We start from the raw sequence: 57372 nt of genomic DNA on the forward strand, positions 1-57372 counted from the left end.
GATGAGCACCAGGAAGAAGACGTTCAGGAAGTGCTGCCAGCCCAGCCAGGCGGGAATCCCCACCGGGGCACCGGCCGGAAGTTCGGAGCGGCCAGGGTAATCGTGCAGGAAGGACTGTCCGGCGGTGCTGCCCGTGAACCACTTGGCGAGCAGCACGAGGATGAGAAGCAGCAGCAGGGCGCCGGCAACGGCCAGGACCGGCCGGAGCCATTTGCTTTGCTGTGCTGACGGCTTCTTCGTGGGGGCGGACATCTTCGCAGACACCTCTCGGGGAACTTTGGCAATCATGGACGCATCAAGCTAACAGGCTTTCGCCTGCCGCAGCCAACGCCTGTTACGCCAGTCTTCGGATATGGCCCTCGGGTGCCCGTTCCTGCTGGCTTTACCTGCCGTCCGGTCGCCCAAAACCGAGAATACTAGGAAATCCAACTATTCTCCATGGGCCGAAAACAAAAGATCCGGACCAGTTTTCACTGATCCGGATCTTCTTCCAGTTGCGGGGACAGGATTTGAACCTGTGACCTCTGGGTTATGAGCCCAGCGAGCTACCGAACTGCTCCACCCCGCGTCGCGGTCTCTACTCTACCCTACTTTCGGCGGGCTCCTGACCACCTGCTTCGCAGTGGCCGCGGAGTCTGCCGGAAAAACCAGGCGCTCCCGAAATCACTCCCTGGGAAAACAAAAGATCCGGACCAGTTTGCACTGATCCGGATCTTCTTCCAGTTGCGGGGACAGGATTTGAACCTGTGACCTCTGGGTTATGAGCCCAGCGAGCTACCGAACTGCTCCACCCCGCGTCGCATGAACTACATTACCGTCCGGTGAATACAGGGCCAAATCCAAGCGACGTGACGTCCGTCTCCCCCGCCCGGAATCGAGTCATGAACTACATTACCGTCCGGTGAATACAGGGCCAAATCCAAGCGACGTGACGTCCGTCTCCCCCGCCCGGAATCGAGTCCGGGAACGGACTCCGCCGGGTACGAAAGGAGGCGGTGTCCGCCGCTTCCGGCGGACACCGCCTCTCTCAAAGGGTTCCGTCGCTGGATCCTAGCCGCTCTGCGTCGGGGTCGGCGTCACAGTGCTCGACGGCGATGGCGTCGGGGACGTCGTCGGTGACGGTGTCACCCCAAGCCGGGCTTCGGCGTCGAGCGCCTTCTTCAGCGCGGCAGCCAGCTTGCTCTGCTGCGCGCCGTACCCGGCGAAGTCGCCCTTGGCCAGGGCTGCCTGGCCGTCCTGCAGCGCCTTGTTGGCCTCGTCGAGGGCATTCTTCAGGTCGGCCTTGGCGTCCTCCGCACCGGACGGCGGCTTCGGGTTGTTTGGCGTGGTGGGCGTCTGGCCGTTGTTGGCCGAATCGCCCGCCTGCGCACCGGAGTCGCCGCCGAACAGTTCGTCCAGGGCCTCGTCAAGGGTGGCGGCGAAGCCCACCTTGTCGCCGAAGGCAACCAGGACGCGCTGCAGCGTCGGGTACGAGGTTTCGCCCGTGGACTTCAGGTAGACCGGCTGGACATAGAGCAGGCCGCCGCCCACCGGGAGGGTCAGCAGGTTGCCGTTGAGCACATCGGAGGCACCCTGGCGCAGCAGGTTCAGCTCCCGTGAAACCTCGGGATCGGAGTTGAACTTGTTCTGCGCCTGGCCGGGACCGGGCACCTGCGTGTCTGTGGGCAGCTGGAGCAGCCGCAACTGGCCGTACCCCGGGTCCTTCACACCCTTGGAGCTTCCGGCATCGGAATCAGCCGACAGGAAGCCATACAGGATGTTCCGGGCGTTGCCGTTGACGGTCTGCGGGATGAAGGAGGAAGTCAGCTGGAAAGCCGGCTTGCTCTGGCCCGGCATCTGCAGCGACATATAGAACGGCGGCTGCTTCACGGCGTCGGTTCCCGTCACAGTGGGATCGTTCGGCACGCTCCACGCGTCAACGTTGTTGTAGAAACGGTCCGGGTTGGTGACGTGGTAGCGGCCGAGCAGTTCGCGCTGCACCTTGAACAGGTCCTCCGGGTACCGGACGTGGCTCATGAGCTGCCCGGACATTTCCGAGAACGGCTTGATGGTGCTCGGGAAAATCTTCTGCCAGGTCTTCAGGAGGGGGTCCTGGTCGTCCCAGGCGTAGAGGGTCACCGAGCCGTCGTAGGCGTCGACTGTGGCCTTCACCGAGTTCCTGATGTAGTTGACCGTGCTGTTGGGCAGCACCGCGGTGCGGCCCGTGCTGGTCTGCGTGTCCGCCGTGACGTTCTGCAACTGCTGCTGCTGCGAGTACGGGAAATACTGGCTCGTGGTGTACCCGTCCACGATCCACTTGACGCGCCCGTCGACCACGGCCGGGTAGGCGTTGCCGTCAACGGTCAGGTACGGAGCCACCTTCTCCACGCGTTCGCGCGGCGTGCGGTCGTAGAGGATCTGGGACTTCTCGTTCACGCCGTCGGACAGCAGCAGGTCCGAGGACTGGAACTTCATGGAGTACAGGATGCGGTTGAACCAGTTGCCCACGTTCGGGCCGCCGTTCCCCGTGAAGGTGTACTGGGTGTCAGTGGAACCGTCCTTGCCGGCAGGCCGGTCCTGTTCGCGGTGCGCCGATCCATCCGGGGCGCCGACCACCGAATAGTCAGTGGTGTTCTCACCGAAGTAGATCCGGGGCTGGTAGTTCGAATCGTTGCCGAGGACGCCGCTGGAGGGGATGCCCGACAGCAGGAAGTCGGGCTTGCCGTCCACGGTGAACTTGTTGCCCTTCGCGGCCACCACGCCGTAGCCATGGGTGTACACGATGTGCTTGTTGTACCAGGTCTGTTGGCCTGTGCTGATGCCATCGGCATTCAGTTCGCGGACCGCGATGACGGTGTCCTGGACCTTGCCGTTCACGGTGTAGCGGTCCACGTTCAGGGCCTTGGGGAACTGGTAGTACGGGCGGTACTGCTCCAGCTGGCCGAATGCCGAGGACACCAGGTTCGGGTCAAGCAGGCGGATGTTCGCCGCCGTCTGGGCGTCCTTCGCGAGGGCGCCGGTGCTGGCGGTGGTGGTGGCCTTGTACGGCTGGACCTGCACTTTGTCCAGGCCGTAGGCGGCCCGGGTCATCGAAATGTTCCGCTCGATGTACTTGTTCTCGAGGGTCTGCTCGGAGGGCCGCACCTGGAATTGCTGGATCACCCACGGGTACACACCGCCCGCGAGGATCGAGGTGATGATCAGCATCGCCGTGCCGATCACCGGCAGGCGCCAGCGGCCGATCACCGCGGCGACGATGAAGAGGATGGCCACCAGGCCCGCGGCAACCGCAAGGATGGACTTGGTAGGCACGACGGCGGTGACGTCCGTGTAGAGGGCACCGGCCCAGCGGCCGCCGTTGTTCTGGACGGTGCCGTAGACGTCGAGCCAGAAGTTCGCGCCGAGCAGGAGCAGGAACAGGGCACCGCTCACAGCGAGGTGAATCTGTGCCGCACGGCTGGTGAAGACCCCGCGTTCCATGAGCCGGATGCTGCCGTACAGGTAATGGGTGAGGATTCCGGCGATGCCGGCCACCACCACCACGCTGATCAGGAACCCGGTCACGAAGCCGAGGAACGGCAGGCTCATGACGTAGAAGCTGATATCCAGCCCGAACTGCGGGTCCTGTTGGCCGAACTGTTCCTGGTTGAAGAACATCAGCACCTTCTGCCACTGGCTCGCGGCGGCGCTGCCGGCGAAGAGACCGAACAGGATGGGCAGGCCGATCATGACCACCCGGCGGACCGGCTCGAGCTGGACCTGGTACCGGCTGAGGTTGTCCCGGACCTCGGAGTCCGGGGCGTAGACCGGACGGGCGCGGTACGCCAGGCGGATCGACGCGTAGACGGCGCCGAACATGATGATGAAGCCGCCCACGAAGGTCAGGATCCGGGCAAGGTTCTCGCGGACGTAGACCTCGAAGAAGCCAAGCTGCTGGTACCACAGGACGTCGGTCCAGACGTTGGAGAAGAACACGAAAGCCACGACTGCGAGCGCCACGACGATCAACGTGGGAGTCAGGGCACCCCGTCTCAGCGGCGGTCTTCCGGGCGGGCGGGTGCTTGCAGGACGGGACAAACCAGGTACCTCATAGCTCGATGTCAGAATTACGGGTCAGTGCGGGTGTTCGGCGGCCCGTCCCGCACAACACAGTCCAGCCATGCTGAGCGGTCCGGGGCCGTCAAATATGCCACGAGTGGCGGCGGAGCTAAGTTCCTTCGCCAGTCTAGTTCTTAGTGCAGGCCGGCAGCCCGGAGGTGTCCTGCCCTTCGGCGAGCCGTTTCACGGCCGCCTCGGCGTCACCGAGGGTCTCCACTTTGACCACCTGGAGGCCGTCGGGAACATGGCCCACCACGTCATCGCAGTTGGCCGCGGGGGCCAGGAACAGGCTGGCCCCCTTGTCCCGCGCACCGTGCATCTTCTGTGCGATGCCGCCGATCGGCCCCACCGTGCCGTCGGGGGAAATGGTTCCGGTTCCGGCGATGTGCTTGCCGCCGGTGAGGTCTCCGGGGGTGACGGTGTCGATGATTCCCAGGGCAAACATCATTCCGGCGCTCGGCCCGCCTACGTCCTCAAGGGAAATCTTCACCTGGAACGGGAAGGTGAACTTGTACTGCAGGGCCACGCCCAGCAGCCAGCGGTCGTTGTCGCCCTTGTTCGGTTTGATGCTGACCGCGACGGCCTTGCCCTGGCGTTCAACGACGACGGCGGCCGGCGCCCCCGCGGTGGCCGCCAGTTCGCTTTGGATGACGGCGAGCGATGTCACGGCCTTGCCGTTGATGGAGGTGAAGGTATCCCCTTCGCGGAGCTTACCCTCGGACGCGGAATTGCTGCTCAACCCGGCAATTTCGAGCTTCTGCCCGAAGGGAATATCCAGTTCTTTCAGGGCGGCGGCCACGGCGTTCTCCTGGGAGGAGGTCATGGCCTGGGCACTTTCCTGCTCGGATTCCTCCCTGGTGATGCCCTTGGGGTAGATCAGTTCCTCCGGGTAGACGGCCTTGGAGCCGTCCAGCCACGCTTGGAAGGCTTCCACCAGGCTGACAGGGCCGTTGGGGCCGCCGTTGATGTAGACCGTGGTCAGATCGAGATTGCCCTTGGCGGGGAAGCTTTCGTGCCCGCTGACGGAAATCACCGGCTTTCCGCCGTCCTTTCCCAGCGTGTTGAAGGTGGGGCCGGGAGACTCCACAACATAGGGAACGGGCAGCGCGACGGCGGCGACCCCGAGGAGGATCGCGAGCGCCCCCGAGATAAGCATCGCGGTGTACCTGCCGCCGCGCTGGCGGGACTGCTCCGTGCCGTCAGGTCCCGGGCCATCGGAATCGGAACCCTCAAAAGGTGCCGGCACCCGGAAACGCCGCCCGCCGTCGTCGAAGCTTCCGGTACCCCGGCCGTCCCAGGGGTTCGGCGATGTGTTCAATGAAATGGCCTCTCCGCGCGCACCGCCGGGTGCGCAATGTCGTGTCGCCGGGCGCTTCGCTTCCGGCACCCTTCTCAACGTCCCACCCTACGACGCCGTGCCCTCCGCGTGCTGCTTTGCCTAGAGCGAACGGGCCTGCCGCAAGGCAGACAGCCCCGTCCCTGCGCGGTAACTTGAAGATGATCACCAGTCAGCAGCGACGATCGGCGGCACCATGACTTCGAACCCCAATACCCCCTCGAACGGGGACGATGCACCCCAGGATCCTTTGGCGGAAATGCTGAAGAACCTGATGGGCGGACAGGGCATGGGCAACATCGACCCGGCGGAGCTGGCCAAGGCGGCGGGACTGCCCAACGATCCTGCCCTGCTCCAACAGATGTTCTCCCAGGTCCAGGCCATGATGAGCTCGAGTTCCGAAGGCCCGGTCAACTGGCAACTGGCCCACGAGAACGCGCGCCGTGTGGCCGCGGCCGGCAGCGATCCCTCAGTGACATCGGCGCAGAGCCGCGCGATCGATGAAGCGCTCCGGCTGGCGGAGCTCTGGCTGGATCCGGTCACGGACCTTGAAGCCACGGGGCTGATTGGCCACGCGTGGTCGCGGGCTGAATGGGTGGAGGCTACCCTCGGCACCTGGAAGCGCCTGACCGAACCGGTGGCGAACAGCATTGCCAACGCACTGTCGGATGCGCTGACGCAGCAGATGCCCGAAGAAATGAAATCCATGATGGGCGGCGCCTCGTCCATGCTGCAAAACATGGGCGGCGCGATCTTCGGCATGCAGTTGGGCCAGGCCATCGGCGCCCTCTCCGCGGAGGTTGTCAGCTCCACCGACATCGGCGTCCCCCTTGCCGACCTGGAAATGGCGCTGCTTCCGGGCAACGTCGCCACGTTCGGCGAAGGGCTCAGTGTCCCCGAGAACGACATCCGGCTCTACCTCGCCGTCCGCGAGGCGGCGCACGCCCGCCTGTTCGTCCAGGTTCCGTGGCTGCGCGGCCACCTGCTCGGGGCCATCGAAGCGTACGCCCGGGGAATCCACATCGACATGAGCCGGATCGAAGACCTGGCCCGCGACCTCGACCCCAGCAACCCCGAAGGCATCCAGGAAGCCCTGTCCCAGGGCGTGTTCACTCCGGAGCGCACCCCGGCACAGTCCGCTGCCTTGGAGAAGCTGGAAACGGCCCTTGCCTTGGTCGAAGGCTGGGTGGACGAACTGACCGCTGCCGCTACGGAGAAGATGCTGCCCTCGGCTGCGGCCCTGCGCGAAACCGTCCGCCGCCGCCGTGCCACCGGCGGGCCTGCCGAGCATGCTTTCTCCTCGCTGGTCGGCCTGGAACTGCGGCCACGGAGGCTCCGCGAAGCGGCCACACTGTGGGCGCAACTGAAGGAAGAGCGCGGAATCGCCGGCCGCGATGCCATCTGGCACCACCCGGACCTCCTGCCGACGGCCGAGGACCTGGACGATCCGAAGGGCTTCTCCGAGCGCCGCCGACTGGCCGAGGCCAGCGACAGCGAAGTGGACGACGCCCTGCAGAAGCTGCTCAACGGAGGCTACGACTCCCCGGCGGATTCAGCCGACCCGGGTGCCGAAACGGAAGCCGGCGGCGCCCCGGACGGAGGCGCCTCCGACGGCGGCACTGACAACGGCTCCGACAACGGCTCAGGCGAAGCGAAGGGCTAGCAGCCGGTTTCCCCTTCGGGGCCTTCCGGTTCCCTTCCCAGACCGCGCGACGTGGCGAAGGCTACTCCTTCAAGGAAAGCCTTCGCCCGTTGCGTTTCCGGGTAGGCCTCCAGGAGGCGCCAGAACGCACTGTTGTGCCCTGCCACCAGCAAATGGGCCAGTTCGTGGAGCAGCACGTAGTCAACCACCCATTGCGGCATGGGCTTCAGCTTGTCCGACAGCCGGATGCTGCCTTCGGCCGGGGTGGCCGAGCCCCAACGGGAGTTCTGGTTGCTGACCCAGCGGACCGACGTCGGGACCGCCCGCCCGGCGAGGTACCTGTCCGAAAGCGCCGCCGCGTGTGCGGCCAGTTCGGCGTCCCCTGAGGGCCGGCGGCGTCCCGCGCCGTGCGCGCGGCGCTCCCCCTGGCGGTGGAGCTTGTCCAGCATCCGCTGCACCCATTCACGCTCCTGCGCCCGGGTGAACGACGCCGGGATGGCGACGACGGCGTTTCCGTCCTCCCAGAAGGCGGCCACGGTGCGGCGGCGCCGGGCCGAGCGGCGCACGACGACGGGAGCGCCGTCGCGGGTGGTCAGCTCGTGGGAGGTCAGGGGGATGGCACGCTCACGCATCGCCGTGCCCGCTTTCGGCCAGCACCGAGAGGACGGCTTCGCCGTACTTTTCGAGTTTCGAAGGGCCGACCCCGGCCAGCGTGGCCAGTTCCTCGAGGCTCGCGGGGCGGGCCTCGGCGATGGCGGTCAGGGTCGCATCCGTGAAGACGACGAATGCGGGAACCTCTGCCGAGCTGGCTTCGTCCTTGCGCCACTGCCGCAGCGCCTCGAAGGTCTGTTCTTCGTAGCTAGGCGGGCACTGCCGGCACCGCCCGATCTTGCGTTCGGCGCCGGTAGCGAGCATGCTGCCACACACCCGGCAGGACGCCGGGGCAGCTGCCTTGCGCCGGGGCACCGCGCGGCTGCGGGCACTGGCCGGGCTGATGGACTCAGGGCGGAGCCCGTCGAGGAAGCGGGACGGCTTGCGGTTGGCCCGGCCGCCGGGCGTGCGGGCCGTGGACCAGGACAGGCTGAGGTGTTCGCGTGCACGGGTGATGCCGACGTAGAGGAGGCGCCGCTCTTCGTCCACGGCTTCCGGCGTGTCGGCGAAGGAAATGGGCATGAGGCCTTCGCTCAGGCCCACCAGGAATACAGCGTCCCATTCCAGGCCCTTGGCGGCGTGCAGGGACGCCAGGGTAACGCCCTGCACCGTGGGGGCGTGCTGGGCCACGGAACGTTCCTGGAGTTCGTTGACGAATTCGGCGAGGCCGAATTCGGCTCCGCGGTTGGCGACGAGTTCGTCGGCGAGGGCCACGAGCGCGGCCAGGGATTCCCAGCGTTCCCGCAACGCGCCGCCGCCGTGCGGGGCGGAATCGGAGTAGCCGAGCGATGCCACGATGTCCCGGACCAGCTGGCCGAGCGGTTCGCCCGCGGTTTCCGCGGCGGCACGAGTGGCGGCACGCAGCTGCAGGATCGCGTCGCGCACTTCCTTGCGGGCGAAGAAGCGCTCCCCGCCCCGGAGCTGGTAGCCGATGCCGGCGGAGGCGAGCGCCTGCTCGTAGGCTTCGGACTGTCCGTTGGTACGGAAAAGGACGGCGATCTCGCTTGCCTGCACGCCGGCGTCGAGCAGTTCGCGGATCCGTCCGGCAACCACGGCGGCCTCTGCCTCGTCGTCCGGGCATTCCATGAACCGGGGTTCCGGGCCGCCCGGGCGCTGGGCCACGAGCTGCAAGGGCTTCGCCCAGGCGGCGTCGGCAGCAGGCCCTCCGCCGCGGCGGGAACCCAGCAGCTCGTTGGCGAGCTTCACCACCTGCGGGGTGGAGCGGTAGTCCCGGACAAGCTTGACGACGGTGGCCTCCGGGAACTTCTTCTTGAAGCCCAGGAGGTGCTTGGGTGATGCGCCGGTGAAGGAGTAGATGGTCTGGCTGGCGTCGCCCACCACGCAGAGCTCGTTGCGGTCGCCGAGCCACAGCTCCAGGAGGCGCTGCTGCAGCGGGGAAACGTCCTGGTATTCGTCCACCACGAAGTGCCTGTACTGTTCCCTGACCGTGGCCGCCACCTTCGGGTCTTCCTGGAGGATGCCCACGGTGATCAGCAGGACGTCCTCGAAGTCGATGACGTTGCGGTCCGTCTTGACGTCTTCGTAGGACTGGAAGACCCGGGCGACGGCGGTGAGGTCGAACCCGCCGGGAGTGCCCCGGCCCTGGGCGTTCTCCAGGTAGTTGGCCGGGGTCAGCATCGAGACCTTGGCCCATTCGATCTCCGCGGCGAGGTCACGGATCGACGCGCGGTCGGTGCTCAGCCGCAGCCGGCGCGCAGCCTCGGCGATCATGGTGGCCTTGTGGTCCAGCAGGTTCGGCAGCGTACCGCCGATCGCCTGCGGCCAGAAGAACTGCAACTGGCGCAGGGCGGCAGCATGGAAGGTGCGGGCCTGGACGTTGCCGGCGCCCAGGTCCCGGAGGCGGCTGCGCATCTCGGCGGCCGCCCGGGCGGTGAAGGTCACCGCCAGCAGTCGCTGCGGGCTGTACACGCCCGAGTGCACGCCGTAGGCGATGCGGTGGGTGATGGCACGGGTCTTTCCCGTTCCGGCTCCGGCAAGGACACACAGGGGTCCGGTCAGGGTGCTGGCAACCTCGCGTTGTTCGGCGTCGAGGCCGCCAAGGATGCGGTCCTCCAGGGAGCCGCCAAGGACGGGCAGGGCAGAGGTCACTTCTGGAGGTCCTCGATAGTGCCGCCGTACCAGTGCTCGATGAGGGAACGCGCGATCGACAGCCGGGACGGAATGGTGATCTCTCCGGAGAGGACAGCCGCCTGGAGTTCCTCAGGGCTGAACCAGCGCGCCCGGGTGACCTCGACGCCGTCGGGCCTGGCTTCCGTGTCCTCGGTGAAGGCAGTGAACCCGAGCATCAGGGACGCGGGGAAGGGCCAGGACTGGGAACCGAGGTACTGGCAGCTGCTGACCCGGACCCCGACTTCCTCAGCGATTTCACGGACCACTGCCTGTTCAAGGGACTCCCCCGGTTCCACGAAACCGGCCAGCGTGGAGTGGTTGATGGAACCGGCCGGCCCTCCGCCGCCCAACAGTACCCGGCCGTCGGGTCCGACCACGGTAACGATGATCGCCGGGTCCGTGCGCGGGTAGTGTTCGGAGTTGTCCCGGGGGCAGCGCCGGACCCACCCGCCGGCTTCGCTGTCCGTTGGCGTGCCGCATTGCGGGCAGTGGGTGTGGGTGGCGTGCCAGTTGGCGATCGCGCTTGCCTGGATGAACAGCGCGGCATCGGTGGCGTCCAAACGGGCGGCGATTTCCCGGAAGCCGACCCAGAAGGCGCTTGCGGGGACGCCCAGGGTGCCGGGTTCCAGGGGTGCCGCGGGTACCAACAGCAGCACCGGGGTGTCCCGCGGGTGGGCCGCATCCGTCAGTGTCCTGCCCAGGTAGACGGCTGCGGGTGGCACCCCGGAGGCTTCCCGGAGGGAGTTGAAAAGTGTTCCGGCATCGCCAAGCCACAGCGCGTCGCCATCGACCAGGGCCTGCCTCTCCGCCAGGACCATGGCCTTGGCGGTCCCGGAGGCGAGGAGCTCCTCGACCGTCCCGGGCTTGATGCGTTCAGCCGAAGCCCTGTCCACCATGGCCGGACGGACCGGAAGAAGGGTGTCCGTCAGGTGGTTCGCCGGTGCCCGGAACTCGGTAAAACTCATGTACCTACCGTACTGACTCGCACCGACAAATAACATTTGCCCTGTTCAGGGCGCCGCGGCCCCCACGGCGGTCTCCGGGGCAGCTTTTCGCGGCCGATCTGGAGACTCGCCGCGGGGCATCGCCCCGAGCGGCGCCCGTGACTCTACCGTGGGAGGTGTGAGAAGAACACCGCTCGAACTGGCCGCAATTGCAACAGCGGCAGTGCCCGGCCTGGCGCCGACAGCCACTGCATCCGCCCCGGACGACGCCGCTGATTTCGATTCGGCGCTCCTGCTCGACTCCGAAGGCAAGCGCTGGCGGGTTCGCTCACCGAGGCACGCCGAGGCCAGCACCCGCCTGGAGACCGAGTTCATGGTGCTGCGGACGTTCTCGCCCGCCATCCGCGCAGAACTGCCCTTCCTGCTCCCCAGCGTTGCAGGCACCGTACGGCAAGGCGGCTTGAGCACGTTCGTCTACACGCACCTGGCCGGCTCAACCCGCAGCATCGAGGAACTGTCGGGCTGCACTGACGCCCTGGCCAAGGAGATCGGCATCGCTCTGGCCGCCGTCCATGACCTGCCGCAGTCGCTGGTCAACAACGCCGACCTCCCCAGCTACACGGCCAACGAATTCCGCCAGCGCAAGCTCAATGAGCTCGACCAGGCGGCGACCACGGGCAAGATCCCCACGCTCCTCCTGCGCCGCTGGGAGCACGCGCTGGAAGACGTTGCCCTGTGGCGCTTCAACCCTTGCGTTGTGCACGGCGACCTGCACGAAGACAACCTGCTGGTGGACGGCGACCGTGTGACCGCACTGACGGGCTGGACCGATCTCCGCATCGGCGACCCCGCAGACGACTTTGCCTGGTTGGTTGCTTCCAACGAGCAGTCCTTCGTCGGGGCGGTCCTGCGGCACTACACGGAGGCCCGCCGGGACAAGGCCGACAGCCACCTGCTGCGCCGCGCGGCGCTTCTCGCAGAGTTCGCCCTGGCCCAGTACCTGGTGAAGGCAATCGCAGCGGGCCATGCCGAAATGACCGCCGAAGCCGAAGCCATGCTGAAGTCCCTGGCGGAGGACATCGGCGAGCAGGACGCGGCCGACGCCGAAGCTGCCGCCAGCGAAGCAGCCGCGGCGGCCGCCGCGGGCCCGGTCACGGACGGCGGAGCGGCAGACAAGCCGGCAGCTGCCGGGCACCCGGTTGTCAGCTCGACGCCGGCGGTCACTGTGAGCGCGGTGCCTACCCCCGCCGTCAGCGTCATTCCGATCCCGGATGCCGGCGCAGACGCTGCGGTAACTCCTCCGGCGGGCGATGCACCGTCAGCCTCCGACACTTCGACGGCGGCCATCCGGATCGTGCCTCCGGCCCCCACGGATGCACCGGAAGACAGTTCCTCCGCGGGGGCGGACGGCCAGCCGGGCAACCCGGACAGGTCCGTGGAAAGCCCTGCCGAGGATGACCCGTCCGCGGCAGGCAGGACCGGGCTTCAGGACGCCGACAAACGTTAGCCCGGAACCGGTTCCATCCTTGAGGGCGACGCCGGCGCCGTCACACCGGCCGGGAAAGCGCCTCCGTGATGATCGCTTCGAGTTCCGTCTCCGAGCCGAGATCGTGCGGACGGACCACGGCGTCGTCGGGGACGTAGTAGAAGGCCGCGCTCACCGTTTCCAGGGGCACTCCCTTCAGGCGGGCCCAGGCGAGGCGGTACACCGCCAGCTGCACGGAGCGGCTGGCGAGGCGGCCGCCCGAGGGACGCCTGCCGGTCTTCCAGTCCACCAGTTCCCAGGTGCCGTCGGCATTGCGGAACACGGCGTCGATCCGGCCACGGACCACCACTCCGGCGATGCTGGTTTCCACCGGTACTTCGACGAAGGCCGGTGCCCGGTGGGCCCATTCGGAATGCTTGAAAGTATCCACCATGTCGTCAAGGCCATAGGCGGCATCGATGTGGGCGTCGGCGCCCGCTTCTTCGCCGAAGTCCAGCATGCCCGTGGTGCCGAAATACTCCTCGACCCAGGAATGGAACGCCGTTCCCTTGCGGGCCGCGACACCGGGTTCGCGGGGCACCGGACGCCTCAGCTGGGCGAGCACCGCGTCCGGATCGTCGCCCAGTTCCACGAACATCGACGCCGAAATGTGGCCCGGCAGGTGGATGTCCTGGACCGGTTTCCGCTGGCGTGAGCGCTTCAGGAGAAGATCGGCTTCCTCCGCCCACCCGGCAGCGGTCCCGCGGAGCGGCCTCCGGGCCGTCCCTGCCGCGTCCCCGGAGGGATCACCGGGTCCGCAGGGGCCGGCGGAGCCAGCAGGCACCTCCGGCAGGTACAAGGGGTCGCCCGGGCGCAGCGCATCGATGGCCCGCCTGACGCGGTCGGCCGCCGCATCCATGGCGGCGCGGCGGCCCGGCACATTGCGCAACCGTTCCCCGGTCCGCGCGTCGCAGGGACCTTCCAGCGGATCGTAGGGGAACACCGCCAGTTCGGCGGCAACGGTCAGCGGGCTTTCGGCAGGGAGTTCGTCTTCGCGCAAGGACGCCGGATGGATTCCTGCGGAGGTTCCGGCGTCGGGCACTCCGGGAGTGCCGGCGGCCTCCACCGCTTCCGTGAGGGAGGCGAGTTCGGCAAGGAACGGTGAGACCTCGGCGATGCCGGACCGCGACCCGTTCCAGGCCGCGCTCGATACCCACAGCACGAACTTGGCACGGGTGTAGGCGACATAGGCCAGGCGCCGTTCTTCGGCTTCGCCGTGGTGCTGGACCTCCGACTTGAACACCTTTTCCGCATCAAGCCAGCCCTTCTGGTCCGCCTGGTCCAGGTCCCATTGCGGCAGGTCGGCACGGTCGCCGCGCAGGGGCCAGGGAAGCGCTGCTGCTCCGCTGCTCCAGCGCGAGTCCCGGTTGCTGGGGAAGGAGCCGGCATTGAGGCCCGGAACGAAAACGACATCCCATTCCAGGCCCTTGGAGGCGTGGACCGTGAGCAGTTGCACGGCCTCGTGGTTGACTTCGGTGGCGGCGGCGTCGAGTCCGCCTTCCTCGGACGCGGCGGCCTCCAGCCAGGAGAGGAACGCCAACAGGTCCAATCTGTGCGAGGTCTGCAGGAATCCGGCGGCGGCGTCCTGGAAGGCGTCAAGGTTCCGGCGGGCCTGGTGAATGCTGGTCCCGGGCTTGGCTGCCACTTCGACGTCGAGCAGCATGGCCCGTTCGACCTCGCCCAGCAGGGTGGTGAGGTCATCCCCGAGGAAGCTGCGCAGCCCCCTCAGCTCCGCCGACAGCCTGCCGAGACGCTCCTGCGCGGCGGCGCTCAGTGACCGGCCGTGGGCCGACGTCCACCCCGGGCGGGGCAGGAAGTCCAGGGCTTCCACAAGGCTCGCGGCATCGGTGATATCGCTTTCCACAACCACGCCGCCCGCGTCCTCGTCCGCGGCGAGGTCCGCCATGAGTGCTTCCGGACTGGAGCTGCCCTGCGACCGTCGCCGGGCGAGGAAGCGCGACCAGTCATGGAAAGCCATGAGGTCGGCCGTGCCGATCCGCCACCGTGCCCCGGCGAGCAGACGCATCAGGGCGTCCGAGCGGCCCGGGTCGGCCAGTACCCGCAGCGTGGATACGAGGTCTACGATCTCGGGGGTGTCGAGGAGCCCGCCGAGGCCGACGATTTCGTAGGGTATCCCCTGCACTTCGAATTCCCGCCGCAGGACCTCCATCTGCGCACGACGGCGGCAGAGAACGGCCATGCTCGGCAGGACGGCGTCTCCGGACTGGCCCGTTTCGAAGATAGTGCGGCGGTACCGCAGGACATCGCGGGCGACCGCCGCCGCCTCGTCCTCGTCCGTAGCGAAGCGGCCAAGGATGACGTTGCCTTCGACGGCTGCCGGGCTTGGCCGCAGCGACGGGACCGACACGGCGCTCCCCCGTGTCCTTTCGCCGGCGGACCCGCCGGAGGCCGCTTCCTTATTCAAGGGTGCGGCGATGACGTTGGCAGCGCCCAGGATGTTGCGTCCGTTGCGCCACGCGGTGGTCAGGTACGACACCGGTGCCGGAACGAACGACGCCGGCTGGCCGCCGTCGTCGTCGCTCCTCGCCGGAAACTCCTGGACGAAGTGGAACAGCTGGCCCGCCGATGCGCCGCGGAAGCCATAGATCGACTGGTTGGGGTCCCCCACCGCCGTGACGGCATGGCCTTCACCGAACAGCCGCGAGAACAGCACAAGCTGGGCGTGCGACGTGTCCTGGAACTCGTCGAGGAGCACCACTTTGTAGCGGGACCGTTCGGTGCCGGCGGCCACCGGGACGTCCCGGGCGATCCTGGCCGCCAGGGCCACAAGGTCGCCGAAGTCGAGCACGCCGCGTTCGCGCTTTGCCGCCTGATAGCGACCGACCATATCCGCCACGCTGGCACGGGTCAGCAGCATGGCGTTCAGCTCGGCGGCGGCCTGGGTGGGGTTCTTCTTGGCTCCTGCCTGGTAGGGCAACTGGCTGAATTCCGAGACCCGCGCCATCAGCCAGGATTGCACTTCGGCAGGCTCCCTGAGGTGCTCCGCGCATTCTCCCGCCAACTGCACCACGGCGTTGACCAGCGTGGATTTCGCCGCGGTGAAGTGCTCGTAGGGGCCGTCATAGCCTTCCACGACCTCGCCGGCCAACTGCCAGGCCTGGGCTCCGCCGAGCAGCACCACATCACGCTCGATGCCCAGGCGCAGGCCGTAGTCCGAAACGATGCCGCTCGCGTAGGAGTGGTACGTGGACACCTTGGGCTCGAGCTCATCCGAACCCGCCAGCCAGTCCGGGAAGCCATGCCGCCCGGGATCCGCGACGGCGATCCGCTGGAGGGTTGCCAGCTTGGCCCTGATGCGGCTGGCCAGTTCCCCGGCCGCCTTCCGGGTGAAGGTGACGCCGAGGACCTCTTCAGGCCGGACCCAGCCGTTTGCCACCAGCCACACAACACGGTCTGCCATGGTGGCGGTCTTGCCGGATCCCGCGCCGGCAATGACGAGCCGGGGCGACAACGGCGACGCGATGATGGCTGCCTGTTCATCGGTGGGGCGGTTCTTCTCGCCCATGATGGCTGCGAGCTCGCCGGGACTGAAGCGAGCCGGCGGCGTCCCTGCACCGGGTTCCGGGCCGGTCCCGCCGAGCGCCGGCGCGAGGGTGTCGAGCGTCATTCGGTTACCTGCTTTCCTCGGGCACAGAGCGGGCAAATCTCCGGCAGGCGGCACCCGTGGCCACCGTGGCCGCCCTTGGACGGATCATGCCTGGCTTCGAAGGTGGCCCCCGACATCAACGCCGCGGCTTCGTTGACCAGGTCCCGGGCCCAGTTGTCCCCGGCTTCGAGGGGCTCTTGGACCTGGATGCCGGGAGACTTGGTCTTGGTGCCTAGCTGGGCCAGTACGGCTCCGCCGGGAACGGCCGCGGACCCGGTCGCCGTGCCGTCTGTTGCGGCGTCGAAGGCGCCCTCGAGGACGGCAGCCTGGTAGGCACCGAGCTGCGGGTGCCGGGCGAGTTCGGCCTTACCGGGCTGTCTCTTGCCCGTTTTGAGGTCCACGATCACGAGCCTGCCCTCGGCGTCGATCTCCAGGCGGTCCACCTGCCCACGGAGCATGGCGGCCCGCTCACCGACCGCAGGCAACGGGACCTCGAAATCGAGCTCGACGCCCACAAGGCGCCGGCCCTCGCCGCGCATCACCAGGATGTACTGCGCAAGCTTGCGGACCATGGCCTCGGCCCGCTGGAAATCCAGCCGGCCTTCCCAGTTGTCCTTCATGCCAAGGGCAGGCCAGCGCCGGGCCAGTTCCGCCAGGTACTCGGCGCCGGAGGCGTCGGGAAGGTCCTGGGCGATGGCATGCACCAAGGTTCCCAGGCTCCTGGCGAAGTCGGTGGCGGCCTCGCCGCCGGCTGCCTGCACAAACCAGTCCAACGGCGACTTGTGCACCGATTCAACCTTGGACGGTGACACCATCACGGTCCCGCCTTCGGGAACCACGGGGGCCTCGCTGCTTAGCGGGGCCAGGCCCCACCAGCTGTCCGGATGGGCGCCGGGCACGGGGGGTTCGGCCGTGGCCAGGTGCGCCAGGACCCGTGCGGCCTCGGCGGCGTCGTCGGGTTCCTGTACGTTCTGATCCGCCTGAACCTTCTGGCGGAGCTCGGCCACGAGTGCACGCAGGGTCATGGGGCGCTCCACGGGGGTATAGCCACGGCTGTACTGGCCCGCTTCAAGGGGCGCCACGTAGTCCAGGAACGCCGAAGGCTGTTCGTCCTCCGAGGACACAGCGGTGCAGATGAGCAACTCCTTGGCGCGCGAAACGGCGGTGGAGAAGCTGCGCAGTTCGTCGTGGCGGATGTCGCGGAGCCGGCTGAGCGGACCGCGCTGCAGCGCATGCTCCACCCCATGCTCGACGGCGTCCGCGAACAGGGTGCTGCCCAGCAGTTCGCCGCGCAGCCGGGTGTTCGGCCACACCCCTTCCTGAAGGCCTGCCACGATCACCACCGGCCATTCCAGGCCCGCCGCGCTGGCCGGGGTCATCAGTTCCACGGCCTCCTCCAGCTGGGCCCGCGCCGCCAAGGTGTCCATCGGCAGTTCCTGGTTCATCAAGTACTCCAGGAACTGCTCGGCGCCCGAGCCCGGGAGCTGGTCGACGTACCGTTCCGCAGTGTGGAATAGAGCCATCATCGCGTCCAGGTCGCGGTCCGCGCGGGCACCGGCCGCGCCGCCGTCGAGCGCCAATGACGTCCACCGGGCCGCCAGGCCGCTGCTCTGCCACAACGCCCAGAGCACGGTTTCGGCGTTTGCCCCCGTTTGCCCCAAGGCTTCGCCGCCAGCCCGGATCATCCGGGCGATGCGCCGGGCGGAGCTGCCCTCGATCCCCAAGGAACCCAGGGCCCCGGGCTGGAGCAGCGCTTCGACAAGCAAGGAATCGCTGGCCCGGCCGCCGCCGCCGAGCAGCTCGTCCCGGCGCAGCGACTGCCGGAGCCGCCGCAGTTCGATGGCCGTGGCCCCACCGATCCGGGAGGTCAGCAGGGACACAGCGAGTTCGGGCGTGAGCTTCGCGGGCTCGAGCACCACGCCGTAGAGCTCCAGCAGGGGACGTACGGCGACCTCGTCGCGGACCGCGGCGTCGGCCACCGGCACCTGCACCGGGATTCCCTGCCCGGACAGGTAGCGCTGGAGCTGCGCGAGCTGCCCGCCGTTGCGCACGATCACGGCGATGTCGCTGAACGCGCGCCCTTCCCGCAGCTGTGCCTCGAGGATGCGCTGGGCCACGTAGCGCAGTTCGTGCGCGGGGGACGGCAGGAGGTGCGCCTCTGCCCTGCCTTCTTCTTTCCGGGCCTGGGCGGGGGTGCTTTCGAGGCGCCGGGCCAGCTGGCCGCCCTGGCGCTGCGAAATCCGGGCGGCGACGCCTTGCCAGGCCTTCGCGACGGCGGGCGCCTGCCGGTGGGCGGTCGACAGCGGAAGCTCCAGCACGGTGTCGCCACCGCCCAACAGGCGGGGCAGCTCTGCAACGAGGTCCGGGCGCGCACCGCGGAATCCCTGGACTACGGTGTCCGGGGAAGACGTGATCACGGCATCCTTGCCCTCGGCGATATCGGCGAGCAGTTCGAAGACCGCCGGGTTGGCCTCCTGGATGTCGTCGACGAGGATCAGCTGGAGCCGTTCGCGTTCGGCTGCCAGGAAGCCGGGCGCGTCCTGGAAAATCTGCCGCGCCGCCGTGATGATCCCGGCGGGGTCGAAGGCCTCGGGCATGCGAAGGTCCAGCACGTCGCGGTATTCCGAATAGAGGCGGGCCGCGGCCATCCAATCGGGGCGGTCGCACTCGTAGGCGAGCGCCGACAGGTCCTCGGCGGTGCGGCCGGATTCAATGATGCGGTCGAAAAGCTGGCGGATCTCCTGGCGGAAACCGCGCGTGGGCAGGGCCGCGGAAAAGTCATCCGGCCAGGGCAGTTCGAGGCCTGGGCGGCTGTGGCCCTCGAGCAGTTCCTTGATGATGAGGTCCTGCTCGGGACCCGACAGGAGCTTCGGTGGCCGCGGCAGCGGAAGGACCCCTTCGGCCTTCGCCCGCCGGATCAGGTCGAAAGCGTAGGACGCCCAGGTGCGGGCCGGCGTCGTGCTCAGGGTCCGCCCGAGGCGGGCGGTGAAGCGGTCCCGCAGCGCCGAGGCGGCGTGCCGGCCCGGCGCCAGGATGAGGATGCGGCCGGGGTCCACACCGTCCCGTTCCACCCGCCGGACGGCTGTTTCGACCAGGACGGTGGTCTTTCCCGTGCCGGGCGCCCCGGGCACCAGGACAGGTCCGGAGCCGTGCGGAAGCCCGACGACGGCGGCCTGGTCCGCGGACAGCGACGGCGCCGTGCAGATGTTTTCGCGCGGCGGCACAAGCCTGAGGCGCGGGTTTTGCCGGGGGGCCTGCGGGGTTCCTGCTGACGCTTTGCTGGCTGGCTGGCTGCTGAGGGGGACGCTCACACAGTCATTTCATCATCGGGCACTGACAATTGATGGAGCTGACGCTCCAGCTCCTCCGAAATTGCGTCGATCCGGTCGAAGTCCCCTTCGCCGGGGGCCCAGCGGGCGGCGGCGATGTCGACCCGCCAGCGGCCTTCGCCGGTCCGCAGGAATGCCTCATGGTCTCCGTGCAGCGGGGTTCCTTCGGCGAGGTAGTGACGCAGCGCTTCGGCTTCATGGCCGGGCGGGGCTTCGCCGCTGGCCCGCAGGACCCGCCACCAGGCAACCGCACTGCCGTAGTGGCTCATGACGGAGCCCACCTGGCGGGGGCCGCCGCGCCCGAGCAGCTCGGCGACGTCCCCGTAGGCAAGGGCCGCGCCTGGAGGCACGAGGTCCACGACGGCAAGCACCGCCCCCACAAACTCCGTCCGCATGTTTTCAAGCCTATCGGCTGCCGCCGCGGTGTCGGTTTCCAATCTTGTCTGTGGCTGCCGGTAGCGTGAAGGCATGAGCTCCTGGAACACCCTCCCCCGCGCCGCGTTCGACCTCGAAACCACAGGACGGAACTCCCGCGCCGCGAGGATCGTGACGGCGTCGATCACCGTGGTGGACGGCCAGGGCAACGTCATCAAGGAACGGGAATGGCTGGCCGATCCCGGCGTCGAAATCCCCCAGGAAGCCAGCGACGTCCACGGCATCACCACCGCGAAAGCGCGCGCGGAGGGCCGCCCGGCCGCCGAGGTCACCCGTGAGGTCGCGGCCACCTTGCAGGAATTGTTCGACGACGGCGTTCCCGTCATCGCGTTCAACGCCAGCTACGACTTCACCGTCCTTGCCGCCGAGTCCGCCCGCCACGGAGTCCCGCAGCTGAGCCGGTTCCCGGTGCTGGATCCGTACATCATGAACAAGCAGGTGGACCGCTACCGCAAGGGCAAGCGGACCCTCGGAGCATTGTGCGAGGAATACGGGGTGGATCTCGAGAACGCCCATACCTCCGCCGCGGACGCCTTGGCGACGCTGCGGGTCCTCGACGCCATGGCGGGCAAGTTCCCCAAGCTGCACATGCCTGCGTCCAAGCTCCACCAGCTCCAGGTCGATTGGGCCGCTGCGCAGGCCGCCGACTTCCAGTCCTACCTGCGTCGCAGCAAGCCCGCCGCCGTGATCGAGGGCGACTGGCCGGTGCTCCCGCCGGAAGACGCGAGCCGCGGCGGTTTCTAGCCGCAACCTGGTTTGCCAGGAAGAATTGCCTTCCAGCGTGCGTTCACGCACTTTCCGCACAGGCCCTATAGCACTCCACCGAACATGACGCATGTCACAGGAACCGCCTTCCGGAGCAGCCGCTCCGGGCGCCGGACACAATTCATCCATTACGTTTTCTTACGAGCCTTCCAATGATGGTTCGTGACTTTACGTAATAAATCTTCGGAATATTGACCACTGTTGCGAACTATGTTCGGAATCTTTGAGCGGTGGGGCCGGGTGACATAATTATGTTTGGCGGGTTGAGTTCTGCTAGAGCCCACGAATGAACCTGTGGCCGCATCCCCGCCCGCGTCACCGAGATCCCAGTAATTCCAATGAAAGTGAACGCTTGATGAGAATCAATGCTCTGAAGTGGCTGTCTACTGTCCCCGTAGCCGCCGCCCTCGTCGTGTCCCTCGCCGCATGCGGCGGTGGAACGTCCCCGGCTGGCACGGCTTCCCCCACCGACGCCCTCGCCGGCGCCCAGAGCGCCGACAAGTACACCACTGCAGACGTCACGCCCCTGGACAAGATCGACAAGAGCAAGCTGGGCCTCCTGACCGACGGCACCATCAAGGTCGGTACCCTCTCCGACGCACCGCCAAGCATCTTCATCGACAAGTCCGGCAACTTCACCGGCTTCGACAACGAACTGCTCAAGGCCATGGGCGAGAAGCTGGGCCTGAAGGTCGAATTCGCGTCCACCAAGTTCCAGAGCCTCCTGGCCCAGGTCAAGAACCAGCAGTTCGACGTCGGATCCTCCTCGATCTCGACCACCGACGCCCGCCGCAAGACCGTTTCCTTCACCAATGGCTACGACTTCGGCTTCATGGCCCTGGTGTCCAAGACGGACAGCCCGGTCAAGAGCATCGCAGACCTCAAGGAGGGCGTCCGCGTGGGCGTGGTCCAGGGCACCGTCCAGGACGACATGGTCACCAACCAGCTGGGCCTCGACCCGGTCCGCTACCCGGACTACAACACCGCCTACGCCAACGTGAAGAGCGGCCAGATCGACGCGTGGCTGGCCCCGTCCCAGCAGGCCGAAGGCCAGATCAAGGAAGGCGACGGCACCAAGATCCAGGAGAAGAAGGTCGCCACCCAGAACTTCTCCGCTTTCGCCGTCGCGAAGGACAACACGGCCCTGGTCGAGGCCCTGAACTCCGCCCTCGACGCTGTCATCAAGGACGGCACCTGGACCACACTGGCCAAGAAGTGGTTCCCGGAGCGCAAGACCGACGCCGAGCGCATGCCCGATGGCTGGAAGCCGGGCAGCAAGGCTGTCCAGGTCCCGGCCGGCAAGTGAGGACCGGCCACCAGCCGAACCGCAGTAAAACCACCGCTCAAGCCCGGGCCCGGATTCGGGTCCGGGCTTGAGCCGCTAAGACCGAGGAGTCATATGGACGCATGGAGCCGCCTTGCGGACACCTTTCTGAACTGGGGCTACATCGCCGAGGTGCTGCCCACGATGTTCTCGTACGGCTTGCTGAACACGATCGTCCTGGCGCTGAGCTCCGGGCTCATCGGCACTTTCCTGGGCATCCTGCTGGCGTTGATGGGCATCTCCAGGAACCCCGTGGCACGCTGGATCGCCCGCATCTACACCGACATCTTCCGCGGCCTGCCCGCCGTGCTGCTCATCCTGGTGATCGGCCTCGGCTTCGGCCCGCTGCTGAAGGAGCTCACCGGGATCCGCAGTCCGTATCCCCTCGGCATCCTCGCCCTGAGCCTGATGGCCGCAGCCTACATCGGTGAAATCTTCCGCTCGGGCATCCAGAGCGTGGACAAGGGCCAGCTCGAAGCCTCCCGCGCGCTGGGCTTCGGCTACGGACCCTCGATGCGCATGATCGTCGTCCCGCAGGGCATCCGCCGCGTGCTCCCGGCCCTGATGAACCAGTTCATCGCCCTCATCAAGGAATCCTCCCTGGTGTTCACCCTCGGCCTGATGAGCCGTGAGCGTGAACTCTTCCAGATCGGCCAGGACTTCGCGGCCAACAACGGCAACCAGTCCCCCTTGGTCGCCGCGGCGATCTTCTACCTGGTGCTGACCATCCCGCTCACCCACCTGGTCAACTACATCGACAACCGCCTGCGGACCGGCAAGGAACAGAAGCACGAACCTGACGAGGCCGCGGCCGTCATCGGGAAGGGAGCCCACGCATGAGCCAGTTCACCTCCGGATCCCTCACCGGCAAGAACCTGCACCTGGCCTTCGGCAGCAACAAGGTGCTGCGCGGCATCGACATCCACGTGGAGAAGGGCACCGCCGCGTCCGTGATCGGCCCCTCCGGCTCGGGCAAGTCCACCCTGCTGCGCGTCATGAACCGGCTCATCGAGCCGGACCAGGGTGACATCCTGCTGGACGGCCGATCGGTCCTCAAGGACAATCCGGACGAACTCCGCCGCCGCATCGGCATGGTGTTCCAGCAGTTCAACCTCTTCCCGCACAAGTCCGTGGGCGAAAATGTGGCCTTCGCGCTGCGGAAGCTGCGGAAACTCCCCAAGGACCAGGCCTGGGCCGAAGCCCTGGAACAGCTGGACAAGGTAGGCCTGAAGCACAAGGCCGGGGTGCGTCCCTCAACCCTTTCCGGCGGCCAGCAGCAGCGTGTGGCCATCGCCCGTGCCCTGGCCATGAAGCCGGAAGTCATGTTCTTCGATGAGGCCACCTCCGCCCTGGACCCCGAACTCGTCAAGGGCGTCCTGGCCCTCATGACGGACCTTGCCAACGACGGCATGACCATGGTGGTGGTGACCCACGAAATGGGCTTCTCACGCAACGTGTCCAACCAGGTGGTCTTCATGGACGGCGGCGTGGTGGTGGAGAACGGCAGCCCCGAGCAGCTGTTCACCGAGCCGAAGACCGAACGCCTGCAGAAGTTCCTCTCCGACGTTCTCTAGCCGGCCGGTCTCCAAACCAACCGGCGCAGATCCCCGGCAGCTGACCCGCTGCCGGGGATCTTCAGTTAACCCGGGGATCTTCAGTTGACCCGGAGATCTTCCGCTTAAGCAGGGCAGCTACTGCCCGGCCTTGACCCGGAGCACGGTGAGCGCCGCGGCGTCCACTGCCCTGCGGAAGGCAGGTTCCGCCGTCGCGCGCCGCAGGACCTCGTTGACCATCGCCGGAATGTATCCGGTGTTGGCGCACAGCACCATGGTCCCGCCGGCCGCGATGAAGTTGCCGGCCCGCTCCCCCACGCTCCAGGGTGCCAGCTGCGCGGCGTTGCACAGATCATCGGAGACGATGACGCCGGTGAAGCCGGCATCCGAACGCAGCATGGTGCCCATGACCACAGGCGAGAACGGTGCAGGCCGGGTGGAGTCGATGAGGTTGTAGTAGGCATTGGAGACCATCACCCAGCGTGTGCCGTTGCGGATCGCCGCCGTAAAGGGTGCCAGGTACGGGTCGTTCCTGGTGGTGGCGGTGTCGCGGACGTTGGAGCTGACGTCGGTGTTGAGGGTGACCCTGCCAAGGCCCGGGTAGTGCTTCACCACGGGGGCCACGCCGGAGTCCCGCAGGCCCGCCGCGAAAGCGTTCCCGTAGGCGGACACGGCGCCGGGTGTGTAGCCGTATTCCCGCTGGAAGTAGCCGATCGGCGCATTGGACGGCGCGAATGCCGCCCCGGGGACGGTGTCCAGGACCGGCGCGAGATCGACGTTGACGCCGGCCCTGAGGAGTTCGGCGCCCCAGATTCCGGCCTGTGCGCGCAGCTGCGCCGGGGAGTAGGCGGTCTGGGCCAGGGCGGTGGGGATCTCGGAGAAGCCGGGTCCGCGCAGCACCTGCACGTAGCCGCCTTCCTGGTCCGTGGCCACGGAGAGCGGCACGGTGTTTCCCAACTGCCTGGCAGCGGTGCGCAATGAACCGACTACTGCCGCCGTTGCGGCGACGCCTGCCTGGCTGCGTCCGGCCAGGTAGATGCTCCCGATGTGCTGGCCGCCCAGCAACCCGGCCACGACATGTGCGTCGCTGCCCCCGGCGTTGGCCGCGACCATGAACAGCTGGCCCACCCGCTCCTTCATGTCGAGGGCCGCGAGCTGTTGCTCAGGAGTGGGCACGGCGGGCGGGGCGTGGGTGGGCCGCGGTGATGGGACGGGCGTGGTGCCGGGCGGCGGGCCCGCGGTGGAAGGCGGCGGGGTGGGCAGCGTGGCCGTGGGTGTTGCGGACGCCATGGCGGACGAGGTCGTCGCCGACGGAGAAACGGACGACGCCGGGGCCGCACCGGGGCTGGACGGCGTGCCGCGGGTGCCGCCCAGGACCGGAAGGTCCGACCGGACGAATGCCGTGAAGAGCGCGGCAGCGATGACGGACACGATGACGAAGACGGCGCCGGAATGCAGCAGCCTGGCCCCGCGGCCGGCTGCCGGCTTCCTCGGGTAATCGGGTGTGTTCTGTTCGGGTGGATGGTTTCCGGACATGGATCACTGCCTGGCTGGCGCTTGCTGTCTGTGGGGCCAGCCTACGCCTGGCACGGCCGGCAGCGGTGGAAGCGCCGCCGGCCGTGCGGGCCCTGCGGCTATCAGGCGGAAGCTTCGGCGGGGACCGCCTGCGCCGCGGCCTTGGCGGCGGCCGGAAGGGCGTCGAAGATCCGGTTCATCGCGGCGTCGTCGTGCGCGGAGGACAGGAACCAGGCTTCGAAGACGCTCGGCGGCAGGTAAACGCCGGAGTCCAGCATGGAATGGAAGAACGGCGCGTAGCGGAACACCTCCTGGGCCTGCGCGTCGGCGTAGTTGTGCACGCCCTTGGCGGAGGTGCCGAAGGCCACGGAGAACAGGTTTCCGGCACGCTGGATGGAATGGTCCACGCCTGCCGCGTCGAGGGCGGAGGACAGGGCCGCGGAGAGTTCCAGCGAGCGGGCGTCCACGAAGGAGTAGACCTCCGGCGTCGCATGCGTGAGGGTCGCGACGCCGGCCGCCATGGCCACCGGGTTACCGGAGAGCGTGCCGGCCTGGTAGACGGGGCCGAGGGGAGCGAGATAGTCCATGACGTCGGCACGGCCGCCGAGGGCCGCCGTCGGCATGCCGCCGCCGATCACTTTGCCGAAGGTCAGCAGGTCCGGGGTCCAGCCCTCGGTGGCGCCGGTCAGCCCCCAGTAACCGGCGTAGCCGGTGCGGAAACCGGTGAGGACCTCGTCCAGGATGAGCAGGGCGCCGTGTTCGCCGGTGATGCGGGAAAGCGCGGCGTTGAAGCCCTCGCCCGGGGTGACGACGCCCATATTGGCCGGTGCGGCTTCGGTGATGACGGCCGCGATGTGCTCGCCGTGCGCGGCGAAAGCAGCCTCGACGGCGGCGAGGTCGTTGTAGGGCAGCACGAGGGTTTCGGCGGCGGCGGCCTCGGTGACGCCGGCCGAGCCGGGAAGCGCCATGGTGGCCAGGCCGGAACCGGCGGCGGCCAGCAGTCCGTCCAGGTGGCCGTGGTAGCAGCCGGCAAACTTCACGATGAGGTTCCGGCCGGTGAAGCCGCGGGCCAGGCGCACGGCGGTCATGGTGGCCTCGGTGCCGGTGGACACCATGCGGAGGCGTTCGACGGCGGAGACGCGTTCCTTGACCAGTTCGGCCAGGCGGGCCTCATCCGGGGTGGACGCACCGAAAGAGAGGCCCCGGTCCACGGCGGCGTGGACAGCCTCGAGCACGGCAGGGTGGGCGTGGCCGAGGAGCGCCGGGCCCCAGGAGCAGACCAGGTCCACGTAGTCCTTGCCGTCGGCGTCGGTGAGGTAGGGACCTCGCGCAGAGACCATGAAACGCGGAGTGCCGCCCACGGACCCGAAAGCACGCACGGGCGAATTGACGCCGCCTGGCATCAGGGTCTGGGCATGGGCGAAGAGATCATCCGAACGAGTCATGCCCCTATTCTTTCATCCCGCAGGGGCAGCACATTGCGCCCCTGCGGGATGAAGAGGGTCACTTCACTTGCGCCCTCAAGGACAGCAGTCCGGCCACGCGCGGGGCGACTTCGGATCCGAAGAGTTCGATGGAGCGCATCATCTTCGCGTGGGCCAAGGTGCCGTTGCTGTATTTGAGTTCGAAGCGGTCGGCGCCGAGGGTTTCCTTGAGCCGGGCGACCTTGGCAGCCACGGTGTCCGGCGAGCCGACGAACAGGGCGCCGTCCTCCTCCACGAGGGCCTCGAACTCGCCGCGGCCCGCCGGGCCCCAGCCGCGTTCGGCCCCGATCCGGTTGCGGGTGGCGAGCCAGTGCGGGAAGTACTCTTCGCGGGCCTGCTCATCGGTGTCGGCGACGTAGCCGGGCGAGTGCACCGCGAGCTGCCTCGGGTCGTGACCCGCCTCGGCCAGGCTGCGGCGGTAAAGCTGCGCGAACGGGGCGAAGCGTTCCGGCTGCCCGCCGATGATCGCCAGCACCATCGGGTAGCCGTACGCTGCGGTGCGGACCACGGACTGCGGGGTGCCGCCGACGCCGATCCACGTGGGCAGCAGCCGGTTTTCCAGGTGGGGATACACCATCTGGCCGTGCAGCCCGGCGCGGGTGCGGCCATCCCAGTTCACGGGCTTCTGCGAGCGGACCCGGTGGTAGAGTTCCAGTTTCTCCTCGAAGAGGACCTCGTAGTCGGCAAGGTCGTAGCCGAACAGGGGGAAGGATTCCGTGAACGAGCCACGCCCCAGGATCACCTCGGCGCGTCCGTTGGAGACGGCGTCGAGTGTGGCGAAGCGCTGGAAGACCCGGATGGGGTCGTCCGAGCTGAGCACGGTGACCGCGCTGCCGAGGCGGATCCGCTTCGTGGCCGAGGCGACGGCGGCCAGGACCACTTCGGGGGCGCTGACGGCGAAGTCCCGCCGGTGGTGCTCCCCCACACCGAAGGAATGCAGCCCGACGGCGTCGGCCAGCTTGGCCTGTTCCACCACTTGGCGCAGGACGACGGCGTGGTGCTTGGGTTCGCCGGCATCGTCGAGGTCGACGTCACCGAAGGTGCTGACACCCAGCAGCATGGTGTCCTGGCCTACGGGCGCGGTGGGATCAAAAGCGGCTACAGGGGACGGACCGGTTCCGGAAACTTCGCTATTTTCATGCATACGCATACAAACGGCGAAGCTCCCGGAATCATTCCCCGCCGTCGGGCGAAGGAGCCACTAGCCTTCTTTGAGCCAGCCCGCGAGTTCGGACGCCCAGTACGTCAGGACCATGTTGGCCCCCGCGCGCTTGATGCCCAGCACGGATTCGATGATGGCGCCGCGGCGGTCAATCCAGCCGTTGGCGGCGGCGGCTTCGATCATCGCGTACTCGCCGGAGATCTGGTACGCGGCCACCGGCACAGGGCTCATGGCGGCGACGTCGGCCAGGATGTCCAGGTAACTCATGGCCGGCTTGACCATGACCATGTCCGCGCCTTCCTCGAGGTCCAGTTCCACCTCGATGATGGCCTCGCGGCGGTTGGCGGCGTCCATCTGGTAGGTCCGGCGGTCACCCGTGAGCTGCGAATCCACGGCTTCACGGAAGGGGCCGTAGAAGGCCGAGGCGTACTTCGCGGCGTAGGCAAGCACAGCCGTGTTCTTGTGTCCGGCATCTTCTAGCGCCTGGCGGATCACGGCGATCTGGCCGTCCATCATGCCGGAGGGGCCCAGCACATGGGCACCGGCATCGGCCTGGGCCACTGCCATCTGTCCGTAGATCGCCAGGGTGGCGTCATTGTCGACGTAGCCGTTGGCGTCCAGCACGCCGCAGTGGCCGTGGTCGGTGAATTCGTCCAGGCACACGTCGCTCATGACCACGAGCTCGTCGCCCACCTCGGCGCGGACATCGCGGATGGCCTTGTTCAGCACGCCCTCGGGGTCCAGGGAGGCGGAGCCGTTGGCGTCACGCTCAGCCGGAACGCCGAACAGCATGATGCCGCCAACCCCCAGTTCCACTGCTTCCGCGGCCGCCCGCCTGAGCGAATCCGTGGTGTGCTGCACGACGCCGGGCATGGAACTGATGGGCGCGGGCTCGCTGAGGCCCTCACGGATGAAGGCCGGCAGGATCAGTTCCGCGGGGGCCAGCCGGTGTTCGGCGGTCAGGCGGCGCATGGCCGGGGTGGTGCGGAGCCGCCGGGGGCGGTGGTTGGGGAAGCTCATGTCTTACGTCCTTTCCGGGGCTGATGGCTGAACGGAGGCGAACAGTTCGGTGAGGGCGGCGACGATGCCGTCCGGGGTGGGTTCCTTGGCGGTCGCGGCGACGGTGAGCCCGAGGGTGCCGGCCTCCGCCGCCGTCGAGCGTCCGATCGCGATGAAGCGGCAGTCCCGCAGAGGCACCAAGGTTGCGGCGATCCGCCGCGCGGCACTGGGTGAGGCGGCGACGACGGCGGCCAGGGCGCCGTCGTCGATCATCGTCCGGGCGCGTGCGGGCTCCAGCAGGGGCAGCTCCTGCTCCCCCGCCACGTCTGTCCCCGGAGCCGGCCAGGCGGCGGCCTTGGCCAATTCCGTGTCCAGCCGTTCCTCCGGGCGGGCCGGGAAGTCGACGGTGCGGTAGGCGGTGACGACGGCGACCTCCGCGCCCTTGCCGGCCAGGCCGTCCGAGAGCAGGGAGTCGGCAATGTCCGCCTGCGGCAACAGGACCCGGCCGGGGCCGCCGGGCCACACCTCGAGCAGGCCCGCGGCGGACTGGCTGCCTTCCGGCGCCAGGTCCACCCGGATGCCTTCGGCTTCCAGGATCCGGCGCGAGGACGGACCGATCGTCGCCACCCGCACGCCGGACGGAAGAAGCGCCGAAAGTTCCGTGCCCCGCTCCGCGGCCTTGGCCTTCAAAGCGCGGACGGTGGTGATGCTGCTGACCACGAGCCAGTCGTAGCGTCCGCCGGCCAGCGCGTCCAGGGCCACCTCCAGTGCCTGCTGGTCCGCTGCGCGTTCGAAGTCGATGAGCGGCAGCAGCAGCGGTTCGGCGCCGGCCGCGGACAGGGCCCGCGCCAGGGAGCCGGCACGGTCGGGGCTCCTCGTGATGAGGACCTTCCGGCCGTGCAGCGCGCTGTCCCGGGAAGCAGGGTCGCCGGAAACTCCGGCAACATGCCCGTCCACGGACTCAGGACGCGGCAAGGTCGGTGATCTCCGCGGCGCCCGCGGCCAGCAGCAGTTCGGCCACTTCGATGCCCAACAGGGTGGCGCCGACTTCATTCAGCCCGTCGGTGGCCTTCTTCTCGCGGACGGTCTTGCCGCCGTCGACGGAGCAAACCACCGCTTCGAGGTAGAGCATGCTGCCCTTGCGGTAGGCGAAGGCGCCCACCGGGGCGGCGCAGCCGGCTTCGAGGCGGGCCAGGACGGCACGCTCGGCGGTCACCGCGAGGCGGGTGTCCTCGTCGTTCAGCGCGGCCAGGGCCTGGGCAAGCGCTTCCTGCGAGCCGCCGCTTTGGGCGTCGGCGGTGCGGCATTCAATCGCCAGGGAGCCCTGGCCCGGCGCCGGGAGCATGGCGTCGCTTTCGAAGTATTCGCTGACCGTATCCAGGCGGCCGATACGCTCCAGCCCGGCGGCGGCGAGCACCACCGCGTCCAGGTCGCAGCTCTTGCCGGGCACCACGGCGTCGGAGGCATTGCCTGGCAGTCCGGGGACGCGGCCCAGGCGGGTGTCCACGTTGCCGCGGATGTCGATGACCTCGATGTCCTGGCGCAGGGCGCGGAGCTGGGCGGCGCGGCGCGGGGACCCGGTGCCCACCTTGGCTCCGGCGGGGAGCCCTGCCAGGGTGAGGCCGTCACGGGCGCACAGCACATCACGCACGTCCACGCGCTTGGGGGTGGCCGCGATGGTGAGGCCGGGCTCGGCGCCCGTCGGCAGGTCCTTGAGCGAGTGCACGGCGACGTCGCAGCGCTGGTCCAGCAGTGCTTCGCGCAGGGCGGCCACGAACACACCGGTGCCGCCCATCTGGGACAGCGAGCCGGTCTTGACATCGCCTTCCGTGGTGATGTGGACCAGTTCGACGTCGAAGCCTCCGACGGCGGCCAGCCGGTCCGCCGTCTGCTGGGTCTGGGTCAGCGCGAGCTTGCTGGCCCGTGTGCCGATCCGGACGGTCACTTGCTGGCCTCCGGGGCGGGGTAGGCGTCGTGCCCGGTGCCGATGGTGGAGCCGAGCTCGGAGATGACGGGCTTGGCGCCGCGGAAGTTCTCGCAGCAGTTCGGGCGGCACACGTCGTACCAGGGGCCGAGGTCCGTCACGTGCGGGCGATCGGCGATGTTGTTGTTCACCGTGCGTTCGCAGATGAGGTCCACCAGGCCGGAGACGAAAGCCGCGTGGGTACCGGGGGTTGGGACGCGGGTGGCTTCCATGCCGAGGTTCCGGCAGGTTTCGAGCGCTTCGGTGTCCAGGTCCCAGGCGACTTCCATGTGGTCGCTGACGAAGCCGAGCGGCACGATGACCACGCCGCGCACGCCTTCGGGGGCGATCTCCTCGAGGTGGTCGTTGATGTCCGGCTCCAGCCACGGGATGTGCGGGGCGCCGGAGCGGGACTGGTACACGAGGTCCCAGGCCACGTCCGGAGCCACGACGTCCATGATGGCCTTCGCGTTTGCCAGGTGCTGCGCGGCGTACGCCGAACCCTCGGCGAAGTCGCGCGGCTCGTCTTCGGACTTGCCGGCGGCCTCGGCATCGCGGGTAGGGATGGAGTGCGTTGCGAAGAGCACGCGGATCTTCGAGTCCGGGTCCGCCTCGCCTGCCGCGGCGAGCTTGCCGCGGATTTCCTCAAGGCCTGCCGCGGTCCCTTCCAGGAACGGCTGCACGACGCCGGGGTGGTCGAAATACTGGCGGATCTTGTCCACCTGCAGCTTGCCGTCCAGGCCGGTCTCAGTGAGCGCGATACCGATGTCCTCGCGGTACTGGCGGCAGCTGGAGTAGCAGGAGTAGATGCTGGTGGTGAGCATCAGCAGGCGGCGGTGGCCGGCGTCGTAGGCGTCCTGCAGCACCGGCGCGATGTAAGGGTCCCAGTTGCGGTTGCCCCACAGCACGGGCAACTCGATGCCGCGGGCGGCGAGTTCGGCCTCGATGGCGGCCTTCAGCTCGCGGTTCTGCTGGTTGATCGGGCTGATTCCGCCGAAGGCCCGGTAGTGGTGCGAGACCTCTTCAAGACGCTCGTCCGGGATACCGCGGCCGCGGGTCACATTGCGCAGGAAGGGAATGACGTCTTCCTGGCCCTCCGGGCCGCCGAAGGACGCGAGCAGGACGGCGTCGTACTGTAGCGGCTCCTGGCGGCCGCGCTCGGTGACGTCGTTCAGTTCCGTGGAGGCAGCCAGGTTTACCTTGGGACTGCTCACGCGAGGACCTCGGCGATCTCGGCGGCGGTGATGCGGCGACCCGTGTAGAAGGGGATCTCTTCACGGACGTGGTTGCGGGCGTCGGTGGCGCGCAGGTGGCGCATGAGGTCCACCAGGTCGACCAGTTCGGGGGCTTCCAGGCCGAGGATCCATTCCCAGTCGCCCAGGGCGAAGGAGGACACGGTGTTGGAGATGACCTGCGGGAAGTCGCGGCCCAGCAGGCCGTGGTCGCGCAGCATTTTGCCGCGCTCGTCCGCGGGCAACAGGTACCACTCGTAGGAGCGCACGAAGGGGTAGACGCAAAGCCAGGTGCTGGGCTCGACGCCGCGGGAGAACGCCGGGGTGTGGCTCTTGGCGAATTCGGCTTCGCGGTGCACGCCCATGGCGGACCAGACGATGTCGGTGCCTGCGAAAAGACCGCTGCGGCGGATGTCGCGGACGGCTGCCTGCAGGGCCTCGGGCTTGGCGCCGTGCAGCCACACCATCACGTCGGCGTCGGCACGCATCGCGGAGACGTCGTAGCTGCCGCGCAGGACGACGCCGTCCTCGGCAAGCTTGGCGGTCAGTTTCTCGAACTCAACAATAGCGTCGGCGCTGCGCTGGAGGCCTGCCGAACGCTTGAAGACAGTCCACAAGGTGAAGAACTGTTCCTCGTTCTCAGCAGTTTTAGTGACAGATTCGGCAGAAGTGTGGCTCATGGTTCAAGTTTGCCCCCTGCGGGGCACTAAGTCGAAACCGGAGACTTCTACAAGACGTAGAAGTGCGTCATCTCACAATTTCAGGGCTTTTCGCCCGCCAAGGCAACGGGAAGGACAGCCTCGAGCTGGGCCGCGGTATCGGCCACGACCGCGGCGAGTCCGTTGCCGGCAAGCCAGCCGCCCACCAAGAGAAGTCCCCCCGCCTGGCCGGCGATTTTCCGGACCTCCGCCACGCGTTGCTTGTGCCCGACGGCGGCAAACGGCAGGGCGCCGGCCCAACGGACCACGTCCCAATCCAGCACGTCCTCCGCGCCGAGCGGCACGCCAAGCAAGGTGGAGGCATCGTGCAGCGCGGCATCGAAAAGGGCTGTGTCATCCAAGGCCGCGGGATCGTCCGTGGATGCCGCAGCCGTTCCACCGTGCGCCCGCCCGTAGGACAACCTGAGCACGTGCGTGCCGGGACCGGCCTCCTCGGCGAGCCAGTCCCACTTCGCCGTGGCATGAGTGAGGGCCTTGGCCTGGATTCCCGGCGCCTGCGGTGCCACCAGGATCCCGGTGCCGCGCGGCCGGGAATCGAGTTCGGGTTTGTCGACCACCAGGCTCACCAGGCTGACCATCGGCCCGGGTGCCGGCCGGAGTGCCGCGAGATCCGGCAGCGCGGACTCCAGCAGCCCGACGGCGGCCGGGCCGTCGACCGCGACAACGAGCACGCCGGCGTCATACTCCCGCTCGTCCGTACCGCTGGCGGTGACACGCCAGGCGGCCCCGGTGCGCACAACCGCCTCTGCCCGCGTTCCGGCCAGCAGGGTGACGCCGCGGGACCGCAGATCGGACACCAGGGCGGAAATGAGCGTGTTCATGCCGCCGGTGAGTCCGGCGACGGCGGAGCCTGCCTTCGTGGTCCCGGCGGGGTCGGGTGCGCCGACCACCCGGCGCTGCTGCGCGACAGCGGCCGCCAGGGAACCGGTGGAGCGCATGGCCGCGCGGAGGCCGGGGGCGACCATGTCGACGTCGAGCAGTTCAGGGTCGGCCGAATGCACGCCGCCCACCACCGGTGCAACCAGCCGGTCGAGGACGCGGCGGCCCATCCGGGCCCGGACGAGGGAGGCGACGCTGGTGACGTCGCCGCCGGCACCCCAGAAGGCGGGCAGCCAGCGGTCAAGGGAAGCGCGGAGCGCTCCGGGCAGGCCCAGCGAACGACGGACCTCGGGGTCCCAGGGATTGGCCGGGATGCCGAGGACGCCGGTCTTGGGAAGTTCCTGCGGGCCGTCCGGCAACTGAACCCAGGCACCGCCGGGATGCGGGGCCACGATGTTGCCGCCGAGCCCGAGCCCGCGGGCCAGCTCGGCCACCGCGGTGGAGCGGGTGGCAAACGACTCCGCGCCGCTGTCCAGGCCCAGTCCGCTGAGTTCATGCCTGCCGACGCAGCCGCCCCATTCCTTGCGGGCTTCCAGGACGGTGACGGCCAGGCCTGCCGCTGCGAGCCCGCGGGCCGCGAGCAGCCCGGAAATTCCACCGCCGACGACGACGGCCGTCGCCTTGAGGTCAGGGGTCACCGGCGCTGCCGGACGGCCGCGCACGGGCTACTCCGCCGGGATCGAGTGGATGAGTTCCACCACCCGGGTCAGCACGGTGGGGTCGGTTTCGGGAGGCACGCCGTGGCCGAGGTTGAGCACGTGGCCCGGAGCCCCGGCACCGGCGGCGATAACGGCGCGCACGTGGGCCTCGAGGATGTTCCAGGGCGCCGAGAGCAACGCGGGGTCGATGTTGCCCTGCAGGGGGACGGTGCCGCCCAGGCGCCGGTTGGCCTCGTCCAAGGGCAGGCGGTAGTCCACGCCCACGACGTCGACGCCGACGTCCCGCATGGCCACGAGGAGCTCGGACGTTCCGGTGCCGAAGTGAACCAGCGGCGCGCCGAGGTGGCGGACGTGGTCCAAGGCGCGGGCCGAGGCCGGGGCGACGTAGTTGCTGTAGTCGGCCAGGCCCAGGGAACCTGCCCAGGAGTCGAAGAGCTGGCCGGCGGAGGCACCTGCTTCCAACTGCGCGCGCAGGAACATGCCGGAGGCGTCGGCGGCCCAGTTGGCCAGCGCGGTCCAGGCCTCCGGGTCGGCATGCATCATGGTGCGCGGGCCGAGGTGGTCGCGTGACGGCCGGCCTTCCACCATGTAGGCGGCAAGGGTGAAGGGGGCGCCGGCGAAACCGATCAGCGGGGTGCTGCCGAGTTCGGCAACGGTCAGACGGACCGCTTCGCGGATGGGTTCCAGCGATTCCCAGGTGAGCTGCGGCAGGGCGGCCACGTCCGCTGCGGTGCGGACGGGCTTGTCCAGGACGGGCCCGACGCCGGGAACGATGTCCACGCCGACGCCTGCCAGCTTCAAGGGGATGACGATGTCGGAGAAGAAAATTCCAGCGTCCACGTCATGCCGGCGGACCGGCTGCAGGGTGATTTCGGAAGCCAGCTCCGGGCGCAGGCAGGAGTCCAGCATGGCCACGCCCTCGCGCACCTTGAGGTACTCCGGAAGGGAGCGGCCCGCCTGGCGCATGAACCACACCGGACGCCGGCTGGGCTTGCGCCCGCGGTATGCCTGGATGAGCGGCGAATCCGCGGTGCGGCCGTCCATCAGGGGGTGGCCGGCGTCGAGTCCGGGAGCCACGGCGTCCCCGGCAATGGAAGGGGCAGGCTGGGCGGAACCCGGCAGGGCAGAGCTGGAAGTCATGCCTTCGATTGTGCCGAAAATCGGGTGCAAAAGATAACGACAGTCTGTCTCCGGCACCCTCCATGGCGCGTGTCACACCGGTCAGTGGCAGGAACCATCCCGTGTCCGTTGTTCTACGCGGTACCGAAAAAGCTATGATGTCTCTGCTGTGGTTCTTTTTTCACTGGTGGCAACCCATGCCGACATCGACCTTGAAACCGTTGCTCAGCTGAGCAACGGTTCCTCCGTGCTGGCTTCCTCCGCCCTGGCTGAGAACGGCCTCGTCTCCGGTGCCGTTGTCCTTGCCACCTGCAACCGTTACGAAATCTACGGGGAAACCGCACACGCCGAGGACCTCGAGGCGGCCCGTTCCGCGCTGGTCGGGAAGATCAGCGGGCTGAGCGGCCTCAACGAGCAGCTCGTCTCCAAGGCCTTCAGCACCAACAGCGGCTCCGAAGTCAGCCGGCACCTCTTCGCCGTCAGCGCGGGCCTGGATTCAGCCGTCGTGGGCGAACGTGAAATCGCCGGGCAGGTCCGCCGCGCCCTCATCACCGCGCAGCACGAAGGCACCGCCAGCCCGGGCCTCGTCCGCCTGTTCCAGGCCGCGTCGAAGACCGCCAAGGATGTCGGGGCCCAAACGGCCCTCGGCTCGAGGGGCCTGTCGATCGTGTCCGTCGCCTTGGACCTCGCCACCGATCTTTCCGACGACAGCAGCTGGAGCAACAAGAAGGTCGTCGTCTTCGGCACGGGCGCCTACGCCGGCGCCACCATGTCACTGCTGCGTGAACGCGGCTGCAAGGACATCTCCGTGTACTCTTCCTCCGGCCGCGCCGAAACCTTCGTGGCCACCCGCGGCGGCACCGCGCTCGACGCCGACAAGCTGCCTGCCGCCGTCGCCGCGGCCGATGTGATGATCGGCTGCAGTGGTTCGGACAACCGCGTGGAGGCCGCCGAGCTGGCGCGCATCCGCGAGTCGTCCACCGGCACCCTGATCGCGATCGACCTCGCGCTGACGCATGACTTCGATCCCGCCGTCGGGGAACTCGACGGCGTGGAGCTGCTCACGCTCGAATCCGTCCGCCTCGCCGCCCCGCAGGAGCAGGCAGAGTCGCTCGCTCAGGCCAGCACCATCGTGTCCGGGGCCGCTGCCGCTTTCGAGCAGGAACGCGAAGCCCGCTCGGTCGACGCCGCGATCGTCGCGTTGCGCCGCCACACCATGAGCGTCCTGGACTCCGAAATGGAGAAGGTCCGGGCCCGCCACGGCTGCACGGCTGCCGCCGAAGAGGTGGAGTTCGCGTTGCGCCGCATGGTCAAGCAGCTGCTCCACATCCCCACTGTCCGGGCACGGGAACTTGCCGCCAACGGCCAGCAGGACGATTATGTGTCGGCCCTTGAGGCTCTCTACGGAATCCAGGTGGAGCAGCCTGCCGCCCCGGCCCGCCCGGCCGAGTGCCCGGTGGACCACCAGTCGGCCGAGGCCCGGAGTACCACGCTGCCCCGCGCCGAAAGCGCCTGACCCCCTCCGCAACGACTGCCCCGCTTGTTACAGCGCGGCCGCGCCTGTCCCTGGCCGCGGGGATCCTGGCTGCGTACTACTTTGCCCGGGCCCGCGTCTACGTCCTGGAGGGGCCGGAAGGGCCCGCGTTCACCACATACTTCAGCTCAGCGTTCACGAGCATGATCACCATCGTGATGCTGGTGACCAGTGTCCTTCAGCATGACGGCGCTCAGCAACGAACAACTCATCAACAGGCTCGACGAACGCGCCAGCCGTGACGGACTGACCGGCCTGCTCAACCGCACCACCTTCATGGAACAGGCGGCCCGGGAGGTCCGGCGGCTCCACAACACCGGCTCGCTTTCAACCGTGATCCTGGCCGACCTGGACAACTTCAAGGCGGTCAACGATGACCAGGGACATGCCGCGGGCGATGCCGCCATCCGGGTTTCGCTGACGCATGCCTTGCCTCGATCCGTCACACGGACCTGGCCGGCCGGTACGGCGGAGAGGAATTCATCGTCCTGCTCCCGGGCGCCGGCCAGGAAAGCGCTCGCGTCATCACCGAAACGGCATCGCCACCACGGTCACGGGCGACCTCACAGGGATGATCGGTGCTGCGGACAGCGCCCTCTACGAGGCCAAGATCCTCGGCCGGAACCGGATTGTCATCTCGCGGCCCGACGCCCGGAAGCGCTAGGGCGCGTCGCCCAGGCGGGGCCGGAAACCCGCCCCGGGCTCAGTACACCGCCTTGTGCGGTTCCACGTCGCGCACCCACGCCAGGATGCCGCCGTCGAGGTGGCTGATCCGGGTGTATCCGGCTTTGCGGGCGGCAGCCATCACGGACGCGGAGCGGGCTCCGCTCTTGCAGTGGAACACGATGTCCTTGTCCTGCGGCAGCTCGGCCCAGGCCTCCCCGGCCAGGATCCGCCCTTGCGGGATCAGAACGGCGCCGTCGATGTTCACGATGTCGTGCTCGCCGCTCTCCCGCACGTCCACCAGCTCGAAGTCCCGCTCCCCCGCGTCGCGGGCTTCCAGCATGCCCGCGAGCTCGGTGGCGGTCACGGTGGGCACGGTGCCGGGGTCCGCCGCGGGGGTGATGCCGCAAAAGGCCTCGTAGTCGGTGAGTTCAGTGACCGGTTCGGCCTCGGGGTCCTTGGCGACCTTGATCTCGCGCCAGCTGCCGCCGAGCGCGTCGAAAAGTGCCACACGGCCCAGCAGGGAGCGCCCGACGCCGGTGATGAGCTTGATTGCCTCCGTCACCATCAGGGCGCCAACGGCGGCGCACAGCATGCCGAAGACCCCTCCCTCGCCGCAGGAGGGGACGGAGCCGGCCGGAGGGGCCTCCGGGTAGAGATCCCGATAGCTGGGGCCGTGCTTTGCCCAGAAGACGCTGACCTGCCCGTCAAAACGGAAGATGGAACCCCAGACGTAGGGCTTGCCGAGGATTTCGGCGGCGTCGTTGACGAGGTAGCGGGTGGCAAAGTTGTCGGCACCGTCGAGGATGAGGTCGTAGCCGGCGAAGAGGTCCAGGGCGTTCGAGGAATCCAGCCGCTCGTCGTGGAGCTGAACGGTGACCAGCGGGTTCAATTCCCGGATGGCGTCCCGGGCGGACTCGATCTTGGGGCGGCCGACGTCGGACACGCCGTGGATGATCTGGCGCTGGAGGTTGCTCAGGTCCACGACGTCGTCGTCGATGATGCCGATGGTGCCCACGCCGGCGGCGGCCAGGTAGAGCAGGGCCGGCGAGCCGAGGCCGCCTGCGCCGATGACCAGGACTTTTGCGTTCTTGAGGCGGCGCTGACCCACCGCACCGATCTCCGGAATAATGAGATGGCGCGAATAGCGTTCTACTTCTTCGGTGCTCAGTTCCGCGGCGGCTTCCACCAAGGGAGGCAGCGGAGCGGACGTGGTGGGGGCAGCAAATGCGGTGGCCATACTTCAATGTATGCCCGCCACTGCCGACAGGTCATATTACCGGGACGTAAAGTGGTCATAACTGCAAAGGAAAGGCGGCAGACAAGTGGCTGAAAGCGCACGCACACAACAAGTGGTACCTGGCAAGCAGGAGCGGAGCGGCGCGGCGCGTTCCGCCAGGCTTCCGAGGGACGAACGCCGCGCGCAGCTGCTCAATGCCGCCCTTGAAGTGTTCGTGGCCAACGGTTTCCATGGCGCGGCGATGGACGAAATAGCCGAGACCGCGCGGGTCAGCAAACCGGTCCTCTACCAGCATTTCCCATCCAAACGAGAGCTCTACATGGCCCTGCTGGACAGCCATCTGGCCACGCTCACGGAGTTGATGCTCGGCGCCCTGAACTCCACCACGGACAACAAGCAGCGCGTGCAGGCCGTCATGCGCGCCTACTACCAGTTCATCGCCGCCGACGACCAGGCCCACCGGCTGGTGTTCGAGTCCGACCTCATCAACGATCCCGATGTCAGCTCCCGCCTGGAGACGTTCAACCGCACCTTCGCCGACGCCGTCGCGAAGGTCATTGCCGAAGACACCAAGCTGCCGCCCATGGAGGCCCAGCTGCTGGGCCGCGGCCTGGCCGGGATGGCCCAGGTCAGCGCCCGGTACTGGCTGGAGACTGACGGCAGGCTGGACCTCGATGTGGCCAGCGAGTTGATCTACCGTTTAGCTTGGCGCGGAATCAGTCGCTTCCCCAAAGAGTCCTAGGCTAGAAATAGAGAACTGAGTAAACCCTTAAACCGGCTGGGAGGCCTTGCTGTGGAAGTAAAGATCGGCATTCAGAACGTTGGCCGTGAGATCGTACTGGAATCTGCGCTCGATGCCGAGGCCGTCGCGAAGATCGTCAGCGAAGCCATCTCCAAGGGCAGCGACCTGCGCCTGAGCGACGAAAAGGGCCGCCAAGTCATCGTTCCCGGCAACGTCCTGGGCTATGTGGAGATCGGCGCCGAGGAAGTGCGCCGCGTGGGCTTCGGCGCCCTCTAGACCTTTCCGCCAACCAGCCAGCCGGGAGTAAACATGCTTTCACTTGTCATCGTGGCCTTGGTCACCATTGCCGCGGGCTTCATCGTCTGGGCGAATGACAAACGCCACAGCAAGTACGGCATCGCGCTCCCGGCGGGCGTGGCGCTGGGCGTCGGCATGCTGGGCTGGACCATTTTCATCTGGCTCGGCTTCGGCTACCAGCCCGGTCTGACCTGGATCCCCTGGGTGCTGCCCATGGTCCTGGGAACGGCCGCCGCGATCGCCGTCGTCGTCTACCTCGGACGGACCCGCACCGCGCACGATACGGCGAAGCTTACCGCCGCCCTGCGGCTCTAAGAGCACCAGAAGTATGGCCACCAACCGGAAGGTTGGTGGCCACACTTCGTTCAGGGGTCAGCATTCAAGGGTCAGCCGACGGGCGGGTAGCGCTCCGGCTGCGGCGTGGCGCCCAGGGACGCAGCTGCGTCGCTGCAGCGCCGGGCGGCCACGACATCGCGCCCGGTGAGCCGGGCGCCGGCATCGTGCGAGGTGAAGCGGAGGAACACCCTGTTGTAGCGCCAGTCCAGGTCCGGGTGGTGGTTGAGGTCCTCGGCCACCTGCCCGACGGCGGCAATCAGCTCCAGCGCCGCCGCGGACGTGGGCACCTTATAGACCGTCACAAGCCCGCCGGAGCGGTACTCCCAGTCGGGCAGGCCGGGCAGGGCGCCATCGATGTCCGCCTGGCTGAGGATGTCCTTCGCTTCGCCCATGGCACTCCTTGCAGAACCCGTCGCTGGCAGAACCGTCAGAGGAACTCGGCGCGGCCTTCCATTGCCGAGGACGCCAAGGCGTGCTCACGGCGCGGGATCCGGCCGGCCTGCTTGGCCAGCCTACCGGCCACCACTGCGTGTTTGAAGGCCTCCCCCATCTGCACCGGGTTCTGGGCCCGGGTAACCGCCGTTGCCAGCAGCACGGCATCGCAGCCGAGTTCCATGGCCAGTGCGGCGTCGGAGGCCGTGCCGATTCCGGCGTCGAGTACCACTGGCACGGACGCACGGGAGACGATGAGTTCGATGTTGTGCGGGTTCAGGATGCCCAGGCCGGTGCCGATCGGTGCGCCCAGCGGCATCACCGCGGTTGCCCCGAGGTTTTCCAGGCGCAGGGCGAGCACGGGGTCGTCATTCGTATAGGCGAAAACCTTGAAGCCGCGGTTCACCAGTTGTTCCGTGGCCTCGACCAGTTCCACGGCGTCCGGCAGCAGGGTGTGTTCGTCGGCGATGACTTCCAGCTTGACCCAGTTGGTTTCGAGGGCTTCGCGGGCCAGTTCGGCGGTCAGCACGGCGTCCTTGGCGGTGAAACAGCCGGCGGTGTTGGGCAGCACGCGGATGCCGTTGTCCAGGAGCAGCTGGAACAGGGAGCCGGTTTCGGCGGGCGAGTACCGCCGCATGGCCACGGTGGTCAGCTCCGTGCCGGAGGCAAGCAGGGCGGCGCCCAGGCCGTCCAGGCTGGGTGCCCCGCCGGTGCCCATGATGAGCCGTGAGCCGAATTCGACGCCGTCGATCACCAGGGGATCGTTCTGGGTCTGGATGCTTGTGGGTGTCATGGTTCAGCCTCCCTGTACCGCGGTGACGATTTCGAGTTCGTCACCCTCTGCGAGCGCCGTGGCAGCCCATTGGCTGCGCGGCACCACTTCGGCGTTGCGCGCGACGGCGACGCCGATCTTCCGTCCGTCCGTCGCCTGGCCGCTGGCGTCCAGGCCGCGGCCGGTGAGTTCCGTGACGAGGGTAGTCACCGAGGCGCCGTCGCCGATTGAACGGTGGTCCCCGTTGAGTTTGATGTTCATGCGTGATCCTTGATGGTTGCTGGTGCGCGGTGGTGGGGGTTCGGGAAGCGGTCGGGCCGGAACTTGGTCCAGCGTTCGTCGTGGCGGCCTTCCATGAGGCCGACCGCGATCGAGGCAGCCGCCGGGGTGAGCAGGACGCCGTGCCGGAAGAAGCCGGTGGCAACGATCAGGCCGCGCACGTCTCCGCCGTCGCCGGGCATCCGTACCCTGCCGAGGAGGGGTGCGTTGTCCGGGGTGCCGGGCCGGGCACGGGCCGTGCATTCGAGCAGTTCCAGTTCGGCGACGGCGGGAAGCAGGACCTGGGCGTCACGGAGCAGCTGGTATACGCCGCCGGCCGAGACGGCATTGGCGGAACTGGGTCCGTCCTCGCGCTGGCTCGCCCCGATGACCACCGTGCCGTCGCCGCGGGGCACGATGTACACGGGCACTCCGCGGACCAGGCCGCGGACAGTGGCTGTGAGCAACGGCTGCAGGTGCCGTGGTACGCGGAGGCGCAGGATGTCGCCGTACACCGGCCGCAGCGGCAGGGCGAGCCCTTCCGGCAGGCCTTCCAGCGCCGGGGCGGCCAGGCCATTGGCCACCACGGTTTCGCCCGCGAGGACCCGGCTGCCGTCGGCGAGGGCCACCCCCGCCACGGCGCCGTCCTCCCACAAGAGGCATGACGCGGCGGTGTTGAGGAGGAAACCGTCCGCGAGGCGGGGGTCCCCGGTGCCTCCGACCCAGCTGTGGTCCGCAGGTGAATGCCGGCCAAGGCTTTCGAGGACGGCTGCTGCCAGCCTCCGCGGGTCCACCTGGTGGTCGCCGGGGATATCGAAGGCGCAGGAAATCTGCGGGCTGAGCAGTGGTTCGCGTTCGCGGGCTTCGCGCACCGGCAGGGCCTGGATCTCCAGGCCCAGGCCCAGCTGCACGTCCCGGAGGTCGGCGAAGGCCCGGCGGTCGGCGGCGTCCGCTCCCACGGCAAGGGTCGGCGTCGTGCGGTATCCGGTGCCACGCTCCGCGGACTGCAGGCCTTCCGCGAACCCGGGCCACAGCTGCGAGGACGCAAGCATCAGTTCGAGGAGGCCTTCCTCCTGGTAATGCAGTTCGCTCACCGGGGCCAGCATGCCCGCAGCGGCGAAGGTGGCGCCGCTGGCGGGCGCGGGATCGATGACCACCACGGAGCGGCCCGAGCGGCGGGCCTCATGGGCGATGCCGAGGCCGATGACGCCCGCGCCGATGACGGCGACGTCGGCGGTGATGGCGGGATTCCGGGGCGCCGGTTGAAGTGTGTCCATGGGTCCTTCCCTACGCCGGCATTAACCGGATCAGGTCAAGCGGTCGGCGCTGAAGCCCTCTCAGCCGGACGGTCTTATTACGATCGGTCGCGGCTCCCGCAGTACCAGCCCAGTTTAGGGGAACTACTCTGGTTTCCATGACCCAGCATGTTCTGCACACCACTGCCCGCCTCTACCTGTGCACCGACGCCCGGAAGAAGCAGGGCGATTTCGAGCAATTCGTCGACGCCGCGTTCGAGGGGGGCGTGGACATCATCCAGCTCCGCGACAAGACGATCGAAGCGGCCGAAGAGCTCGAACTGCTGGAAGTCCTGCACGCGGTGGCCCAGCGCCACGGCCGCCTGTGGGCCGTCAACGACCGTGCGGACATCGCGTCGCTCTCCGGTGCTCCCGTGTTCCATATCGGGCAAAAGGACCTGCCACTGCGCTCGGCCCGGAAGCTGTTGCACGACCCCACGGTGATCGGCCTGTCCACCCACACGCCGGAGCAGGTTGACGCCGCAATCGCCGCGTCCCCGGGCCGCAGCGGCCTGGACTACTTCTGCGTCGGGCCGGTCTGGGCCACGCCCACCAAGCCCGGCCGGGACGCCGTCGGCCTGGACCTGGTCAAATACGCCGCAAGCGCAGTGCGCGCCGCGGACGAGGAACGGGTGGGCGGCGTGAACCTGCCATGGTTCGCCATCGGCGGCATCGACCACGGCAATGTGGACGAGGTGGTGCAGGCCGGTGCCAGCCGGATCGTGGTGGTCCGTGCGATCACCGAAGCGAGCGACCCGACGGCGGCCGCGCAGTCGCTGCTCGCAGCCCTGCCGTAAAACGCCTTCCCGGGGGCCGGTCACAAACGGTTAAAAGGCGACGGCGGCCGCCGCCAGGGTGCTCAGGGGCACCGGGGCGACGGCCGCCGTCGTTGTTTCAGTGGAGAGCTCAGGCGCCGTAGCGGGCACCTTCGGGCTTGGACTCGAGCGCGGCGAACACCAGGATGATGATGGGGCCGACGAACGGAATCAGGCCAAGCAGGACGAACCAGCCGCTGCGGCCGGTGTCGTGCAGGCGGCGGACGATCAGTGCCAGGTTCGGTACCAGGTGGGCCAGGCCCCAGATGCCGCCCAGCGCGCCGAAGAGCAATGCTGCGGCCGGAAAGGCCTGGGCTGCCGCTTGCTGCTCAGCCACGGTGGTGGCAGCGGCAACTGAAGCGGTGTAGCCGCCCAGCACAACGGAATACGGAATCCACAGCACAAAGCTGACGATGGCCTGGTAGAGCGCGACCCACCAGTACTCGCTGCGGTTGGAGCGGCCACTGAATTCGGCGTAGCGGCGGTAATACTGCTTGATGGCCTCGACGAAGCCGACCTGTGCGCGCGGGGCATAGGCCCGCGGTGCCGCATATTGGGGCGGGACTGCGCCACCGTAAGGCTGGCCCGCCGTGTTCTCGTAACTCATTGAAGGATCTCCCTCGGAAAATGGATGCGATGTTTGGCGAGGGAAGTGCTTCTTTATCCCCCACCCGCAACATTAGACGCACAGGCATCATGAGTGAACCGTCTTCGTTATCCATTGACGCGGGAGGCAATACTGCGTAGCAGGGGCCACCCTGGCTTTCGTTTCCAGCCCAATCCGGATCGATTACCCTGATTTTTGTGCCACATCATCGGATAGCCCCGAATGTCAGCGATACATCGAACCAGCTGGCGGCGGCACTGGCTGCCCTCAGGACGGAACTCGAGCTGCCCGGGGACTTTCCGCACGACGCACTCGCCGAGGCGAAGCAAGCCGTTGCTTCGCACGCCCTGCCCCCGCTCGACCTCGAACACATTCCGTTCGTGACGATCGACCCGGCCACTTCCACGGACTTGGACCAGGCATTGCATATAGAACGCGACGGAGCGGGCTACAAGGTCTTCTACGCCATCACCGACGTGCCTTCTTTCGTCTCCCCAGGTGGCGCCTTGGACGACGAGACGCGGCACAGGGGGCAGACCTTCTACCTACCGGACGGCCGGATCCCGCTGCATCCCGAGGTCATCAGCGAACACGCAGGCAGCCTGCTGGCGGGCCAGCGCTGCGGCGCATTCGTCTGGGAGTTCACGCTGGATGCGGCGGCCGAAGCCCAGTCGGCACTGGTACGGCGCGCCAGCGTCCGCAGCCGGGCCAAGCTCAATTACCGCGATGTCCAAGCCGAAATCGACGCCGGCACGGCCGCCCCCGTCCTGCAATTGCTCAAGGAGGTGGGCCTGAAGCGCGTCGAACTGGAACGCCGCCGCGGCGGTGCCAGCCTGAACATGCCTGAGCAGGAGATCGCGCCCCTGCCGGCGGGCGGCTACCGGATCGTCGCCGCGCCATCCCTGCCGGTGGAGGACTGGAACGCCCAGATTTCCCTCATGACCGGCATGGCTGCCGCGGAACTGATGCTGGACGGCAAGGTCGGCATCCTGCGCACCATGCCGTCCCCGGACGAACGGTCACTGCTCCATTTCAAGCGCCAGACGGCGGCCCTCGGCAAGCCCTGGAACAACGGCGGCGGCGGCATCAGCTATGGCGAATACCTCCGTACGCTGGACCCCACGGATCCGAAGCAGCTGGCCATCCTGCATTCGGCGGGTCTGCTGTTCCGCGGCGCCGGTTACACCCCTTTCGACGGCGAGGTTCCCAAGGACGTGCTGCAGTCCGCCATCGGCGCCCCCTACGCCCACGCCACCGCCCCGCTGCGCCGCCTGATCGACCGCTTCGTCCTGGTCATCTGCGAGGCCCTGAGCAACGGCAGCGCGATCCCGGCCTGGGCCCGCGAGGCGCTGCCGGCTTTGCCGGCGATCATGGCGGCATCGGACCAGCTGGCGGGCAGGCTCGAGCGTTTGGCCTTGGACACCGTGGAGGCCGCCCTGCTGGTGAGCCACGTGGGCGAGGAGTTCGACGCCGTCGTCATTTCCGGATCCAAACCGAACGGGACCAAGCCGAACGGCGGCAACGGCAACGGCAACGGACGCCCCTCCGGCGTCGTGCAGATCGCCGAACCTGCGGTCACCGCACGCTGCGAGGGCGAGATGGAATCCGGCACGAAGGTCCGCGTGCGGCTGCTGGGCGCCGATATCAACACGAGGAAGATTTCCCTCGAGCTGATCGCCTGACATCGGTGCCTTCAAGCGGGCAAACCGGAGGAACCGTTACACTTGACCCGTAGTAATGGATGCCCGGTCGTTGATTCATTTCCTTTTTGACTCAACAAGCCCGCACCTACGCGATCTTGAGATTTGCCCGCTGGTCACCAGTGCCAGTATTCAGATAGCCCGCGATCGGCTTCCACTGGACCTGCTTGCGCCCGTCCGTGCTCCGGAACGGCTCCGCCGACCGTTGAGCATGCAGCGCAGCCCAAATGAATAAGGAAACTCCCCTGTGAGTGAATTGCACACCCATGAAGTCCTGAGTGACGGCGTCGAATCGATCGAGCCCGAGGAAACCATCACCTCGGACGAAACGCCCCACGAGATCGAAGAGAAGTCCTTCGCAGACTTCAACGTCCGTGCCGACATCGTGGAATCGCTGGCCGACGCCGGCATCACCCACCCCTTCCCCATCCAGGCCATGACCCTTCCGGTTGCCCTGGGCGGCCACGACATCATCGGCCAGGCCAAGACCGGTACCGGCAAGACCCTCGGCTTCGGCATCCCGGCACTGCAGCGCGTGGTCGGCCAGGACGACCCCGGCTACGACAAGCTCCCCATCCCGGGCGCCCCGCAGGCACTGGTGATCGTCCCTACCCGCGAGCTCGCAGTGCAGGTGGCCAACGACCTCCAGACCGCCTCGCGCAAGCGCAACGCCCGCATCGCCACCATCTACGGCGGCCGCGCCTACGAACCTCAGATCGAGGCGCTGCAGAAGGGCGTCGAACTCGTCGTCGGCACCCCGGGCCGCCTGATCGACCTCTACAAGCAGCGCCACCTGAGCCTGAAGAACGTCCGGATCGTGGTCCTCGACGAGGCCGACGAAATGCTGGACCTCGGCTTCCTGCCCGATGTCGAGACCTTGATCGCAGGCACCCCGGCCGTGCGCCAGACCCTGCTGTTCTCCGCCACCATGCCCGGCCCGGTCATCGCCATGGCCCGCCGCTACATGACCCAGCCGACCCACATCCGCGCCGCCGACCCCAACGACGAAGGCCTCACCAAGCGCGACATCCGCCAGCTCATCTACCGTGCGCACAGCATGGACAAGACCGAGGTGGTGGCCCGCATCCTGCAGGCCCGCGGACGCGGCCGCACCGTCATCTTCACCAAGACCAAGCGCACTGCCGCGAAGGTGGCCGAGGAGCTGGTGGACCGCGGATTCGCGGCCGCTGCCATCCACGGCGACCTCGGCCAGGGTGCCCGCGAACAGGCATTGCGTGCCTTCCGCAACAACAAGGTGGACGTGCTCGTGGCCACCGACGTCGCAGCCCGCGGCATCGACGTCGAGGACGTCACCCACGTCATCAACTACCAGTGTGTGGAAGACGAGAAGATCTACCTGCACCGCGTGGGCCGTACCGGCCGTGCCGGCAACAAGGGCACCGCCGTCACCTTCGTCGACTGGGACGACGTTCCGCGCTGGGCCCTCATCAACAAGGCCCTTGGCCTGAACGTGCCCGAGCCAGTGGAAACCTACTCTTCCTCCCCGCATCTGTACACGGACCTGGACATCCCGGAGGGCACCAAGGGCCGCCTGCCGCGCGACAAGCGCGTGCTGGCCGGCGTCGACGCCGAAGTCCTGGAGGACCTGGGCGAGACCGGCAAGAAGAACTCCCGTTCCGGTGGCCGCGGCGGAAAGCGCGACGGCGGACGCCGCGAGGGCGCTTCCGGCAACTCCGCTTCGGGCGAAGGCAAGCCGGCCGGCGAGGGCGGCGGCCGTACCCGCAGCCGTCGTCGCCGCAGCGAAGGCGACGCAGCACCGGCGGAGGGCACAGGGCGTTCCACAGCTATCTCGGAAAGCGGCGAGGCCGCCGGCGAGAAGCCGGCACGCACCCGCCGTACCCGCACCCGCCGCCGCAACGGCGAGGTTGTCTCCTCCGCGGCTGAGAACGCCGAGGCATAAAAGCCTCAATGACTGACATTGTTTGGGCGCCGGACGGCAGCAACCTGGTGGTGCATGCGGACAACGCCGCGTACCTCCCCACGCTGCCGGACGGCGCCTTCACACTGATCTACGTCGACCCGCCCTTCAACACGGGCAGGGTGCAACGCCGCCAGGAAACCCGGATGGTCCGCAACGCCGACGGCGAAGGCGACCGGCTCGGCTTCAAGGGCCGCTCCTACGACACCATCAAGGGTGCCCTGCACAGCTACGACGACGCCTTCAGCGATTACTGGTCCTTCCTGGAGCCCCGGCTGTTGGAAGCCTGGCGGCTGCTGTCCGACGACGGCACCCTGTACCTGCACCTTGACTACCGCGAGGTGCACTACGCCAAGGTGATGCTCGACGCGATCTTCGGGCGGGAATGCTTCCTCAACGAAATCATCTGGGCCTACGACTACGGCGCGCGGGCAAGGAACCGCTGGCCCACGAAGCACGACAACATCCTCGTCTACGTGAAGAACCCGTCGAAGTACCATTTCGACAACGACGAAGTGGACCGGGAGCCCTATATGGCCCCCGGCCTGGTCACCGAGGCGAAGCGGAAGAAAGGCAAGCTGCCCACCGACGTCTGGTGGCACACCATCGTCTCCCCCACCGGCAGGGAGAAGACCGGCTATCCGACGCAGAAGCCCGAGGGGCTGGTGCGCCGGATCGTCTCGGCCTCAAGCCGCCCCGGGGACTGGTGCCTGGACTTCTTCGCAGGTTCCGGAACGCTCGGCGCCGTCGCCGCGAAACTTGGCCGCCGTTTCGTCTGCGTGGACCAAAACGCCCCCGCGATCGACATCATGCGCAAGCGGCTCGACGGCAAGGCCGGGTTCGTGGAACTCCTGAGCGACGAAGCCGCGGGTTGATCACGGCGAACGGTTCACGCGGCAGTTCACACGGCTATTGGCATGCCACCTGGATGCCGTGCTCGGTCTGGCGGTTATCCACGACAACGTTGGCGCACCTGTTCTGCAGCAGCGTCAGGCCGTCACCGCCCAGATAGTTCCCTTGCTGGCCGGCCGGGGTGACGTGCTGTGTCACGCCGATGAGCTTCAGCGATCCCGGCGGCACGAAAATCCACACATCGGGCTCAAAGGGGAGCACCACCCAGTTTCCCTGCACATAGACGGTGCCGATATCAGTCTGCACAGCCGTGGCGTGGGAGGTATCCACGGGCCGGCTCGCATTCTCGCAGTGCAGGGCCTGCGCCGCGGGGGCGATGAACATCAACGCGAAGAACGCGGCGCCCACGGCAATGAATTTCCTGATCACAATGACTCCTTGGGGTGCGGAGACCAACGGTGTCCTGCCTCGGCCGGTTGGCCGCTCCCCAGCATCGCAAACACTACTCAGGCGCGCCCGGTAGTCAAGACACTTTCCCTAGGCCCGCACGATTCGGCAGCCGGTGCCCAGTTCCTCGATCCGCGCCAGCACCGCCGGGCTGGTGACGTTCTCGCCCAGCAGGTTGACCTTGCCCGCGCCGTGGTAGTCGGAGGAGCCTGTCATGAACAGCCCGTTTTCCGCGGCAAAGCGCCGCAGGAACGCCCTGCCCGCTTCGGGGTTGTCCCGGTGCTCGACCTCCAGGCCCAGCAGACCGGCGTCGACCATGTCCCGGTAGGTGCGTTCGCCCACCACCCGTCCCCGGGCGGACGCCACCGGGTGTGCGAACACCGGCACGCCTCCCGCGGCCCTGACGAGTTCGACGGCGAACGCCGGCTCGGGCGCATAATGCTGCACGAAGTAGCGCGAACGCGCGCTGAGGATGGCGGTGAAGGCCTCCGTGCGGTCGGCGACGGCGCCGGCAGCCACCAACGCGTCGGCGATGTGCGGCCGGCCCACCGTCGCGCCCGGTGCCACGTGGTGGATGACGTCGTCCCAGCTCAGCGGATAGTCCTCCGCCAGCAGGCTCACCATGCGCTGGGCGCGGGTCAGCCGGGCGTCCTTGGATTTGGTGATTTCCTCCAGCAGGCCCGGGTGCGCGGGGTCGTGGAGGTAACTCAGCAGGTGCACGCTGATTCCCTCCGCCGTGCGGCAGGAGATCTCCATGCCGGGCACCAGTGCCACGCCGTGTTCCACGGCCGCCACGGAAGCCTGCTCCCAACCGTCGGTGGAGTCGTGATCGGTCAGGGCCACGACGTCCAGTCCGGCGGCCGCGGCGGAGCGGATCAGTTCGCCCGGCGACTCGGTTCCGTCCGAAACGTTGGAGTGGGCGTGCAGGTCAATCTTCACTTTCCCAGCCTAATCCCCACCGCCTCCCAAACCTCGCTGCGCTCGGATCGGGCCCCTCGGCGGCGTGGGCCCACCCACCGCCTCCCAAACCCCGATCCCGGCCCGGACAGCCGCGTTGGCCCCCGCCCTGAACAGATGGGAACATGGGAGCGTGAATGATGCAGAAACCACCCAGAATTCAGCAGCCCAGCCCCTGGAAGAACGCGTCAACAACCGTTCCCAGCGGCCCACCTCCGATGCCTTCAAGGCCTTCATGGCCAGCAATTGGGCTCCCGCCGCGCAGGTGACCCCCGCGCGCGATGCCGTTGCGGACCACGCCGCCGCCCGCCGTCGGGCCATCTCCGGCAAGTTCCCGGGCGTCCGCCTCGTCATCCCGGCCGGACCGCTGAAGGTCCGCTCGAACGACACCGACTACCGCTTCCGCCCCCACTCAGCTTTCGCCCACCTGACCGGCCTGGGCCTGGACCACGAGCCCGACGCCGTGCTCATCCTGGAACCCGTCGAGGAAGGGACCGGCGACGACGGCGGCAACCACCGCGCCGCCCTCTACTTCCGTCCGCTGGCCGGCCGCGACACCGAACAGTTCTACGCCGATGCCCGCTCCGGCGAATTCTGGATCGGTGCCCGCCCCACCCTCGCCGAATTCGAAGCGCGCCTGGGCCTGCCCACCGCGCACATCGACGAACTCGAGGTGGCCATCACCAAGAACGTGGGCGCCCCGGAAATCGGTGGCATCGCCATCCGCCTGGTCCGCAAGGTCGACGAGAACATCGACGCCCTCGTGGACACTGCCCGCTACAACACGGCGAAGGATCCCGAAAACCTGGACCTCGCCGAACTGGACGCCTTGGACGAGCTCCTCAGCGAAGCCCTCTCCGAGCTGCGCCTGCTCAAGGACGAGTGGGAAATCGGGGAGATGAAGACCGCAGTGGCCGCCACGGTGGCGGGCTTCGCCGACGTCGTCCGTGCGCTGCCTCGTGCCCTCACCCATGAGCGGGGCGAACGCGTCGTGGAGGGCGCCTTCTTCGCCCGCGCCCGCGAAGAAGGCAACGAACTCGGCTACGACACCATCGCCGCCGCCGGCAACAACGCCACCGTGCTGCACTGGACCCGGAACACGGGCAAGGTCAACGCCGGCGAACTGCTGCTGCTGGACGCGGGTGTGGAGGCCGAGTCGCTCTACACTGCCGATATCACCCGTACCATCCCGGCCAACGGCACGTTCTCGGATGTGCAACGCAAGGTCTACGAGGCCGTGCTGGACGCCGCCGACGCCGGTTTTGCCGCCGCACAGCCCGGCGCGAAGTTCCGCGACATCCACGCCGCCGCCACCAAGGTCCTTGCCGAGCGCCTGGCCGAATGGGGCCTGCTGCCTGTTTCCGTCGAGGAGGCCATCAGCCCTGAGGGCCAGCAGCACCGCCGCTGGATGCCGCACGGCACCAGCCACCACCTCGGCCTGGACGTCCACGACTGCGCGCAGGCCAAGCGCGAGCTGTACCTGGATGGCATCCTCACCGAGGGCATGGTGTTCACCATCGAGCCGGGCCTCTACTTCAAGAATGAGGACCTCGCCATCCCGGCGGAGTACCGCGGTATCGGTGTCCGGATCGAGGACGACATCCTCATGACGGCCGACGGCCCCGTCAACCTGAGCGCGGCCCTGCCCCGCAAGGCCGAGGACGTCGAAGCCTGGATGGCCGGCATCTACGAGGACGCCGAATAGTCCCTACGGACATGTCCGCTGGGGTGTGACTGGACCAGAAAAGGGCGGGCCACCGGTGAATCTCCGGTGGCCCGCCCTTTCAGTACGGCAATGCGCGACGGCGGCTACTGCTGCCGGGGCGCCTCTTCACTCTCGGCACCGTGTGCACCGTTGCCGTGGCCGTCGTTGTCATGGTTGCCCGGCTGCGCGTGTTCCGGCTGCGCGTAGCCCGTCTGTGCGTGCTCTGGTTGTGCCGGTGCGGCGGGAGCCTGGCCGGGTTCTACGCGGATGCCGTACTGCGGCCGACCGTCCGGAAGGTCCGGGTAGTGCGAGGAGACAGGCGCAGATGCGGCGGCGGGCTCTGCAGGCGGCGGTGTTTCCGGCTGTGCGGCGCCGCCGTCCTGCTGGGCGCGCTGGCCGTAGGGGTCGTGCCAGCCGGCTGGCCGCTCCGGAGCCTGGCCAGGCTGCTGGTAAGGAGGCTGGTAGGGAGGGGTCTGCTGGGGGTGCTGGCTGTAGGGCTGCGGCGCGCCGGCGGCCTGCGTCGGGTTCATCGGCAGCTGGTGGAGCAGCCGGCGGGCCTCCTGTGCCGCCTCGTAGGCCACGATGACGTCATAGTTGCTGGCAACCACCTGGCTGGTGGAGGTGAAGTCGCGCTTGCCGCGCTGCATGGCATAGGTGACGATCCCGAACAGCATGAAGAACGCCGCACCCATCAGCACCGAGGTGATGATCGAGAACGCGCCCCCGGTCGGGGAGAAGAAGGACAGCATGACGCCTACGAACAGGCCGAACCACATGCCGCTCAAGGCACCGGAAAGGGCCACCCGCGGGTAGCTCAGCCGGCCGGTCACCCGTTCCACCATTTTCAGGTCGTTTCCCACGATCGAGACAAGCTGGACCGGGAACTGCTGGTCCGCCAGGTAGTCCACTGCCTTTTGGGCATCAAGATACGAGGTGTAGGAGCCCACGGTGTCGCCTTGGGGGACGCTCCGGGACTCCTCCGTGGCCTTGGGTGCACCGAAAATGTTTGCCATAGCCCCATTCTGTCGCATGCACATGTGCGTCGGCTGAAATTCAGCTAAAAGAGAGCAGACTCGGTAGCCTGTAAAGGTGAGCACACAGCCTTCCCGCGTCTTTGTCGCGCGCCTGCTCGGCCTCGATGTCTTCGACCCCTTGGGTGATCGTCTCGGCCGCCTGCGCGATGTTGTCGTGCTCTCCCGCGGGACCCGCGGTGCACCGCACGTGGTGGGCATCGTCGTCGAGGTTCCGGGGAAGAAACGGGTCTTCGTGCCGATGACCCGCATCACCTCGATCGACCAGACCCAAATCATCTGCACGGGCCTGGTGAACCTGCGCCGCTTCGAACAGCGCGGTGCCGAAACCCTGGTGGTCGCCGAAATGTTCGACCGCCGCGTCACCCTCGCAGACGGCAGCGGAGACGCCACCATCGAAGACATCGCCATGGATCAGCACCGTTCCAAGGACTGGTTCGTCAGCAAGCTGTTTGTCCGCCGGGGCCACTCCCTGTCCCCGCTTAGCCGGCTGCGCCGCAACGAGACCATGATCATCGACTGGGCTGACGCCCAGCAGGGCGCCCGCACCGAACCGCAGGCCGCCACCCAGTTCGTGGCCACCCACGAGGACCTCAAGCCGGCCGACTTCGCCGAAGCCCTGCAGGAAATGAGCGACAAGCGCCGCCTGGAAGTGGCCAGCGAACTCCAGGACGAACGCCTTGCAGACGTCCTCCAGGAACTCCCGGAGGACGACCAGGTGGAGATCCTTTCCGCCCTCGACGTCGAACGCGCCGCCGACGTGCTGGAAGAAATGGATCCGGACGACGCCGCCGACCTCCTCGCCGAACTCCCCACCGCCCAGGCGGAGGAACTGCTCCAGCTCATGGAACCGGACGAGGCCGAGGACGTCCGCCGCCTGCTCGAATACGACGAGGACACCGCCGGCGGCCTCATGACCCCGGTGCCGGTAATCCTTCCACCCGAAGCAACAGTGGCCGAGGCCCTGGCCCACGTCCGACGTGAGGAGCTCTCCCCCGCCCTGGCGTCCTCGATTTTCATCACCCGGCCGCCCCTGGAGACGCCCACGGGCCGCTTCCTTGGCGTCGTGCATATCCAGCAGCTGCTGCGTTTCCCGCCACCGGAACCGCTCGGCAACCTGGTGGACAAGAACCTGGAGCCCCTGTCCGACCACGCACATATCAGCGAGGTCGCCCGGACCCTGGCCACCTATGACCTCAATTCCCTTCCGGTCGTTGACGACGCCGGCCGCCTGGTGGGGGCGGTGACTGTTGATGACGTGCTGGATCACCTGTTGCCCGATGACTGGCGCGCCCATGAGGATGACGCCCCTGTGAAGAAGCTTGGAGGCCGGATTGGCTGACAACACACCGCCCAAGCCCGGCTCCCGCAGCAGCAAGCTGTCCTCTTTCGGAGGCCTCGACACCCCGCTGAGCGGCCGCAAACGGATCCTGCCTACATTCCGTCCCAACCCGGACGCCTTCGGCAACGCCACAGAAGGCTTCGCACGCTTCATGGGCACGCCGCAGTTCCTGGTCTACATGACTGTCTTCTGTCTGTTCTGGCTGGGCTGGAACAGCTTCGCCCCGCAGGAGTGGCAATTCGACCGCATGGACCTGGGTTTCACGCTCCTGACCCTTATGCTGTCCCTCCAGGCCTCCTACGCCGCTCCCCTGCTGCTGCTTGCCCAGAACCGGCAGGATGACCGGGACCGCGTCTCGCTGCAGCAGGACCGCCAACAAGCGGCACGCAACCTGGCCGACACCGAATACCTGACCCGGGAACTGGCGTCCCTGCGCATCACGCTGCGCGAAGTCGCCACCCGTGACTACGTCCGTGCCGAACTGCGCTCCATGCTGGAGGATTTGCTCGAAGCGCAGGAAGAACTCCTGACCAGCGATACTCCGGAACGCGCCGACGGCGAAGGCCCGCGCGAAAAAGTCCGGGAGAAGCTCAAGGAGAAACGGGACAAGCAGCGCAACCCGAGGACCCAGCAGATACCCAAGGTCCGCCCGCAGCAACCCGCCCGCAGCAACCCGCCGGAGCCGTCCGGCAAGAACCAGCCTGAAAGCCGCATCTGAACTTATGAGCTCCCCCGCGCACGAAGAGGCACCGTCCCCACAGGCACCTGGCCAAGAGGCGCTTGATGCCGCCCTGGCCACCGTCATCGACCCCGAACTCCGCCGGCCCATCACCGAACTCGGGATGCTGGAATCCGTCAGCGCCGATGCTTCGGGCACCGTCCGCGTGGCCGTGCTGCTGACGATCGCCGGCTGCCCGTTGCGGGACACCATCACTGCCGACGCCACGGCTGCGCTCTCCCGCGTGCCCGGCGTCACTGGCGTCGAGGTTGAGCTGAAGGTCATGGACCAGGCCCAGCGCGACGCCCTCAAGGAACGGCTCCGCGGACCCGGCGGGCAGCGCGGCATCCCATTCAACCAGCCGGGATCCCTCACCAAGGTTTACGCCGTGGCGAGCGGCAAGGGCGGCGTCGGCAAGTCCTCGGTCACCGTCAACCTCGCCTGTGCGCTGGCAGAGCGCGGCCTCCGGGTGGGCATCGTGGATGCCGATGTCCACGGCTTCTCCGTTCCCGCGCTCATGGGCATCACACAGCCTCCCACCCGCGTTGACGACATGATCCTGCCCCCTGTGGCCTACGGAGTGAAGGTCATTTCGATCGGCATGTTCGTCGAAGGGAACAAGCCTGTGGCCTGGCGCGGCCCCATGCTGCACCGCGCCCTCGAGCAGTTCCTCACCGACGTGTACTTCGGCGACCTGGACGTCCTGTTCCTGGACCTGCCGCCGGGCACCGGGGACATCGCCATCTCCGTCGCCCAGCTGTTGCCCGGCGCGGAAATCCTGGTGGTCACCACGCCGCAGGCGGCCGCAGCTGAAGTCGCCGAGCGTGCAGGCACCATCGCTGCCCAGACGGGCCAGAAAGTGGCCGGCGTTGTGGAGAACATGTCTTTCCTCGACATGCCCGACGGCGGCAGGATGGAACTGTTCGGAAGCGGCGGCGGGGAACTGCTCGCCAAGCGGCTCGGCGCCGTGGTTGAAGGCGACGTCCCGCTGCTGGGCCAGATCCCGCTGGACATCCGACTGCGCGAGGGCGGGGACGCGGGGCGCCCAGTGGTACTGGCAGCCCCGGAAACGGCGTCAGCCCAAGCCCTCCAGGACATCGCCGGCAGGATTCAGGCCCGGCCGCGCGGACTGGCTGGCATGCCCTTGGGAATCCAGCCCCGTTAGGCGGGCATTCCCCGAAGCCGGATGGGGCGCCTAGGTGGCTTCGCTGTCGAAGGGGGCAGCTTCGCCCTCGGCGAGCCGCTCCACCACGCGGGCGGGCGGCTGCGGGGCCGGATCGGCCGAGACGGCGGCAGCCGCGACGGCGGGTGCGCCCGCGCTGACTGGCTTTGTGTCGTCGTCGAGCAGGGCTTCCTTGATGATGCGCCGCGGATCGTACTGGCGGGGATCGTACTTCTTCCAGTCGACGTCGTCGATGTCGATGCCGACTTCTTCCTTGATCTGTTCGCGCGCACCGGAGGCCATCCGGCGGACTTCTTTGACCAGGTTCGCCAGTTTTTGGGTGTATTCGGGCAAACGGCTGGGACCGATCACCAGCACACCGATGATCAGCAGGAGCAAGAACTCCGGGCCATTGATTCCAAACACGCTACGAAGATTACCTTGTCCGTTGCCCTGCTCAGAAACCAGCGAGATTTGCCAGGGTGCGAAGGCCGCGCCGGACCCTGTCCTGCCAGTTGTCCGGAGTTGCAGCCGCGGCAGGAAGCACGGATTCACCGGCGCGCACGAGCTCGGGGACGGCGTCGTCAGCCTGTTCCGCGGGCAGGTCGGACGCGTAGCTCAGCATGGCGGCGGGAGAGCGGTAGACCGCCTCCCAGCGGCTGCCGCGGCTGACTGAGAGCCTGGCGCCGGAGGTGGTGGTCCCTTCGAAATGCTGCTCCACCAAGGTTGCGTGATGCGTGCCGTCCGTCAGTTCCAGTTCGACGGCGGGATGGCCGCCCCGCATGGACGCACGGGCGGACACCACACGGAAGCCCATGCCGGAAAGTTCGGGGCAGGCCCAGCCCTTGCTCCGCAGCCCGGCCAGTTGCGCCGCGCTCAGGGCCACGCTGCCGTCCTTCACCGCGGTGTCCGAGGGGACGTTGCCCGGGACGGCGGACTCGAGGGAGAGATTGCCGCTCAGGGACGCTCCCACGAGGCTGCGCACCTCGCGGTCCGCGGCACTGAAGGACTCGGGACGGACGTCGCCGCCCACCACGTAGGCAGCGGCAGCGAGGGCGCCGGCGCTGACCAGCAGCCCTCCGGCGGCAATCCCAGCTGTCTTCAGGAAGGGCACTGCGCGGCGCGTCCCCGCCGGCTCAACGCCGGCATCGCCTGATTCGGCGATCCTGCGTGTGTGCTCGATAAGCCGTGCCGTCAGGTCCTGGCTGGCCTCGGGCACGCTCGCCTTGCGCAGCCGCTCCAGGTACTGGCGTTCGCGGAGCACCTCAGCCTGGCATTGCGGGCAATCCCCGAGGTGTTCCGGTGTCCGCTTGTGCCGCAGGCCACGCCCGGGCGCGGGCTGCCGCCCGTTCAGCAAACCCATGGCAACCTCAATGCAGTCCGGCGATCCGAGGCATCTTCAGCCGCGGCGCGCGGGCCTTGGCGGGTCGGGGGTCGCGGTGCGCGAGCTTCTCGCGGAGCATGGTGCGGCCGCGGTGG

50 protein-coding genes, 2 tRNA genes, 1 pseudogene and 1 riboswitch (2 of these 54 running past the window's edge) are annotated in these 57372 nt (G+C 68.0%); of the genes and pseudogenes, 20 read left to right on the forward strand and 33 right to left on the reverse strand.

What is annotated here, in order from left to right; all coding sequences use genetic code 11:
• From DWV11_RS05650 to DWV11_RS05670, 5 genes are all read right to left on the reverse strand, one after another.
• Window positions 1–252, reverse strand: partial view of a cytochrome b/b6 domain-containing protein gene (locus tag DWV11_RS05650; RefSeq protein ID WP_115787908.1) — the start only. The gene continues 678 nt to the left of window position 1, outside the view; 252 of the gene's 930 nt are visible here — the first part of the coding sequence; it begins with the start codon at window positions 250–252; its stop codon lies off the left edge, out of view.
• A 242-nt stretch (window positions 253–494) separates the two neighbouring features.
• Window positions 495–568, reverse strand: a tRNA-Met gene (locus DWV11_RS05655).
• 155 nt (window positions 569–723) lie between these two features.
• A tRNA-Met gene (locus DWV11_RS05660) sits at window positions 724–797 on the reverse strand.
• A gap of 253 nt (window positions 798–1050) precedes the next feature.
• Window positions 1051–4056, reverse strand: coding sequence for a UPF0182 family membrane protein (locus tag DWV11_RS05665; RefSeq protein WP_115787909.1), 3006 nt, complete (start codon window positions 4054–4056; stop codon window positions 1051–1053).
• Between the two features lie 148 nt (window positions 4057–4204).
• Entirely contained in the window at window positions 4205–5395 is a 1191-nt protein-coding gene (locus DWV11_RS05670; RefSeq protein ID WP_425452044.1) for a YlbL family protein, read from the reverse strand.
• A gap of 214 nt (window positions 5396–5609) precedes the next feature.
• Between DWV11_RS05670 and DWV11_RS05675 the strand changes: the two genes are divergently transcribed.
• Entirely contained in the window at window positions 5610–7076 is a 1467-nt protein-coding gene (locus DWV11_RS05675) for a zinc-dependent metalloprotease (protein ID WP_115787910.1), read from the forward strand.
• Here DWV11_RS05675 and DWV11_RS20555 read toward each other — a convergent pair.
• From DWV11_RS20555 to nudC, 3 genes are read right to left on the reverse strand one after another with little or no spacing between them, the layout of a single operon-like run.
• Window positions 7073–7687, reverse strand: a complete 615-nt coding sequence (locus DWV11_RS20555) for a YgjP-like metallopeptidase domain-containing protein (RefSeq protein WP_115787911.1) — start codon at window positions 7685–7687, stop codon at window positions 7073–7075. The genes DWV11_RS05675 and DWV11_RS20555 overlap by 4 nt on opposite strands.
• Window positions 7680–9815, reverse strand: a complete 2136-nt coding sequence (locus DWV11_RS05685) for an ATP-dependent DNA helicase UvrD2 (RefSeq protein WP_115787912.1) — start codon at window positions 9813–9815, stop codon at window positions 7680–7682. The genes DWV11_RS20555 and DWV11_RS05685 overlap by 8 nt, the downstream gene beginning before the upstream one ends.
• A complete protein-coding gene (nudC, locus tag DWV11_RS05690; RefSeq protein WP_115787913.1) occupies window positions 9812–10801 on the reverse strand; it encodes an NAD(+) diphosphatase in 990 nt (329 codons plus the stop codon). The genes DWV11_RS05685 and nudC overlap by 4 nt, the downstream gene beginning before the upstream one ends.
• 157 nt (window positions 10802–10958) lie before the next feature.
• On the opposite strand from nudC, the gene DWV11_RS05695 reads away from it, so the two are divergent.
• The gene (locus tag DWV11_RS05695) at window positions 10959–12287 is read left to right on the forward strand and encodes a macrolide 2'-phosphotransferase (protein ID WP_115787914.1); all 1329 of its coding nucleotides are present in this window, start codon (window positions 10959–10961) and stop codon (window positions 12285–12287) included.
• Window positions 12288–12327: 40 nt separating this feature from the next.
• Here the strand turns inward: DWV11_RS05695 and DWV11_RS05700 are convergent, their stop codons facing one another.
• From DWV11_RS05700 to DWV11_RS05710, 3 genes are all read right to left on the reverse strand, one after another.
• Window positions 12328–15933 (reverse strand): ATP-dependent helicase, encoded by a 3606-nt coding sequence (locus DWV11_RS05700; protein WP_115787915.1) that lies wholly within the window; start codon window positions 15931–15933, stop codon window positions 12328–12330.
• The gene (locus tag DWV11_RS05705; protein ID WP_245953464.1) at window positions 15930–19136 is read right to left on the reverse strand and encodes an ATP-dependent helicase; all 3207 of its coding nucleotides are present in this window, start codon (window positions 19134–19136) and stop codon (window positions 15930–15932) included. Before DWV11_RS05705 ends, DWV11_RS05700 begins: the two co-directional genes overlap by 4 nt.
• Window positions 19137–19219: 83 nt before the next feature.
• The gene (locus tag DWV11_RS05710) at window positions 19220–19636 is read right to left on the reverse strand and encodes an MGMT family protein (RefSeq protein WP_115787917.1); all 417 of its coding nucleotides are present in this window, start codon (window positions 19634–19636) and stop codon (window positions 19220–19222) included.
• A 73-nt stretch (window positions 19637–19709) separates the two neighbouring features.
• On the opposite strand from DWV11_RS05710, the gene DWV11_RS05715 reads away from it, so the two are divergent.
• The 4 genes from DWV11_RS05715 (at window position 19710) to DWV11_RS05730 (ending at window position 23339) form a co-directional block, all read left to right on the forward strand.
• Complete coding sequence (locus tag DWV11_RS05715) at window positions 19710–20420, forward strand: 3'-5' exonuclease (RefSeq protein WP_115787918.1); 711 nt, start codon at window positions 19710–19712, stop codon at window positions 20418–20420.
• A 376-nt stretch (window positions 20421–20796) separates the two neighbouring features.
• Window positions 20797–21747: a substrate-binding periplasmic protein gene (locus DWV11_RS05720; protein WP_115787919.1), complete on the forward strand. Its 951-nt coding sequence runs from the start codon at window positions 20797–20799 to the stop codon at window positions 21745–21747.
• A gap of 93 nt (window positions 21748–21840) precedes the next feature.
• On the forward strand, window positions 21841–22605 hold the full coding sequence (locus tag DWV11_RS05725; protein WP_115787920.1) for an amino acid ABC transporter permease: 765 nt from the start codon (window positions 21841–21843) through the stop codon (window positions 22603–22605).
• A complete protein-coding gene (locus DWV11_RS05730) occupies window positions 22602–23339 on the forward strand; it encodes an amino acid ABC transporter ATP-binding protein (protein ID WP_115787921.1) in 738 nt (245 codons plus the stop codon). The genes DWV11_RS05725 and DWV11_RS05730 overlap by 4 nt, the downstream gene beginning before the upstream one ends.
• Window positions 23340–23456: 117 nt before the next feature.
• On the opposite strand, the gene DWV11_RS05735 is transcribed toward DWV11_RS05730, so the two are convergent.
• From DWV11_RS05735 to hemE, 10 genes are all read right to left on the reverse strand, one after another.
• Window positions 23457–24854, reverse strand: coding sequence for a glycoside hydrolase family 3 N-terminal domain-containing protein (locus DWV11_RS05735; protein WP_245953456.1), 1398 nt, complete (start codon window positions 24852–24854; stop codon window positions 23457–23459).
• 101 nt (window positions 24855–24955) lie between these two features.
• Window positions 24956–26278 (reverse strand): glutamate-1-semialdehyde 2,1-aminomutase, encoded by a 1323-nt coding sequence (gene hemL / locus DWV11_RS05740; protein WP_115787922.1) that lies wholly within the window; start codon window positions 26276–26278, stop codon window positions 24956–24958.
• A gap of 58 nt (window positions 26279–26336) precedes the next feature.
• Window positions 26337–27461 (reverse strand): LLM class flavin-dependent oxidoreductase, encoded by a 1125-nt coding sequence (locus tag DWV11_RS05745; RefSeq protein WP_115787923.1) that lies wholly within the window; start codon window positions 27459–27461, stop codon window positions 26337–26339.
• 57 nt (window positions 27462–27518) lie between these two features.
• Window positions 27519–28499 carry a porphobilinogen synthase gene (hemB, locus tag DWV11_RS05750; protein ID WP_115787924.1) on the reverse strand — a complete coding sequence of 327 codons (981 nt, stop codon included), beginning with the start codon at window positions 28497–28499 and terminating at the stop codon, window positions 27519–27521.
• A gap of 3 nt (window positions 28500–28502) precedes the next feature.
• Window positions 28503–29453, reverse strand: a complete 951-nt coding sequence (locus DWV11_RS05755) for a uroporphyrinogen-III synthase (RefSeq protein WP_245953457.1) — start codon at window positions 29451–29453, stop codon at window positions 28503–28505.
• Entirely contained in the window at window positions 29440–30423 is a 984-nt protein-coding gene (hemC, locus tag DWV11_RS05760; RefSeq protein ID WP_115787926.1) for a hydroxymethylbilane synthase, read from the reverse strand. The genes DWV11_RS05755 and hemC overlap by 14 nt, the downstream gene beginning before the upstream one ends.
• Window positions 30420–31655: a ferrochelatase gene (locus DWV11_RS05765; protein ID WP_210725671.1), complete on the reverse strand. Its 1236-nt coding sequence runs from the start codon at window positions 31653–31655 to the stop codon at window positions 30420–30422. Before DWV11_RS05765 ends, hemC begins: the two co-directional genes overlap by 4 nt.
• Entirely contained in the window at window positions 31652–32353 is a 702-nt protein-coding gene (gene hemQ / locus DWV11_RS05770) for a hydrogen peroxide-dependent heme synthase (protein ID WP_115787927.1), read from the reverse strand. The genes DWV11_RS05765 and hemQ overlap by 4 nt, the downstream gene beginning before the upstream one ends.
• An 80-nt stretch (window positions 32354–32433) precedes the next feature.
• Window positions 32434–33933 (reverse strand): protoporphyrinogen oxidase, encoded by a 1500-nt coding sequence (hemG, locus tag DWV11_RS05775; protein ID WP_245953458.1) that lies wholly within the window; start codon window positions 33931–33933, stop codon window positions 32434–32436.
• Between the two features lie 3 nt (window positions 33934–33936).
• Window positions 33937–35070: a uroporphyrinogen decarboxylase gene (gene hemE, locus DWV11_RS05780; protein ID WP_115787975.1), complete on the reverse strand. Its 1134-nt coding sequence runs from the start codon at window positions 35068–35070 to the stop codon at window positions 33937–33939.
• Window positions 35071–35218: 148 nt separating this feature from the next.
• Here hemE and DWV11_RS05785 point away from each other — a divergent pair, with 148 nt between their 5' ends.
• The 3 genes and pseudogenes from DWV11_RS05785 (at window position 35219) to DWV11_RS20640 (ending at window position 37158) form a co-directional block, all read left to right on the forward strand.
• Window positions 35219–36565 (forward strand): glutamyl-tRNA reductase, encoded by a 1347-nt coding sequence (locus DWV11_RS05785; protein WP_115787928.1) that lies wholly within the window; start codon window positions 35219–35221, stop codon window positions 36563–36565.
• A 294-nt stretch (window positions 36566–36859) separates the two neighbouring features.
• Window positions 36860–36955, forward strand: a pseudogene (locus DWV11_RS20635) (hypothetical protein); the annotation flags it as partial.
• 80 nt (window positions 36956–37035) lie between these two features.
• Complete coding sequence (locus tag DWV11_RS20640) at window positions 37036–37158, forward strand: hypothetical protein (RefSeq protein WP_425452046.1); 123 nt, start codon at window positions 37036–37038, stop codon at window positions 37156–37158.
• Window positions 37159–37286: 128 nt separating this feature from the next.
• Here DWV11_RS20640 and moeB read toward each other — a convergent pair whose 3' ends face one another.
• Complete coding sequence (moeB, locus tag DWV11_RS05795; protein ID WP_115787930.1) at window positions 37287–38486, reverse strand: molybdopterin-synthase adenylyltransferase MoeB; 1200 nt, start codon at window positions 38484–38486, stop codon at window positions 37287–37289.
• An 85-nt stretch (window positions 38487–38571) separates the two neighbouring features.
• Between moeB and DWV11_RS05800 the strand changes: the two genes are divergently transcribed.
• Genes DWV11_RS05800 through DWV11_RS05810 form a run of 3 tightly spaced genes read left to right on the forward strand, consistent with a single transcriptional unit; the run spans window position 38572 to window position 39840 of the window.
• Window positions 38572–39228 (forward strand): TetR/AcrR family transcriptional regulator, encoded by a 657-nt coding sequence (locus tag DWV11_RS05800; protein ID WP_425452045.1) that lies wholly within the window; start codon window positions 38572–38574, stop codon window positions 39226–39228.
• Between the two features lie 51 nt (window positions 39229–39279).
• On the forward strand, window positions 39280–39504 hold the full coding sequence (locus DWV11_RS05805) for a DUF3107 domain-containing protein (RefSeq protein WP_115787931.1): 225 nt from the start codon (window positions 39280–39282) through the stop codon (window positions 39502–39504).
• Between the two features lie 33 nt (window positions 39505–39537).
• Entirely contained in the window at window positions 39538–39840 is a 303-nt protein-coding gene (locus tag DWV11_RS05810; protein ID WP_115787932.1) for a hypothetical protein, read from the forward strand.
• A 71-nt stretch (window positions 39841–39911) separates the two neighbouring features.
• Here the strand turns inward: DWV11_RS05810 and DWV11_RS05815 are convergent, their stop codons facing one another.
• The 4 genes from DWV11_RS05815 to DWV11_RS05830 form a co-directional block, all read right to left on the reverse strand.
• Window positions 39912–40253: a 4a-hydroxytetrahydrobiopterin dehydratase gene (locus DWV11_RS05815; RefSeq protein ID WP_115787933.1), complete on the reverse strand. Its 342-nt coding sequence runs from the start codon at window positions 40251–40253 to the stop codon at window positions 39912–39914.
• A 35-nt stretch (window positions 40254–40288) separates the two neighbouring features.
• Window positions 40289–41086, reverse strand: a complete 798-nt coding sequence (locus DWV11_RS05820; protein WP_115787934.1) for a thiazole synthase — start codon at window positions 41084–41086, stop codon at window positions 40289–40291.
• A gap of 3 nt (window positions 41087–41089) precedes the next feature.
• Window positions 41090–41326, reverse strand: coding sequence for a sulfur carrier protein ThiS (gene thiS / locus DWV11_RS05825; RefSeq protein ID WP_115787935.1), 237 nt, complete (start codon window positions 41324–41326; stop codon window positions 41090–41092).
• Window positions 41323–42600: an FAD-dependent oxidoreductase gene (locus DWV11_RS05830; protein WP_115787936.1), complete on the reverse strand. Its 1278-nt coding sequence runs from the start codon at window positions 42598–42600 to the stop codon at window positions 41323–41325. Before DWV11_RS05830 ends, thiS begins: the two co-directional genes overlap by 4 nt.
• A riboswitch (TPP riboswitch) is annotated at window positions 42591–42710 on the reverse strand. Its footprint overlaps the gene before it by 10 nt.
• A gap of 27 nt (window positions 42711–42737) precedes the next feature.
• Between DWV11_RS05830 and thiE the strand changes: the two genes are divergently transcribed.
• Window positions 42738–43415 carry a thiamine phosphate synthase gene (thiE, locus tag DWV11_RS05835; protein ID WP_115787937.1) on the forward strand — a complete coding sequence of 226 codons (678 nt, stop codon included), beginning with the start codon at window positions 42738–42740 and terminating at the stop codon, window positions 43413–43415.
• Window positions 43416–43524: 109 nt separating this feature from the next.
• Here thiE and DWV11_RS05840 read toward each other — a convergent pair whose 3' ends face one another.
• Window positions 43525–44040 carry a DUF805 domain-containing protein gene (locus DWV11_RS05840; protein ID WP_115787938.1) on the reverse strand — a complete coding sequence of 172 codons (516 nt, stop codon included), beginning with the start codon at window positions 44038–44040 and terminating at the stop codon, window positions 43525–43527.
• 197 nt (window positions 44041–44237) lie between these two features.
• On the opposite strand from DWV11_RS05840, the gene DWV11_RS05845 reads away from it, so the two are divergent.
• From DWV11_RS05845 to DWV11_RS05855, 3 genes are all read left to right on the forward strand, one after another.
• On the forward strand, window positions 44238–45722 hold the full coding sequence (locus DWV11_RS05845; RefSeq protein WP_115787939.1) for an RNB domain-containing ribonuclease: 1485 nt from the start codon (window positions 44238–44240) through the stop codon (window positions 45720–45722).
• A 265-nt stretch (window positions 45723–45987) separates the two neighbouring features.
• Entirely contained in the window at window positions 45988–47661 is a 1674-nt protein-coding gene (locus tag DWV11_RS05850) for a DEAD/DEAH box helicase (protein ID WP_115787940.1), read from the forward strand.
• An 8-nt stretch (window positions 47662–47669) separates the two neighbouring features.
• Window positions 47670–48554: a DNA-methyltransferase gene (locus DWV11_RS05855; protein ID WP_115787941.1), complete on the forward strand. Its 885-nt coding sequence runs from the start codon at window positions 47670–47672 to the stop codon at window positions 48552–48554.
• Window positions 48555–48588: 34 nt separating this feature from the next.
• Here DWV11_RS05855 and DWV11_RS05860 read toward each other — a convergent pair whose 3' ends face one another.
• Together DWV11_RS05860 and DWV11_RS05865 are read right to left on the reverse strand one after the other, a co-directional pair.
• Window positions 48589–48960, reverse strand: a complete 372-nt coding sequence (locus DWV11_RS05860; RefSeq protein ID WP_115787942.1) for a hypothetical protein — start codon at window positions 48958–48960, stop codon at window positions 48589–48591.
• A 108-nt stretch (window positions 48961–49068) separates the two neighbouring features.
• Entirely contained in the window at window positions 49069–49917 is an 849-nt protein-coding gene (locus DWV11_RS05865; protein ID WP_115787943.1) for a PHP domain-containing protein, read from the reverse strand.
• Between the two features lie 151 nt (window positions 49918–50068).
• On the opposite strand from DWV11_RS05865, the gene DWV11_RS05870 reads away from it, so the two are divergent.
• Complete coding sequence (locus tag DWV11_RS05870) at window positions 50069–51640, forward strand: aminopeptidase P family protein (protein ID WP_115787944.1); 1572 nt, start codon at window positions 50069–50071, stop codon at window positions 51638–51640.
• A gap of 104 nt (window positions 51641–51744) precedes the next feature.
• Here DWV11_RS05870 and DWV11_RS05875 read toward each other — a convergent pair whose 3' ends face one another.
• On the reverse strand, window positions 51745–52653 hold the full coding sequence (locus tag DWV11_RS05875; RefSeq protein ID WP_245953459.1) for a YflT domain-containing protein: 909 nt from the start codon (window positions 52651–52653) through the stop codon (window positions 51745–51747).
• Between the two features lie 76 nt (window positions 52654–52729).
• On the opposite strand from DWV11_RS05875, the gene DWV11_RS05880 reads away from it, so the two are divergent.
• The 3 genes from DWV11_RS05880 to DWV11_RS05890 are packed head-to-tail and all read left to right on the forward strand — an operon-like array spanning window position 52730 to window position 55896.
• Window positions 52730–54013, forward strand: a complete 1284-nt coding sequence (locus tag DWV11_RS05880) for a magnesium transporter (protein ID WP_115787945.1) — start codon at window positions 52730–52732, stop codon at window positions 54011–54013.
• Complete coding sequence (locus DWV11_RS05885) at window positions 53994–54731, forward strand: DUF1003 domain-containing protein (RefSeq protein WP_115787946.1); 738 nt, start codon at window positions 53994–53996, stop codon at window positions 54729–54731. The genes DWV11_RS05880 and DWV11_RS05885 overlap by 20 nt, the downstream gene beginning before the upstream one ends.
• 4 nt (window positions 54732–54735) lie before the next feature.
• Window positions 54736–55896 carry an Mrp/NBP35 family ATP-binding protein gene (locus DWV11_RS05890; RefSeq protein WP_115787947.1) on the forward strand — a complete coding sequence of 387 codons (1161 nt, stop codon included), beginning with the start codon at window positions 54736–54738 and terminating at the stop codon, window positions 55894–55896.
• A 30-nt stretch (window positions 55897–55926) separates the two neighbouring features.
• Here the strand turns inward: DWV11_RS05890 and DWV11_RS05895 are convergent, their stop codons facing one another.
• The 3 genes in view from DWV11_RS05895 to sigE are tightly spaced (at most 31 nt apart) and all read right to left on the reverse strand, a layout consistent with a single transcriptional unit that may run on beyond the window.
• Complete coding sequence (locus DWV11_RS05895; protein ID WP_115787948.1) at window positions 55927–56319, reverse strand: twin-arginine translocase TatA/TatE family subunit; 393 nt, start codon at window positions 56317–56319, stop codon at window positions 55927–55929.
• A 31-nt stretch (window positions 56320–56350) separates the two neighbouring features.
• Window positions 56351–57256 (reverse strand): hypothetical protein, encoded by a 906-nt coding sequence (locus DWV11_RS05900; protein ID WP_115787949.1) that lies wholly within the window; start codon window positions 57254–57256, stop codon window positions 56351–56353.
• A 7-nt stretch (window positions 57257–57263) separates the two neighbouring features.
• On the reverse strand, window positions 57264–57372 hold the final stretch of the coding sequence (gene sigE / locus DWV11_RS05905; protein ID WP_115787950.1) for an RNA polymerase sigma factor SigE. Its footprint extends 530 nt past the window's final position; only the last 109 of its 639 coding nucleotides appear in the window; its start codon lies beyond the right edge, outside the window; the stop codon is at window positions 57264–57266.

The organism is Arthrobacter silvisoli, from assembly GCF_003369445.1.
GTDB lineage: Bacteria > Actinomycetota > Actinomycetes > Actinomycetales > Micrococcaceae > Arthrobacter > Arthrobacter silvisoli.

Bases quoted from the DNA above. Each gene is read 5' to 3' on its own strand.
- hemB (WP_115787924.1), bottom strand. From the start codon at position 28,499: ATGAGCTTCCCCAACCACCGCCCCCGGCGGCTCCGCACCACCCCGGCC.
- DWV11_RS05810 (WP_115787932.1), top strand. From the start codon at position 39,538: ATGCTTTCACTTGTCATCGTGGCCTTGGTCACCATTGCCGCGGGCTTC.
- nudC (WP_115787913.1), bottom strand. From the start codon at position 10,801: ATGAGTTTTACCGAGTTCCGGGCACCGGCGAACCACCTGACGGACACC.
- DWV11_RS05745 (WP_115787923.1), bottom strand. From the start codon at position 27,461: ATGCATGAAAATAGCGAAGTTTCCGGAACCGGTCCGTCCCCTGTAGCC.
- hemL (WP_115787922.1), bottom strand. From the start codon at position 26,278: ATGACTCGTTCGGATGATCTCTTCGCCCATGCCCAGACCCTGATGCCA.
- DWV11_RS05675 (WP_115787910.1), top strand. From the start codon at position 5,610: ATGACTTCGAACCCCAATACCCCCTCGAACGGGGACGATGCACCCCAG.
- DWV11_RS05710 (WP_115787917.1), bottom strand. From the start codon at position 19,636: ATGCGGACGGAGTTTGTGGGGGCGGTGCTTGCCGTCGTGGACCTCGTG.
- DWV11_RS05890 (WP_115787947.1), top strand. From the start codon at position 54,736: ATGAGCTCCCCCGCGCACGAAGAGGCACCGTCCCCACAGGCACCTGGC.
- thiS (WP_115787935.1), bottom strand. From the start codon at position 41,326: ATGAACATCAAACTCAACGGGGACCACCGTTCAATCGGCGACGGCGCC.
- DWV11_RS05840 (WP_115787938.1), bottom strand. From the start codon at position 44,040: ATGAGTTACGAGAACACGGCGGGCCAGCCTTACGGTGGCGCAGTCCCG.
- DWV11_RS05725 (WP_115787920.1), top strand. From the start codon at position 21,841: ATGGACGCATGGAGCCGCCTTGCGGACACCTTTCTGAACTGGGGCTAC.
- hemE (WP_115787975.1), bottom strand. From the start codon at position 35,070: ATGACTTCCAGCTCTGCCCTGCCGGGTTCCGCCCAGCCTGCCCCTTCC.
- hemQ (WP_115787927.1), bottom strand. From the start codon at position 32,353: ATGAGCCACACTTCTGCCGAATCTGTCACTAAAACTGCTGAGAACGAG.
- DWV11_RS05815 (WP_115787933.1), bottom strand. From the start codon at position 40,253: ATGGGCGAAGCGAAGGACATCCTCAGCCAGGCGGACATCGATGGCGCC.
- DWV11_RS05735 (WP_245953456.1), bottom strand. From the start codon at position 24,854: ATGTCCGGAAACCATCCACCCGAACAGAACACACCCGATTACCCGAGG.
- DWV11_RS05820 (WP_115787934.1), bottom strand. From the start codon at position 41,086: ATGACACCCACAAGCATCCAGACCCAGAACGATCCCCTGGTGATCGAC.
- moeB (WP_115787930.1), bottom strand. From the start codon at position 38,486: ATGGCCACCGCATTTGCTGCCCCCACCACGTCCGCTCCGCTGCCTCCC.
- DWV11_RS05720 (WP_115787919.1), top strand. From the start codon at position 20,797: ATGAGAATCAATGCTCTGAAGTGGCTGTCTACTGTCCCCGTAGCCGCC.
- DWV11_RS05715 (WP_115787918.1), top strand. From the start codon at position 19,710: ATGAGCTCCTGGAACACCCTCCCCCGCGCCGCGTTCGACCTCGAAACC.
- DWV11_RS05855 (WP_115787941.1), top strand. From the start codon at position 47,670: ATGACTGACATTGTTTGGGCGCCGGACGGCAGCAACCTGGTGGTGCAT.
- DWV11_RS05700 (WP_115787915.1), bottom strand. From the start codon at position 15,933: ATGACGCTCGACACCCTCGCGCCGGCGCTCGGCGGGACCGGCCCGGAA.
- DWV11_RS05830 (WP_115787936.1), bottom strand. From the start codon at position 42,600: ATGGACACACTTCAACCGGCGCCCCGGAATCCCGCCATCACCGCCGAC.
- DWV11_RS05730 (WP_115787921.1), top strand. From the start codon at position 22,602: ATGAGCCAGTTCACCTCCGGATCCCTCACCGGCAAGAACCTGCACCTG.
- DWV11_RS20555 (WP_115787911.1), bottom strand. From the start codon at position 7,687: ATGCGTGAGCGTGCCATCCCCCTGACCTCCCACGAGCTGACCACCCGC.
- thiE (WP_115787937.1), top strand. From the start codon at position 42,738: ATGACCCAGCATGTTCTGCACACCACTGCCCGCCTCTACCTGTGCACC.
- DWV11_RS05900 (WP_115787949.1), bottom strand. From the start codon at position 57,256: ATGGGTTTGCTGAACGGGCGGCAGCCCGCGCCCGGGCGTGGCCTGCGG.
- DWV11_RS05875 (WP_245953459.1), bottom strand. From the start codon at position 52,653: ATGGCAAACATTTTCGGTGCACCCAAGGCCACGGAGGAGTCCCGGAGC.